Source organism: Bacillus sp. FJAT-29937 (genome assembly GCF_001509555.1).
In the GTDB taxonomy this organism is placed as follows: Bacteria; Bacillota; Bacilli; order Bacillales; family Cytobacillaceae; genus Cytobacillus.
This window is the reverse complement of record NZ_LMAS01000001.1, coordinates 32971-90641: the sequence shown is the minus strand read 5'-3', so window position 1 is coordinate 90641 and position 57671 is coordinate 32971. Positions and strand designations below refer to the sequence as shown.

The following is a 57671-nucleotide window of genomic DNA, read 5'->3' as shown; positions in this document are numbered from 1 at the left end:
AAACTTTCTTATTAGCAAAATAATCAACCCAGCTACAACCATTAGCCCTGCTACTCCACCGCCCGCTATTGCAAAGAAATGGTATAAATGATCAGTTACTCCCAAGGATAAATAGAAGTTCCTTGGGATCAACACACCCATCACATGACCAATAAAGGCAAAAAGGATTCCCCAATGAAAAAGCAATGAGCCGGCTCGCAGCCATTTTTTCTCAAATATTTCAGTTGAAGGGGCATGCCAGCTTTTGCCTCGAAAAACAAACCGATAAAATGAGGCGACAATTAAAATCGTCCCAACGATATAAGGAAAAATCCCCCACCAGAATAATCCATCCATGTCTGTCCTCCTTTGTTAGTTATGGAAGTCTTTTGAAACTTACCCGTACAGCATTGGATATGGCAGCTCATCCAGATCCGCATCCTCTCGATCTTTTTCCAGCCGGGCAATTTCTTCTTGATTGGGAGCTTCAAAAATATAGGTCATAAACAAATCGAAAACGTGATAATAAGGATTGCTGCTAGGCAGATTTGTAAAGATCCGATTAATCGCATAAGCCAGTCTTCTCTCTAGTTTGAGCGTTTCCTCTGTTTCTGGAGCAACGGCAATAAGTTCTAGCAGCATTGGGATGTAGTCGGCTAATTCTTTACCGACAGGCTCAAATCCAAGTTTCTCAATTAACTTTTGTAATTGAATGAGAGCAGTGCCACGTCTGCGGCTATCTCCCAGTTCTTGAGAAGTTAAATACAGGCCAGTTTTTTCTTTATAGTCGAATGTCTCAACATAAAGCTCTTGGAGTTCTATTAGTGATCTGTCAAAAAGGATTTTTAACCGGCTCGAAATCTCTTTCTGTAATTTTTTATCCGAGATGTTCTTTTTCACATACTCGTCGACACTTACACATTCTTCATAGAAGTCCTGTTCGGGATAATCCAGAAAACGTGAAATAAACAAAAGGGTTAACGCTCTTTCCTTCTTCATGCGTTTTCCCTTCTTTCATAAGGGTACGTCACCATTCCTTCAGGGGGTGCAATGTCCTCAATACTGCAAGAACCTTGACGGTAGTGTAAATTATTATCCATTTCCCGTCTGCCGGTTGGGATCACAAACCGTTCATTATACTTTGCTACTCCAAGCAGTCGTGCCATTTCTTCCAGTTCTTCCACGGTAGTATTGGCCTCCTGAAGCAATTTGCTTTTTTCCATTTCATCAATGCCCCCAACTGTTTTAGCCCGCATATGAACACGCATCGCAGCCATTTTCAAGAGAACTCTGCGAATGACGTTCGTATCATCAGCAGATAATAGCGAAGCCAAATATTCCATAGGTATTCTCATATCGTCTACTGCCGGAATCCATCCGTCCATGCTCAGCTCATGCTCATTTGTTATATGATTCATAATCGGACTAAGCGGCGGCACATACCACACCATTGGCAATGTCCGATATTCCGGATGAAGCGGTAGCGCAATCTTCCATTTCATCGCCATTTTATAAATAGGCGATTCTTGTGCACTCTTTATCCAGCTATCATTGATGCCTGCTTCACGGGCCTTTTCAATCACTTCAGGGTCATTGGGATCTAAGAAAACAGAAAGCTGTGATTCATATAAATCTTTCGGGTCCTCTACAGATGCTGCTGCTTTTACACGGTCAGCATCATACAAGACAACTCCAATGTAACGAATACGCCCTACACATGTTTCCGAGCATACTGTCGGCAGTCCTGCTTCTGTTCTCGGATAACAGAAATTACATTTCTCTGCCTTATGTGTGTTCCAGTTGTAGTACACCTTGTGATATGGACAGCCGTTCATACAGAAGCGCCAGCCCCGGCATGCATCTTGATCAACAAGGACAATTCCGTCCTCATCCCTTTTGTACAAAGCACCTGATGGGCATGAAGCTACGCATGATGGATTCAGGCAATGTTCACAAATTCTTGGCAAATACATCATGAACGTTTTTTCATATTCCATCTTGATATGTTCCTGAAGCTTTTGAACGTTCGGGTCCATTGGAACAATTTCACTTCCGCCCGCAAGGTCATCATCCCAGTTCGATCCCCATTCAGGTTTATCGATAAATTTTCCGGTAATCATTGATTTCGGACGAGCAACCGGTAAACTTTCCTTCTTCGGCGCTTTTTGAAGATGCTCAAAATCATATGTCCACGGTTCATAGAAATCATCGATCGTTGCCATATTTGGGTTGTAAAAAATATTCGCAAGCTTTGAGATGGGACCGCCAGCTCTTAAATGAAGCTTCCCATTCCTTAATGTCCACCCGCCTTTATAACGGTCTGTATTCTCCCATTCCTTCGGGTAGCCCGGACCTGGCCGGGTTTCCACGTTGTTATACCAGACATATTCCATACCTGGCCTATTTGTCCACACGTTTTTGCACGTGACCGAACAAGTATGGCAGCCAATACATTTATCGAGATGCATTACCATTGCTACTTGAGCCTTAATTCTCAAGCCAATCGACCTCCTTCAACGGGCGAATAACGGCCATTGTATCCCTGTTGCTGCCGGTAGGACCGTAATAATTAAAGCCATAGCTTAGCTGTGCATAGCCTCCAACCATATGTGTCGCCTTTGGATTAATTCTTGTCACACTATTATGTGTCCCGCCGCGTTTCTTATTGATCGTGTTCCCCGGAACACCCATCGTCCGATCCTGCGCGTGGTACATATAGGCAACTCCTCTTGGCAGCCGGTAAGTAAGAATCGCTCTAGCTGCAACTACCCCATTACGGTTATATACTTCAATCCAATCATTATCCTTAATTCCAGCCGAAGCGGCATCCTTTTCATTCAGCCATACAACTTGCCAGCCTCTAAATAGCTGAGACATTTGGTTCGTATCCGTGAACATCGTATGGATTCCCCACTTCTGATGGGGAGTCATATAACGAAGAGTAAGCGATTTTCCGGAGTTCTCAACCTCTTTTTCCCCTTTTAAAAACGGCCCCACATTAACAGGCGGCAAATAAAGTGGAAGTCCTTCTCCGAAATCAAGCATGACCTCGTGATCCAGGTAGAAGCTTTGTCGTCCAGTCAGTGTGTGCCAAGGAATGTTATATTCCTTATTGACAGTGAAAGGCGAATAGCGCCGATTATCATTTTCCAAACCGCTCCAAACAGGTGTAGAAATCGTTTGGCGAGGCTGTGCAGTCAGAGCATCCAGCGTGTAATCTTCCTCTTCCCGGCCTTCGGAGATATGACCAAGTTTCTTACCGGTCTTTTCCTCCATTGATTTCCAGCCTTCTACTGCCCGTTTTCCATTCGTTGCACCAGACATAAGAAGAATCGCATTAATAGCTTGTTTATCAGAATAAAGCTCCGGATGTCCTTTGCCGATGCCCTCACGATTTGAAACACCCAATCGATTTAACAGCTCCTGATACGTCTTCTCTCCATTTACCTTTACGCCTTTCGTTCCATAGCCATTGCGAATATTTTCTCCAACTGTTGACCACATGTTAAAGACATTTGGATAATCCCGTTTCAAGATTGTTAAATTACCCATCGTTTTCCCAGGGATAGCTTCAGCTTCCCCTTTTCGCCAATCTTTAACTTTGCCAAATTCCTGTGCAATTTCATTGATCGTATCATGTGCAAGCGGTGACATGATCAAATCCTCTTGAGCTGGGAGATGTTTTTCTGCTAGTTCAGAGAAAACTTTCGCAATTTCTCTAAAGGCATCCCAATCACTTTTTGTCTCCCATGGAGGGGAAATGGCCGCGTTAAAGGGATGGACAAAGGGATGTAAATCCGTGCTGCTAATATCAAACTTCTCGTACCAAGTGGCGGCAGGAAGAATAATATCTGAAAATAGCCCGGAGCTTGTCATCCGAAAATCCATCGCTACAAATAGGTCGGTTTTTCCTTCAGGCGGCTTCTCATCAATGTTGACGTTATGTGGCTGCCATGAATTTTCTGTGTCCGTCAGAACGGAATCGTCTGCTCCGATTAAGTGCTTAACGAAATATTCATGGCCTTTCCCGCTATCCCCTAATAAATTGGAGCGCCAATTAAAGAAAATACGCGGGAAATTTCGCGGATCATTCGGATTTTCAATCGCGTAATTTATTTTTCCGTCTGCTATCTGCTTGGCAACATCCTTAATAATTGCCTGGTCATCCTCTTTTAATCGCTCACGGGCCTCTTTCATGACATCAAGGGAATTTTCTGACCATTGCGGAAAGCTTGGCAGCCAGCCTAAGCGGGCAGATAAGGCATTAAAATCAGCAGGATGAACATGACTGTATTTACTGCCCCACTCTGTTTCCATTTCCTCCGCTTGATACTCATAGCGGAATTGCTCCGTTGCAAAATAGAAAAAGGACGTTCCATTCATGAATCGAGGAGATTTAACCCAATCGTTTGCAAAGGCAATTTGTGAGAATCCTTCAATTGGACGGACCTTTTCTTGTCCAACATAATGAGCCCATCCCCCGCCATTCACACCTTGAGACCCTGTTAAAAGAATGAGATTCAGGATGGAACGGTAGATTTGATCACTATGGAACCAATGGTTTGTCCCGCCACCCATGGCAATCATTGATTTTCCATTTGTTCTCGCAGCATTATCCGCAAATTCTCTAGCTACTTGAATAACATGTTCTTTTTTGACCCCTGTAATGCTTTCCTGCCATGCTGGTGTATACGGCTTATTCGGGTCATTGTAATCAGCAGGGTAATCCCCTTGAAGCCCTCGATTAATCCCGGTATGTGCCATCATTAAATCATAAACAGTTGTAACGACAAGCTCATTATCCGATTGATCCTTGATTCTTTTTACAGGAACACCGCGTGCCACGGTTCCCCCTTCTTTTTCAGCGAAATATGGGAATTCAACCATTGCCACATCATCAGAATCTTGAATAAAACTGAGCTTAGGATTGATATTTTTCCTATCCTCGCTCTGTAAATCAAGATTCCACTTATTCCCGCTATCCCAGCGAAATCCTTGGCTGCCGATAGGAATAACTATTTTGTTAGATAAGTCATCCCAGACAACCGTTTTCCATTCACCCAGTTCATGCCCACTCTCTACATCCGATGCTCTTAAGAACCGATCTGAACGATATTTTCCATTTTTTTCATTTAAAATAATTAAAAACGGGAGATCCGTATATTGTTTTGCATAATCTGTAAAGTAAGGGGTGTCTTGATCTACATAGAATTCTTTTAAAATGACATGTGTCATGGCCATGGCGAGCGCTCCATCAGTCCCTGGTTTAGCCGGAAGCCAAATGTCAGCAAACTTATCATATTCGGCATAATCTGGACTAACTCCAACAACTTTCGTGCCATTATAGCGGGATTCCACCATAAAATGTGCATCTGGTGTCCGAGTTTGCGGAATATTCGTTCCCCAAATAATGAAGTATTTAGAGTTATACCAATCTCCGCTTTCCGGGACATCTGTCTGATCGCCCCAAACTTGTGGAGATGCTGGAGGTAAATCAGCATACCAATCATAGAAACTGAGAATCGTTCCGCCAATCAAGGATAGGAATCTACTGCCCCCCGCATAGCTAATCATCGACATGGCGGGAATTGGACTAAAACCAACAATGCGGTCGGGGCCATATTTTTTGATTGTGTAGATGGTTGAAGCGGCGATTAATTCGCAAAGCTCCTTCCAGTTTCCTCGGACAAATCCGCCTTTTCCACGGGCCTTCACATATTTCGCCCGTTTTTCCGGATTGGTCACAATATTTTCCCAGGCTTGAACCGGATTATCAGCTGTTTTCAGCTCACTTTTCCATAATTCATATAAATCCCCGCGCACATATGGATACTTCACTCGAGTTGGACTGTATGTATACCAGGAAAAGCTAGCCCCGCGCGGACAGCCGCGAGGTTCATAGTCTGGAAAGTTTTCCCCTGTTGACGGGTAATCTGTTTGCTGTGTTTCATAGACAATGATCCCGTCCTTCACATGGATTTTCCAGCTGCATGAACCCGTACAATTCACACCATGAGTGGATCGGACAATCTTATCGTGCTGCCACCGTCTTCTGTATACATCTTCAGAATTTCGCGGCCGCGGACTTTCTTCTGTCCAGCCGTCATTCATTCGATTGCCCCTCTTTAAATGCTTCAATGCGTGAGCAAGCTTATTCTGCCTTTGCTCCATAGTCATCGTCCCTCCTTAGCAGGTATTTTCCGAGCGGGTTGAAATCCTCTCCTAAAATCCGTACAGCCTTCTCCCCTTCCTGTAATTCCTGCAGGAAAATCTCCCAGCGGGCAGAATTGGCCGCAGCTAAAATTAATCTTTGGAGAACGTTCATATCATTTATTTCATAGATTTTCTCTATTATTTCGCCTGGAATCATCCCGAATCGCATCTGCAGAACAGCGATTAAATCCTCTCTATCTTCTACAAGCATTGCATCTGATTCAAAAGAAAACACCTGTTTGACACTCCTTTTACAGCTTGATCATTTTGAAATAGTCAGTGATTAATTGACTTTTGCATTTCTCTGCTGCTTCCTCAAATAACCGATCTACTTTTTCATCTGGATTTTTAGCTTGTTCCTTGCTAATTGATATTTTTGTAATTTCAGATGCAGTTGCAACAGATCTAATCGTAATATCGAAGCCATCTTTGGCCGCCATAATCGTTCCCTGTACATCATAAGGATGTATATTTAACTTTTTAAAGGATTCAACCATTCTGTGATAGACATTCGGAGCAGCGAATCGTAATGATTGTTCTTTTTGCAGCTGAGGTTCCCCCATTTTCATCCTCCTTACACTTTTACCTTAATTTCCCTGCGTTAGTATTTGTTTTAGGCGAGGAGTTTATTCATTTCGTCCTCATTATGCAGTTCGTCCACAATAATGAGCCCATCAATCAATCGAATAAATTGCTCATTTGGTTCCCGATTCAAGAGGACTTTCTTCATATCCTCAACCACTCTTCTCATCAGGTCATGGTCTCGTGTTAGCTGAATCACCAATTCATTTAGTTCCGGATTTTCCTTGGCCATTTCTTTGTACAACCCATTTTCCTCGGATTCCGCATGTGCAAGTGTTCTTGATTCCCAATGCTCAATTGTAATCTCGGCCACATGCAGTGCCTTTTCCTTGTCTCCTTCCTCTAAACATCGGCGGTAAAGTTCCCTTAATTCCTTTGCTTCATTTAACGCCGCTTCGTGTATGGAAGAATGCGCATCCTGTTTCTTTAAGCTTGGTCCAGACATTGAAGTCCACTTCCTCTCTTGTTTTCGGTGTGTTTCCACATTTACCCATCAGCATGTCCATATTGATTGTGATAAAAACTTTTATTAATCAAAACTTTAGGGCTAATCTGTGAATGTTTTAGATGCTAGGCTAGTTTTGAAAAATACATTTTCCTTGTGATTGAAATCACCTACTGTCTTAATGCGGAATATTAAAATAAAAGTATGAGGTGAGAGAATGGGAAAAAACTGGTCAATTACATTGGAGCATGGGGAATATGAGGAGGATATGGAGTTACTTGTAAAGGATGCGATAAATGCAGTTGAGCAAACGAAAAAGGGCTACTATGTAAATGTTGTGACGCCTGCTGTATTTGACCATCCTGAATCCTATTTGACAGAAGCTTTAATTCTATATTTCGGCAGCAGTATTCAAATCAATTATATTGATCAATGCGGCTGCGGGGGGCATGTGCTAAGGGTATGGAAAAAAGAATCGAGCATTTAGGGGTATTATCCGAAATTCACAATGGTCAGGTAATTCTTAACTTTTATGAAAAAGACGATTTCCTTTATAAAAGGGACGGTTTTCATTTTGACTCAATCACTGTTAATGACTCGCAAGTTATTTTTCTAAAAAAAGACGATTTTCAGTATATCATTTCTTTAAAAGAGTATCCTGAATATTTTATTAATGATGCGTTTCAGCATTTCTTTACACTGCGTAATCAAACTGGCAAGTTGGATATTTATTTTCCCCATAATTAGAGGAGAGCGAACAGGAATCACTGTTTGCTCTTCTTTTTTCTCCTCAAAATAATCCTTGCTGTCGAAATCTACTGATTCTGATGAAATCCGTCTTGTTTTGATAGCTTTTGTCATGTAGCAGGAAAAAGACGTGGTCGATGCTGAATAACTCTTACATAGAAAAATGAACTCGGAATGGCCTTCCGAAACATTCATAACGACTAAAGACAGAAAGGGATGGAGAAACATGCCAAATCAATTTGTTAAAGCCTATACGATTCAAGAAGTATCAAAAATGATAAATATCCCCCCTGGAACACTGCGGCAATGGGAAAAGGATTTAGATGGACTGCTTGTGATCCCTCGCTCTAAGCAAGGGGCAAGATTTTATACGGATGAAGAGATTAAATTACTTGAAACCGTTAAACAGATGCGCACTAAAAATCTGAGTAAGGATATGATTAAGGAATTGCTTCACCAGCATATGTTTTCGGAACCAGCTTCCGAACCAGTCGAAACCTCATTAGCTCCGATTTCAGAGGAAGTCAACAGCAAGGAGGAAGTTCCAGATATATCCATGGTTTATGCGGCAATGGAATCATTTAGAAATCAGTTAATTGATGATGTTAGAACAGAAATTCGCACAAGTATTCGCAAGGAGGTTTTGGAAGAGGTAAAGAAAGAAATTTCGAAGGGATCTGTACACACCGTGAAAAGTCTATCTGACTCCATATATAAGTCGAATGAAAAAACGAAGCTTGAAATCCATGAGCTTTCTAATCATATACATAATGCTTCGGAACTGACTTCCGAATCGCTCGAAGCTCTATCGAAAAGGGTTGCGAAAGCTTCGAAGGGCACTTCCGAACAGCTGCGCTCTATCGTTCATCGAGTGACTGAATCATCTGAAGCGGCTTCAGAAGAATTTAAGACGATGATTCATTATATTTCTAGTTCTGCCGAGGTTACCCATACGGAGATAAGTGCGTTAATTGAAACGCTGAACACTGATAGAGAAATTTATATTGAAACGATTACGCGTGAACGGGAGCAATATTGGGAAGATGTCCATCAGCGGGAAATGATGTTTCAAGATTTAATCGTCAGCTTTCGAAAAGCTGCAGCTGCTGAAGAGAAGGTTGAAAAACCATGGTGGAAGTTCTGGAATTAACAAAATGAGATGAATTCATCTTTTCCAGCCCAATTTGGATGGTTTTTGGACAGGTATTCGGGGATTCCCCTTTTCCTGTCCAAATCAGCATGGTTTTTGGACAGGTTCCGATGAATTCCCCTTTTCCTGTCCAAATCAGCATGGTTTTTGGACAGGTTCCGATGGATTCCCCTTTTTCCTGTCCAAATCAGTATGGTTTTTGGACAAGTTTTCGAGGATTCCCTTTTTACCTGTCCAAATTAAGCTTTAGTTCATATTCGTCCCGTAAAAAATCTCATCCATTTCAGTTGTGAGTTTCTCAGTAATTTCGTCTACTTCCTCAGCACTCAGTGTGTCCTTCGTGTATCCAAAGAGGTAATTATTCAGATCGAAATCTCTAATGCGGCATTTTGTATGGAAAATATGCGACTGATAAATATTGACATCAATCATGTCAAATTCATTTTTGATTTCATCTGGGATGTAGTTTTGGATTGAGCTAATATTATGATCAATAAAGAGTTTTTGTCCATCTTTATCCCTTGTAAATCCGCGGACGCGATAATCAATCGTCATAATATCCGTATCAAAGGAATGAATCAAGAAATTTAGAGCCTTTAATGGAGAAATTTCTCCACAGGTCGAAACATCAATATCTGCCCGAAATGTGCTAATTCCTTCAGTTGGGTGATATTCAGGATAAGTATGTACAGTGATATGGCTTTTATCAAGCTGCATGACAACAGAACCCGGCAATGGTCCTGGTGATTCTAAAAAGGATTCGCTCGGAACCTCATCAACCGGTCCTTCAGAAACAAGAAAAGTTACACTGGCACCTTGTGGGTCAAAATCTTGCTTGGCAACGTTCAGCACATGAGCCCCAATGATATCAGTAACATTCTGAAGGATTTGGGTTAGCCTTTCGGCGCTATACTCTTCATCAATATACTCGATGTAAGCCTCACGCTCTTGCTTCGTTCTTGTATAACAAATATCATACATATTGAAACTTAACGATTTTGTTAAGTTATTAAATCCATGCAACTCAACTGGTTCGTTCGGAGTTAAGCTCAAAATCCATTCCCCCCTCATTACATATGAAATATTGTTATATTGCCCAACATCACTTCCAACCATTAATTTTATAAAACAAATCCATACCAATTTCATTTCCAAAATTAACTAAGTACATTTTATTTTATTAATTGTTTTTTAAATTTTATAATGAATGGGTAATAATTGTGATAGCATGAGAGGATTCACCTGATAAATTGAGAACAGACGGATGGTGAAACATTGAGGAAATTTTTTCGAACTTTATTATTATTATTGATCATATATTTATCATGGCCCTTCATCGAAAAACAATTGGAAAAAACTAATTTTTACCCGATATTGGATCGGTTTAAAGATGAGGTTCAAGCCGTTTCGGAAAATCCGCAGGTTACGGAAGCAATTGAGACGATTTATTCCGCCATTAATCAGTTAGCTGGGAAAGTGGATGAAAAGGTTGAGCTTCTTCCAAACAAAGATCCGAACCCAATAGATAAACCGAAACTATCCGTTCCTTCCAGCCAAACCTTTTCGATTCATAATATTGTTCTAGGGGAAAGTAAGGAGAATGTTGAAAAACTAGCGGGACCGCCGAAAAGATCTTCATATAATGAATATGGATCTAAATGGTATACTTATCATGAAAATTATTATAATTTTTTCATGGTCACATACGATACAAACGAAAACGTTGCGGGTCTTTACACAAATCAAGACTTAATTTCCTCTGGGAAAGAGATAAAACTTGGCAGCACAAAGGAAGCTGTACTTCAACAACTTGGAAAGCCTTTAAATCAAATTCGCAAGGGCTTAGTTTTTTACCAGTTTGAAAAAGAACGGGATTATGATGTATTTTCAATTGATCAGAGCTATGTAACTGTTTTTTACGATAAGCATGCCAATAATACGGTGACAGCCATTCAAATGATTGATGAAGATTTAGAGCAGGCTAAAAATCATTTTTATACAGATGGATCAGAGCAGTTGAAGGAAGGCTTCGAATATCAATTATTTGATTTAACGAACGCCGACCGTGTTAAACATGGAAAATCCGTGTTACAATGGGATGATCTAGTAAAAGAAACCGCACGGAAGCATAGCCTTGATATGGCTGATAAAAATTACTTCTCCCATACGAATTTAGAAGGGCAATCCCCTTTTGACCGGATGAGTGAGGACCAAATATCCTTTACTGTTGCTGGAGAGAATCTGGCAATGGGTCAGTTTAGCAGTATTTTTGCCCATGAAGGCCTGATGAATTCTCTTGGACACCGGGAGAATATCCTTAGACCGGAATATCAATATTTAGGTGTGGGTGTTGCGTTCAATTCAAAGTCCCAGCCGTACTATACTGAAAATTTCTTTAGAAAATAGCAAACAGCTGGAGATCATTTAGGTTTCCAGCTATTTGCTATCGAAACTCTAGCATGTAACAACTTCCTTTTTTTCCTTTTCATGAATGGTCAAGAATACTTCCTCCAGCGATTCACTGGCATGCTCACGATAAATTTCCTCCAAAGTGCCAAAGGACCGTACCCTGCCATTAAATAAAATCATGACTTTGTCGGCGATTTCAATGGCGTCTCGCATAATATGACTGCTGACAATCACGGTTTTGTGTTCATTTTTCAGCTTTTGTAAAATTCTTTTAAATTGAATAACCCAGTAAGGATCCAATCCATTCGTAGGCTCATCCAATATATAAATATCCGTATCTGCCAGCAAACATTGAGCAAGATTAAGGCGTTGGGACATCCCTTTCGAGAAGCCTCCAGCCTTTTGATTGCGCTCCTCCCATAAGCCGACGTCATGCAAAACTTGATTGATTTTTTCTTTGTCCACTTTCAGGAATTTCCCATAATAATTTAGAATTTCAATGGGCGTCAAATCAGGAGGGAAATTCATTTGGTCGGGCATATAGGCAAATGGCTTTTTCTTTTTTGAATGAAAGATAACATTTCCCGAAGAGGCATGGTCAATCCCTGTTATCATTTTGATCATCGTACTTTTTCCTGCACCGTTGCCCCCGCATAACACAACACAATCCCCTAGATTAATTTCTGCATTTACCGGATGTAAAGCCGTTTTATGCTTATATTTTTTGGAGAGATTTCTTAATTCAAGAATCATAACTAGACTCCCCTTTTCTTCAACATTTTAGTGGAGATGGCCATGGCAATCCACATTAGAAGCACAATGGAGATCATTAATGCAATGGACAGAGTACCGCTCTCATTCCATTTTTCAATCATTAGAAACTCTGGACCAAATACGTATTCTGCATTAAGCTTTGAAATGGACCATACTCGAATGGATTCTATCGGATTAAGCAAAATGAAGAAAAATAAACTTTTGAGTTTAAAAGCATACGGAATCCAATTGATAACCGTCATGATGACAAACTCGTAAATGAAAACAGTCAGGCACCAGAAGAACAATGCATATGACAGACCTTGCATCCTCGTTTTGCTAATTGCCCCAACGATCAAGGCAGCGGCAGAAAACACAATAATGAGCAGCATATTCACACTCAGGAATACTTGAAAGATCGAAGCTTGGAAGGATTTCCCGATGATAGAAAAAACAAGGCCAAATAATCCATAAGAAACACCCATAACGACAAACATGGAGATCACTAATGATAAAAACTTGCTGAGCATATACTTCCAATAGGAAACTTGATACGTATTATATAATCCCAGTCTGCCGCTCTCTTTGTCCCCAATAATGGAGTTTGCTCCTAGTATTAAACAAATAATCGGCAAAAGCCATAGGGATAAATTAATCAGAAGTGCGATAGAACGATTATACGCGGTTTGATTTATATTTGTTGTATTTTCTGGTTGCTTTGTGATCTCCTTTAAGCCGTAATACTCAGGATTCACGCCCATTGTTTCAATATTGCTATTAACCCCCTCTAAACCGTAAGTGACTTTGACGGGATCGAGTTTTACAGAGTTCAACCCATAGAAATAGAGCAGTCCAGATAGAAAAATAAAGAGAATCATAAAATTCAATAACCATTTACTTCTTAGGAGCAGACGCAGCTCATGTTTTACCATTGAATACAAAATATCCATCATTTTCCCTCCAATCTATGGATATCTCCTTCATTTAATGCCCGTGCTTAGTATCCTTTAACTCCTTTTCCAACAATTCCTTTACAGTATAAACCTCTCCGCCTTGTACCTTTTGCATATCTGATGCTTGTTTCTCTGTTTCATATGCGGCAATTCCATAATTCATAGGGCTGTGAATATTCTTACTTTGGACGAAAGTGCTATTATCGAACGAGATCCATTCCTTTGAATCGAAGTCGTGAACGAAGGCTGCTTCATACTTTGGCTGATGTTCTTGCATATAAACAACCATACAGCCAATATCATCGAATAACATTGGTTTCCCATTCTCTAAAATGATCTGTGCGGCCGAATGTAAGTCTTCAATGCCCATATGGCAAGTATCGCAATCTTCCTCATTTGCTTTTATTTCAACTGGAGCAGCTGTTTTACTAGAACATGCAGTTAAGAATAGCACGACAGAAAGTAGTATGATCGTCCATCTACACTTCATGCTTCTCCCTCCCAAACTTAAATAAAATATAGGAACTTACCGATAAAATGAGTAAAAATGAGAATACTTGAGACAAACTCATATCTCTTTTCTCTTTATAAGACAGTTCACTTTGACTTTTCTCCCAATAAATGGGTGCCGGGTTCATAAGCGGATATTCATCAATTACAAACGTATCAGATGGGATCGGGGTGTACTTTTCAATCATATTCCATAGCTCCACCGCAGGGCTTCGATGAAAAATTTGCAAATATGGCTCTTTACTTGTCATATTGTAAAAAACGTCTCCGCTTTTATAGGCAAAATCGACAATCTTATCTTTATTTAGGCTTAACGATTGATGATCATCGTAATAATTTCCATACTGGTCCTTGTTAAACATATTTTCATTCTGATTATCAGAAATAATTTGTTTTGTATTTTTATAAAAATTATTTAAATATACAAAATTTTGTTCGGAATTTTTTCTTAATTCCAATCCTGTATCGTTTTCTAGAAAAGTATTAAACTCAATCCGATTTCGTTTCGCATTTTCCATCAGGATTCCCTTATAGTTGCTCATGACGACATTGGAGGCAATTTTTGAATCGAAAGTGTCAAAGATAAACATCCCTGCCCCATCGATTTTTGTATTTAAATAAAAGATATTTTCTAGAATAAAAACTTCATAGCTTTGCATAATCATTAGCCCGTTCACACTTTCACGAACTTGATTTTGCGAGATGAGGACATTTCTGGAATCCATCGTATGAACCCCATACCGCGTCCGGATCATTTGATTCCCTTTCACTTCACAAGATTCGGAATAGGATACATAAACTCCATCCTGTGTATCATAAATAAAGTTACTATTGGCAGATGTATTCGGTGCCTTCACTAAATAAATCCCATAACCATTATGTTTGGAACTCTCGTCAAAACTTGTAATCGTATTTTGTTCAATGCGATGGCCATAGCTTTCATGAGCATAAATCCCATGAAATACATTTTTAATTAAATTATGATGAATATGAGAACGATTGCCTTTAATATAAATCCCGGCGTTCTGAGAACCGCTGCCTTCTATCTGCAGACCTTCAATTGATACGTCATCAGCTTCAATTGTAATAACATTGCTTTCATATGGACCGATGATCTTGGCTCCTTTTTCACCGATTAGCTGGACGGGATGGTTAATCGTAAATGACCCGTTATATTCACCTGCTTTGAGGTTTATCACAGACCAAGAATGATTTAATAGAGCCTCCTGAAGCTCCTTTGTATTGGATACAGTCAGCCCGGCCCCGTGTACTTTACCTGCAAAAATGAACCACGAACATACAATAAATAGGAGAACTTTTTTATACATTTGGGATACACCTCCCCAATCACTGTTCCGATTATACAGCTTGAAGGGCAGTGTTCCTACGTTTCATGTTTCAAACTTTCAGTAAATATGATAGGAATATCTGCCCTCTATTTTGAATTTTAAGGTTCACATTATTATTTTTTTCTAGTATACTTTTAGTTGTGTGATTTATATATTTATTAATGGCTCATTGTAGCCTTACCGTCGTCTTCACCTGTTTCGGTAACTTTAAGAATGGCGACGGCTCCTTTTTGAGCATGGTTGAATTGGTGTGTAACAATTGGATAGCTTCCGACTCTCGTTACAGTAAATTCAACTACAGCACCACCGCTGGCTGGCAGCATAACTGTTTGTAATCCTTTGTAATGGTTATATGGGTTACCGTCAATATAGACATCATCAAATATTGTACCAACTACATGGAATGAGCTTACTTCATTTGGTCCTACGTTGTTAATGTAGATTCTTACTCGGTCTCCTACTTTCGCTAACAGAGGCTGATCTTTTAGTGTAAACGTATCGCCATTTGTATGTCGGTCGCCTTCATGTAGAGCTTTTGTTGAGAATACGACTTGGCTTGGTACACCATTTGTGAAATCATCTAAATCGTTATATTTATACCATTCGTTTTGAATCATGACGAATTCTTTATTAATTCCTTGATCTGTTGGATAGCCATCTTTCGGTTTAACAATGATCGTACCGTGCATTCCGTTTGCGATATGTGAAAGGACCGGAGCTGTTCCACAGTGGTACATAAATACACCTGGCTTATTAGCTGGATAGCTGAAAGTACCTGATTCATTAGGCTTTACGTTAGAAAAATCTTTAGATGGTGCTGCATGAACAGCATGGAAATCCATACTATGCGGAATGGCTGGATCCATATTCTTTAATGTAAAGTTAATTGTATCTCCTTCATTTACTACTACAACTGGCCCAGGGGCTTCACCGTTAAATGTCCAAGCTTTGTACATATACCCTTTGTCAATTTCAATGTCTGTGATCTGTGAAGTCATTTCTACGTTTACTTCTGTAGGACCCACTCTTTCAATTTTTAAAGGTACCGGTTCTTGATTCAATCCTTTATGCGGGGCAATAACTTCATTATTACTTTTCTCGGCTGCTAATACCTTTTGTTCTGGCTGTGGTTTTTCTTGTAAAGATTGTTGGTTACATGCGGTTAATAAGCTTAGTCCAATTGCGGATGTTAGAAGATATTTCATACCTTTATTCATGTTAATTCCTCCTTATATTCCTTTTCCTTTACATCTTAATCATACCGATTCCATACTTGCGAATAGGTGATATTCCTCACAAAAGATCATGAGTCTGTGAAAAGTTTGTGAAGTATGTTCACAACAATTTGCATACCTTACATACAGTCTCTTCTTCTATTCATAAAAACCTTGAAAACGCTTTAATTCCATATGTCCTCTAATTCCATGGAAATGTAGGTTTTAATTGTGCTATACTTTAACAGCGATAAATATTGGCCGTTTTTTTAATCTTTTAATCTAAAAGTGTAGGATTTTTGCTTTCATCATCGTCTATTATAATGAAGGCGGAAAAAGCTATTAGGGACCCTACTTACAAAAAAGGAGAATTTCAGGAAAAATGATAGTAGATTTTATGATGATTTTAAAAGCAATCATTCTTGGATTAGTTGAAGGTTTAACAGAATTTGCCCCAGTCTCATCTACCGGGCATATGATCATCGTGGATGATATGTGGCTTCATACGAAGGATTTTTTAGCGGACTCTACAGCAAATACATTTAAGGTAGTCATACAGTTAGGATCCATACTTGCTGTTGTCATCATCTTTAAAGATAGATTTATTGACATGCTAGGTCTAAGAAGACGGAAAAAGGGTTCAGCGGTTCCAGAAAGACGTTTGAAGCTGACACAAGTTATTGTCGGACTGATTCCGGCCGGTATTCTCGGAGTTGTATTTAAGGATTATATCGATGAAAACTTATTTTCAACTAAAACAGTATTAATAGGCTTAGTTATTGGAGCTGTCTTTATGATCCTAGCAGATATTTTTGGAGGGAAACAGCCAAAAGTGGACACGGTGGATCAAATTACTTATAAACAAGCGTTTTCCATTGGATTAATTCAATGCTTTTCACTTTGGCCTGGATTTTCACGCTCGGGTTCAACGATTTCTGGCGGTGTATTGCTCGGATTAAGCCACCGTGCAGCGGCTGATTTCACATTTATCATGGCTGTACCGATTATGGCCGGTGCAAGTTTTATCTTCCTATTGAAAAACTGGCAATATTTCACGATCGATGCCTTGCCATTTTTCATCGCCGGATTTATTAGCGCCTTTGTTTTCGCCCTTGTATCGATTCGTTTCTTTTTAAAACTGATAAATAAAATAAAACTCGTGCCATTCGCCATTTACCGAATTGTTTTGGCATTAGTCATTTATATCGTATATTTCTAAAAGCGGACTAGCCTTAGTCCGTTTTTTGTGTGAGCATTTCATTTACCTGTTTTCATAAACATTGATAAAATACCTTTCATAGGCAAAACCTTTAAGTGAATATCGTATGAAAGTAGATGAATATTATGGCAGTACAGTCTGAAAATAAATCACTTAACGAAATTCGTTATTCTGTTTTAGATTTATCCCCAATCGTAGTTGGCGGTACAGCATCAGAGGCTCTTCGGAATACATTAGATCTTGCACAGCATGCCGAAAAATGGGGCTATCACCGATACTGGCTTGCAGAGCATCATAATATGCAAGGAATAGCCAGTTCTGCAACTTCGGTTGTCATCGGGCATGTTGCGGCAGGTACATCGTCCATTCGGGTTGGTTCCGGCGGTGTTATGCTGCCTAATCACTCTCCACTCGTGATTGCAGAACAGTTCGGGACTTTGGAATCCCTTTTTCCAGGGAGAATTGATTTAGGGCTCGGCCGTGCACCGGGAACTGATCAATTAACCGCCAGAGCCTTAAGAAGAAGCAGCCGTACGGATGGATCAGAATTTCCCGAACAGCTAGAGGAGCTTCGCACATATTTCGATCCGTCCAGAACTACAGCATCTATGCCTGTTCGTGCAGTGCCGGGTGAGGGATTAGATATTCCCATTTGGCTGCTGGGTTCAAGCGGTTTCAGTGCTCAACTTGCGGGGCAGCTTGGACTTCCCTTTTCTTTTGCCAGTCATTTTTCACCCGAGAATACGTTGCCTGCTCTTGATTTATATTACCGCAGCTTCCGCCCTTCTAATGTTCTTGAAGAACCTTATGCAATGGTTGGATTGAATATCATTACGGCAGATACCGATGAAAAAGCGAAGCGGCTTGCAACATCCCTTAAGCTGCAATTCCTTAATCTTATTCGCAATACACCTGGCCAGCTCCAGCCTCCAGTCGACAATATGGATGATCATTGGAGCGAATATGAGAAAGCACTGCTGCAAAAACAGCTTGGTTCCTCCATTATTGGAAGTCCGGACAAAGTGAAAGCTCAGCTGCAAAGCTTCATTCAAGACACAAAGGTTAACGAAATCATGGTCACCGCCCAAATCTATAAACACGAAGAAAGGCTGCGATCCTTTGAAATTGTCTCAGAGATTATGAATGGAGTGGAGTAGCAGTTAAATATCCGTCATCTTTTGATGACGGATATTTTGATAGTACTTTATCAAACATTTTTATTTCTCTTCGACAAGTTCATCGACGAGCTTTTCTGCTGCACGCCGATATAGATTGCTCATATGGGCTAGTGAGGCAATCATAAGCGATTTCTCTAATTCCTCGGAGTCATTCTCTTTCATTCCCCTTATCTCTTCATTAACATCCTTTCCTTTTTGCTCTATTTCTTCTTTAAATGCATGGATGTTTTTTTCAGTTAAGTGAAGAAAGCTTTCATAGAAATCATCTACATTCATGCTTTGCTTCATAATTTTTTCATTGATGCCAGACAATGTTTCTTTTATGTCATTAATCGAGAGAGCCCCTTTTAATTGATAAATAAAACTGATTAAAATGAGATGCTCTTTTGAATACTTTTTATTTTTGATTGGAAATAGCAGCTTTCCTTTCGCATAATTATTAATCATTGTTTTTGTCAGGATCTTTTCATCCTCATTGCGCTTCGTGCTGCTAAATTTATTTTCAAACAGCTGAATCACTTGATCCATATAAAGATCAATGTCAGGAATTTCATTTAAATAAATTTGGCTAGTTAAATTCAGTGATTCTATCATTTTTTGCAAATTTTCCATCTATATAAACCTCAATATTCTTATTTTATAAATAAATAATACTGTATAAAAAAGACAAAGTAAACAATTGACTATGTGTTGAAATGGATGTATTATGATAAGTAGTTATAGAAACTACATAGGGTCATATTAGGAGGATTACTGATGACATCTTATATTCGAGAGCCCATTAACGGTCTTACACACTTAGCAGGAGCGATTCTTTCTTTCATTGGACTGTTGGCAATGGTCATTAAAGCTTCAATCACAACCGCATCTCCGATTGCCATCACTTCTGTTATTATTTTTGGCATTAGCATGATTCTGCTATACTCCGCATCAGCCACCTATCATATGGTAGTTGCTAAGGATAAGGTCATTGTCTTTCTTAGAAGACTCGACCATTCAATGATTTTTGTTTTAATTGCGGGATCCTATACGCCCTTTTGTCTGATTAGCTTAAAGGGAGCAACAGGCTGGATTATCTTTTCAATTGTTGCAACAATCGCATTGTTAGGCGTCCTTTTTAAAATGATCTGGTTTAATTGTCCAAGATGGTTATCAACGGTACTTTATGTAGCAGTAGGCTGGATCATTGTTTTTGCCTTCTCGCCTTTATCTGAGTCTTTAAGCTCGGCTGGTACTCTTCTCCTATTAGCCGGGGGAATCCTTTACACAATTGGTGGCGTCATTTACGCGCTTAAGCCTAAATTTCTAGAATTTGATCATTTCGGTTTCCATGAAATTTTTCATATTTTCATTATGCTCGGCAGCATGGCTCATTTTCTCTGTGTTTATTTATATGTAATATAAGAAAGAACCCGCAAATAAAGCGGGTTCTTTCTTATTATTAATAGCCCATATTCATAAACATCGAAAAGAAAAATGCAAATAATAATATGACTCCAATTACAAGTAGAATAAATAAGGCAACAATAATCCATCCTAACACTTTTCTACCCGTCACTATTAAGTAAATCCCTAAACCCAATAGACCGAAAACAAATCCAAGAATTCCCCAAAGGACCGGGCTTTTCCCATGCTTTGGTGCATCTATAACCATAAATACTGTAATGGCGATACTTAATATTAAACCAATGCCATACTCCATTTCTTCAAGTGCCTCCTTCCCCTGCTCAAAAAACAACAGATATTAAATTTCTATACAATATTAACAAAAATATGCAATGGTTTTAAGCCTAAAAGATTGTCTTAATGGGATTAATATTCCAACTGGCCCCTTTCTCCCATATGCCCGAACCTAAATAGTACATAATTTCCAGCCTAATTGGAAAATTTATATAGAGGGAGGGATGAATGATGATTGGCGGACTTATCAAAAAGATGCTTGTAAGTAAAAAGAAGAACACAACATTTCATGAGAAGTCTAATACGAAAGAAATTGAATTAAAAAATCAGCCCATTCTCCCAAACTTAGAAAAAATGATTGAAATTTTCAATCATATTTATTCTATTCCCATAAATACAGATGTGATTATTCGTAGGATAACGATCGGCGGATTGGACAGGAAAGCAGCTACTATTGCCATCAATTCAATCGCAGATTTCAAGATGATTGAAGAGCATTTACTCTCACCACTCTTAAAAAATGAGAATCCAACTAAAGAAATTGAAGATTTAATAGAATTTCAATCGTTATCTAAGGCCATGATTATTCAAGAAGCTATTAACATAATTAATAATGGCGGTGCCGTCCTTTTCATCGAGGGCTTTACCTTTGCATATGGTATAGCTGCAGATGCAATGGCCAGCAGACAAATCGATAAACCAGAAAATGAATTAACATTGAAAGGTCCAAAGGAGAGCTTTGCGGAAAAGCTGGATATAAATGTTTCATTAATTAGAAAAAGAATTAAAAATGAAAACCTTATGTTTGAAAATTTATCTGTATCAAAAAGAGCACGAAATACAGCCACTCTTGTCTATATAAAGGATTTAACAAATGAAGAATTACTTCATAATGTCAGGAAAAAGTTAGAAAAGATTGATGTTGATTCCGTACAAAATATAGCATTGCTAGAACAGTATATTGAAGATCGAAAAACTTCCTTATTTCCAACCATTTTGTATACAGAGCGACCTGATCGTGCTACTGCCTATTTGGACAATGGTTATATTGTTTTAATCATGGATAGTTCCCCTGCTGCACTCATTGTCCCAGCTACATTTTGGTCCTTCTATCATACAGCTGAAGATCATTATATGCGTTTCATACCCGCAAATTTCACAAGGATCCTACGGATGTTGGCGATTTTCATCACACTTTTCATGTCTTCCATTTATGTGGCAATGACATCCTATCATTCGGAAATGATTCCACCGGATTTGTTATTAGCAATTGCCGCCACAAGAGAAAAAGTGCCATTACCCGCATTTCTCGAAGTATTTCTAATGGAAATAGCCTTTGATCTTATTCGTGAGGCAGGCTTAAGGGTCCCCGCCCCAATTGGTCCAACAATCGGAATTGTAGGAGCATTAATATTAGGACAGGCCGCCGTTCAAGCAAATATCGTTAGTCCAATTGTCGTCATTGTAGTTGCATTAGCAGGACTTTGTTCATTTATACTTGGGGACGTAAACATGGATTATACGATTCGTTTAAGCCGTTATATTTTCATTTTAACTGCAGCCGCATTCGGCATTTACGGCATGACTGCCGGTTTTATTCTCGGAATATTTTATATGGTTTCAATAAAGTCCTTTGGTGTTCCGTATTTATCACCTTTGACACCAAGATATTTCTCATCGAACGACACTATTTTCAGAAGATTGCTGAAGGATGAAGTATTTCGACCAGGATATTTGAAGCCAAAAGACATGAAAAAAAACTAGGAGAATGTTAAGTGGATCAATCAAAGGGACAAATTGGAATCAGGGAATTATTCGCTATCATTATTCTCACTGTAGGCACAAAGCTAAGCGATGATACTCCTACCATCTTTTTTAAACATTTAAATACTGCTGCATGGATGGCGCCATTAATTATTGGGGCTGTTTCCTTTTTGCCTCTACTCCTACTCCACAAGACGTTAGACTTATACGGAGATAAGAATTTGGCAGAAATTATTCTCGATATTTTTGGTAAATATATCGGTTTCTTCATTCTTTTGTTTTTATTTGCGATATCATTCAGTGCGCTTTCAGTTGATTCAGCCATTTATGGAAATCTTGTTAGTTCAATGTATTTTACCAAGACACCTTATATAGTCATTCATGGACTGTCAATGGCATTATGTGTCTACGGGGCAAAAAAAGGGATAAGTAATATTGGATCAGTCGCATGGGCCTTTCTTTTATATATTAAATTAACCCTTTTGATTGTTATCTTACTGCTTTTTGTTAAAGGTGAAACAAACTTTCTGTTTCCACTTTTCGGACCTGGCAAATGGGAGATTATTAAAAAAAGTGTGACACATACATCAGTATTTGCTGATTTATTTTATATGGCATTGCTCTTTCCTTTCCTTAAAGATAAAGAAAATTATAAAAAGGGCATTTGGATCGGTCTTCTGTTCGTGATGATTGAAATGTCAGCTTCCATTATTGGTTATATTATGCTTTTTGATTATGTAGGTGCGAAAACAATGAATTATCCATTTCATGAAGCCATTCGATATTTTCAAATAGGGTTTTTAATTAATGTTGAAATTTTCTTTTTTCCCTTTTGGCTTGTTGCTGCCTTTATGCGTTTTACCATTTATTTATATATAAATGCCCTATTATTTAGCCATATTTTTAAAATAAAAGATATCAATTATTTCATACCGATCATGACAGCATTGGCAATAGTTCTAGGGTTAATTCCCGATAGTCCCTCTTTTTCACTTATCCATCTGCGTGAACATATAATCTACCTTACTACCCCGGTATTTCTCATTTTCCCGATAGTGATTTGGTTATTTGGAAAGATAAAAGGAGTAAAAAACAATGAAAGCGTCTCTAATTAAACTTTTCTTTCCAATGTTGATTATTATGTTATTAAGTGGGTGTTGGGATTTTAAGGAAATTGATAAACAAGATTACGTTGTTGCTCTTGGATTTGATAAGGCTGAGGTTGAAGGGATTAAAGTCAATTTTTTGATTACAAATCCAGAAGTAGGTTCGGTTCAAATGGGTGGCCAAACTTCAGAGCCTCCGACCGAAATTATTTCTGTTGAGACGAAGGAGCTTATTACACCTGAAAGCTTAGCAACCACCATTATCGCAAGAGAAATTTCTTTTGACATGATCAGAATAATTATGGTCTCAGAGGAGTTGGCGAAAGACAATGATTTTGTAAGGTGGATGTTTAATTTAACAAAACTTAAGGATATTCGCAGGGATAGTTACTTTATTGTTACAAGGGAAGAAACTCTTAAATTTATGGAAATAAACAAGCCTAATCTTGAGACTCGAGTACATAAATATTTTGAAAATATTATTCATAGGGGAAATGAAACCGGCCTCATTCCCTTTTCCGAGTTGCATTCGTACTTGAGAGTAACAGAGGCTGATGCCGACCTCTTTTTGGGAATCTATGCAACTACCGAACATGGTGAGGATGGAACGAAAGAAATGAATAATGAAGATAATATATTTGCGGGTCAATTCAATCCTAGTGGAACGACGAACAAAACGGAGTTTTTAGGTTCAGCAGTATTTAAGGAAGGAAGAATGATCGGAAAATTGACAGGGGAAGAAACTCGAATGACTTACCTTTTAAATAACATTAAGCATGCCAATGATATGCTTGCTTCTTTCCCAGACCCATTCAATAAAAATTACAATATGGGCTTAAGGATCTCGCGACAGGCGGAAGCTGATATTCAAATGAATTTGGTAAAGGGAAATTCCACCATCCGTATAACCGTTCCGCTTGTAGTAGATGTATTATCAGACCAAAGTATGGTAAATTACGCTAAGCAAAAGGATAAACGTGAGGAATTAAAAAGGCAAATTGAAGAACGGCTTGAAAAGAGATTGAATGATTTTGTAAAAAAAACACAGGAGGAATTCAAGGGTGAGCCTTTTGGATGGTCATTATATGCGAGAAAGCAATTTTCCACCCTACCCGATTATCAAAAATTTGATTGGATGAAATCATATCCAACGATGGATGCAAAAGTTACCGTTAAAGTTAAAATTAATGATTATGGAAGACAAAGTAAATTGCCTAATATTAAAAAGGTGAGGGATTAAATTGAATATCAATATATTCGTTTGGATTACCTTAGTTCTTGTCATCCTTTATTCGTTAGGTTTTTGTATTTCACTTTGGAAAGAAAGGAATAAACTTGGAGCATTTGGCGTCTTCTTGTTAATAGGCGGAACCATTATTGGATCTATATTTGGCTTAATTATTTAGGGCTTTACTCACTGAGCAAAGCCCTTTTAGTAGATTTAACAGAGAACTAATAACCTAATTAGTCCCGTGGATTACTCCTAAGTCCTTTAAATACTGTCGATAAGCAATACTCATCCTATCGCTTACTAGCGAAAGCTCAACTTGTAAATCAAGCGGTAGTTCTTCAGGCTTTTGGTTCTCAACTACTGGTTTATCCTGAGCAAAAATTTCATTCTGGAACTTAATGATTTCTTCATCTGATAACCCTGTTTCGTAGTCGAATGAAAGAATTCCATAAGCTACAGATTTATCTTCTGTTTCTGGGCGGACTGTTAATAAAATCGTCATATGTGTCCCGTTTTCACGATCCTTCTTAGTGAAAAGGACGGTTAAAGGACGAATAATTTCATATGTGTAATAGACATATTTCGGATTTCCAGAACCATCTGGATCAGGCTGATAAATGGCGATTTCGTCTGAGAATATTCGATTCCCTTCTTTATTTACGGAATAATCGATAATTTCTCGATGAGATTCGTCTCCAAGGAATCCTTGATGGACGACTGCCAAATGGCCAACATCCAAGAAGTTTTCAACGATACGAGGGGGCTTGGCATTTACTGACTGCGGGCCCCAAATGACGTTATGGTAATCCGTTGTTTCCATTTCTTTATAATTAAAGAATTCCGGATTGTTATTAGCTAGGTTCACCCAAATAAAGCCATATTTTTCTGTGCAGCCATAAGCCGTTGCCTTTGCCTTCTTAGGAATCGCTCTGCCTTCCGGAAGCTGAGGAATCTTTACACAATCGCCATTATGATGAAACTCCCAAGCATGGTAAGGACAGACAAGACAATCATTCTTAACTTCCCCTAATGATAAGGCAGCTCCTCTATGAATGCATAAATCTTTAAATGCATGAACTCCTTCACTATTTCTAAAAATAACGAGACGCTCTCCCATCACGATTACTTGAATCGGCTTTTCCTTCACATCAACAGAGCGGCAGGCTACAATCCAATCTTCTAGCAACGTTTGATCTTGTATCATTTTAGACCCCTTTAAATATGTATTTTCTATTTTAATTGTAATAATATAGTTTTCATTAGTCAATTGCAAACACGAACAAAAATATTTTTTTTAAAAAAAATGTTCGTTTTTGATATACAAACGGATTGTTTTTTAATATAATCCAGTTGAAAAGGTGAAAAACGCAGAATATCAAGGAGGAATACCGTTTTGGAAAAGAAACCAAATAATGGGATTATCATTGGAGTAGATGATAAAATTAGTTATGGCAAGGCACTCCTTCTTGGAGCACAGCACGTATTAGCTATGGATTTGTATATTGCACCAATCATCATTGCTGGTCTTTTATCATTAGGTACTGAAAATACGTCTTTCTTTATTCAAATGTGCTTTCTGGCAACAGGGCTTGCTACTTTAATTCAGACAGGTGCCGGAATTAAGCTCCCGGTCGTACAGGGTCCTTCCTATGTACCAATTGGAGCGATTGCAGCTATTGGGGGAAAGCTTGGATTAGGAGCGATTGCGGGAAGTCTTATTCCTGGGGCACTTATCATTGCATTACTAGGATATCCATTGAAATGGTTTGCAAAGGTAGTGAAAAGAGTCATTCCTCCTCTTGTCGGGGGAACCGTTATTATCATTGTTGGGATTGCCTTAATGCCGGTCGGAATGAATAATATCTATATTGCTCCTGGCAATGTAGGCGACAACATTATCGTTGCTGCTGTTTCTGCGGGTGTCCTAATCATTTGTATGCTTCTTGGCCGGAAAATGAATGGAGTCGGTACTTTTTTCCGCTTGATTTCTGTATTGATTGCCATTGTTGCAGGAACTATTACAGCAAGCTTTTTCGGAGCCGTTGATTTCTCTCCTGTTAAGGAAGCCGCTTGGTTCTCATTGCCATCATTTCTTCCTTTTGGGAAACCAATTTTTAATATAAGTGCGATTATTACAATGGTTTTAGTTTATTTTATTATTTTGATCGAAACGACTGGTACGTGGTTTGTTGTTTCTACCGTGACAGGAAAAGAACTTGATGAGAAGCGTTTAAACCGGGCTTCCGTTGGTGAAGGTCTTGGATGTTTTGTTGGTGCCCTATTTGGAAGCACACCTATGACGGGTTATTCATCTAATGCGGGACTTCTTGCAATTACTGGAGTTGCCAGCCGATTAGCGATTATGGCCAGCGGACTTATCCTCGTCTGCTTAGGGCTTGTACCAAAGCTTTCTACTGCTATCACTTGTATCCCTGAGCCTGTCATTAACGGGATCTTTGGTATCGTTTGTGTAGCGATTGTGACGAATGGCATGAAGGTTATCCAGCCAATCATCATTGATGACCGTAATATGATGGTTATTGGGATCCCGATTCTTTTAACGATCGCAGTAACTGTTTTGCCAAAAGATGTGTTATACAGTGCACCTGAATGGGCAACATATATTTTATCTTCTGGAATTACAGTTGGCGCCCTTGCTACGGTCATAATAAACTTAGTCATTCCGACTGGCAGAGAAAGTTCTACATCCGAACCTGTAATTGAATGATCGATTATTTTAGCAAATAAATAAATTTGAAGGAACTAATTTTGCGATTAGTTCCTTTTTTATTTCCTTTGACAGGATAAAGAATTAGGTATACATTCGTATTATAGTATATTCAAATAATCAGATATACTAATATATGAATATAATAAAAATAAAGAAGGGATAATATGGAGCGAGAAAAATGGTTTTTCACTGGCAGATATAAAGGGTATTCTCTACAAGGCTTCCAAAAGGATCTTTTGTCTGGATTAGTTGTAGGCGTGATTGCCATCCCTCTTGGCATGGCATTTGCTATTGCATCAGGAGTCAAGCCTGAGTATGGAATTTATACAACGATTATTGCGGGAATCTTAATTGCCTTATTAGGGGGATCAAAATACCAAATTGGCGGTCCAACCGGGGCATTTATCCCGATATTATTTGGCGTTGTTATTACCTACGGCTACGAAAACCTTCTTATTGCAGGATTTATGGCGGGAATTATCCTTTGTTTAATGGGTGTATTTCGTTTAGGGGCATTAATAAAATTCATTCCAAGACCTGTTACAATCGGATTTACATCGGGAATTGCTGTCATTATTTTTACAGGGCAAATCGCCAATTTCCTCGGATTAGATGGCGTTAAGCAGCATGAATTCTTTCACGAAAATATTGTTGAAGTTTTTCGTCATCTGCAAACGATTAATATTTTTAGTGTGTTGACTGCTGGCATTTGCTTAATAACTATTATTCTCACACCTAAGCTATTTCCGAAAGTTCCCGGTCCTTTAATTGGATTGCTTTTATCAACGATTGTTGCTGCTATCTTTTATCCCGGAGAAGTTGCCACGATCGGATCTACGTATGGTGACATTCCAAGCTCATTACCGCGTTTTTCCATTCCGGACATTACTTTGGACAAAATCGTTCAGCTTATTAGACCTGCTTTTGTCATTGCCATTCTTGGTGCTATTGAATCGTTGCTTTCAGCCGTTGTAGCGGATGGGATGACGAACAGCAAACATCACAGTAATCGTGAGCTTGTTGGTCAGGGTGTCGCCAATATGATTACCCCGTTATTCGGAGGGATTCCAGCAACCGGTGCAATTGCCCGCACAGCTACAAATATAAAAAACGGTGCCGTATCTCCTGTCTCTGGGATCATCCATGGGTTCATGGTATTATTAATACTAGTCCTCTTTGCTCCTTATGCTTCAAGCATTCCATTAGCGAGTATGGCGCCGATATTAATGGTAGTTGCCTGGAATATGAGTGAAAGACATGTATTCTATCATGTATTAAAAACAAAAACGGAAGATTCCCTTGTCCTTTCTGTCACGTTTCTATTAACCGTATTTATAAATTTGACGGCAGCAGTTGAGGTTGGGTTGTTATTAGCCGTCATTTTATTTACAAAACGAATGAGTGACATCATGGTCACTGCGAAAGCATTGCCAGATCATCAGAACAAACACGAAAAAGTACAAACCCATATGGTTTCAGATAATCGTGATTGTCCACAAATAAGTATTTACAATATAGAAGGTCCCTTATTCTTTGGCGCGGCACAAACTTTTTCACATACGATAATGAGCACAATCAATTATAAACCAAAGGTATTGCTGCTGAGAATGTCAAAGGTTCCATTTATGGATACTACTGGAGAGGCTTCTTTAGCTAACATCATTAACGACTTTTCCAAGCATGGCACTGTCTTAATCTCCGGAATAAGGCCACAGCCGATGAAAATGATGAAAAAAACTGGATTATACGATTCAATTAGAGAAGATCATTTCTTCGAACATACTGGAGAAGCGATTAATTATGCATTACAAGAATTAAATAGAGAGAAATGCCTTGGCTGCAAACACTTTGCCTTTAAGGAATGCAAGGAGCTATCCTCCATGACACAACATTCTGGTAAAAGGGCATTTACTTCATAAAAATGCACTAGATAAAGAGAGGTTATTCAAATGAACCTTGAAATGCAAAAATTCAAAGCGGATTTCTTTAAAGCTTTAGCCCATCCACTTAGAATACGAATTCTTGAGCTGCTCTCAGATGGAGATAAAAGTGTAAATGAAATTCAATCACTCGTTGGAAGTGAAGGCTCTGCTGTTTCCCAGCAGCTAACAGTGTTACGATCAAAAAATATTGTAACTGGTACGAAGGATGGTAACCGGGTGATTTATTCATTAAGAGATCCAATGATTATTGAATTGCTTCAAGTGGCAAGACAGATTTTTAATAATCATCTTGTGGATACTATTTCAATGCTGGATAAATTATCGGAGATGGAAAGCAATGAGGAAACAGACTGACACAGCTTTTAATGGCTGTGTTTTTTTCATGTGATAAAGTAAAATCCCAATCATTTTTACATACTGTGAACTTGCAATTAAAGAATAGATCCCCTCCAATGGATAACACTAAAGCAGACCATTAAAATAGAAATTTCATCCAATCTTATGTACAATGGACATTATACTTAGTGTCCCTAAATATACTAAATAATCATTTTAAGTGTTACACAGGGGGAAATGATCATGAGCCACCATGTAGTAGATGATACCCTTCGGAAAAGAACGGGTTCCGATAAGATTTGGACGCGGGATTTTATCTTAATTGTCTTGTCCAACTTTTTTATCTTCCTTGGATTTCAGATGACGCTTCCAACGATCCCACTTTTTGTCGAGGAATTAGGAGGAAATGATCAGCTTATCGGCATAGTAGTAGGAATTTTTACTTTCTCTGCCCTGCTTCTCCGTCCCTTTGCCGGGCATGCATTAGAATCAAGAGGCAGGCGTTTTGTTTACTTATTTGGACTGGGAATATTTATAATCTCCGTAGGATCATTTGGTTTTGTCCCAAGTTTATTCTTCCTTTTCATTATTAGAATTGTTCAAGGAGTTGGCTGGGGCTTTTCCACAACCGCTTCAGGAACGATTGCGACTGATCTTATCCCGCCAAGAAGGCGCGGAGAAGGAATGGGATATTATGGACTTTCGGGGAATATTGCTTTAGCACTTGGGCCCACTCTTGGTCTCGCTTTAACAGGGACTATTTCTTTTAAAATGTTGTTTATCATTTGTTCACTTCTTGGACTAATAGCATTCATTCTATCTATGAAAATTCGCTATAAACAAGTTGATCCCGCAGCTGTCCAGCAGCCTCATAAAAAGTGGGACTTCTATGAAAAAAGCGCGATTCCACCTTCTTTGCTGTTATTCTTTTTAACGGTCACTTTTGGAGGAATCGCCACTTTCCTGCCCCTTTATTCTGCGCAAAAAGGGATTGAAGGAATTCAATGGTATTTTCTGCTTTATGCCTTTGCCTTATTGATATCAAGGACATTTGCGGGAAAAATTTATGATCAGAAGGGACATCAGGCTGTTTTTATTCCAGGAGCTGTTCTTGTATTGATCTCGATGGTATTCCTATCATGGCTGCCAAATAGCATGGTCCTCTACATAGCTGCTATTCTTTATGGCTTAGGCTTTGGCACCGTTCAGCCTGCCCTGCAAGCTTGGTCAATAAAGACAGCTCCAATTCATCGGCGAGGAATGGCCAACGCAACCTTTTACTCATTTTTTGATTTAGGGATAGGAATTGGAGCGATTGCTTTCGGCCAAATTGGCCACTGGTTTGGATATGGTACGATTTATTTAGTGGCAGCAGTATCCGTACTTTTTTCTATTATTCTTTACTTGTATATTGTAGCAAGAAGCCGTACACGGGCAGTTAGCGGATAGAAGAAAATATAAAACTAGGTCCCCTAAGCTTTGCGGACACAGGTTCCTTTATTTGAGGAAAAATGGGCTAATTTCATATATTTATGGACACAGGTTCCTCTATTTTGTTGTTATGCATAGATTTCCTGTGTTTTTTCGTTAATAGCGTATTCTGTGTCCGCTTAGCCCTTTAATTATTGTCATTTTATACAAATAACGGATTTAATGTCCGCTAAAAAAATTTCATTCTTTAAATATTGTATCTTTTTAGGTACAGAGTCATATTAATAGTAGGAATTATCTAACTCCCCTTTAAAATGGTCAAGAATTCTTAAACCTCTAACATTTTTTTATCCCTTCAAATTCCTTATGCAGATAATTCTGATTGGCTAAAAGATGGATTCGATACTTAAAAATTTTTCCACTAGATTGTGTCTTTTTAATATTTTTATTAGCTTAAAATCAGGAAATTTGGAGGGATAATTATGCAGGCGGTCGTTTATAAGCAATATGGCACGCCCGATGTTCTTGAACTAAAAGAGATTGAAAAACCTGTACCTAATGACGATGAAGTATTGGTAAAAGTTCATGCTGCATCCTTGAATTATGGGAACCTAGTTCTTTTAAAAGGTGAACCGTTCTTATCAAGGCTTGCGTTCGGGCTTTTGAAACCAAAATACCCCATACCCAGTGGTGATATAGCTGGCCGGGTTGAAGCCGTTGGTGTCAATGTGAAGGAGTTTAAGCCTGGTGGTGAGGTATTTGGGGACCTATCCCGCAGTGGCTGGGGTGGATTTGCCGAATATGTATCTGTACCAGAAAAGGCTCTAGCATTAAAACCTGCCAATATCTCTTTTGAAGAAGCTGCTGCGGTACCAATGGCAGGTGTTACAGCCTTACAGGGGCTTAGGGATAAAGGCAAGATTCAATCGGGACAAAAGGTATTAATTAATGGTGCCTCTGGTGGTGTCGGAACATTCGCCGTACAAATTGCTAAATCCTTTGGGGCCGAAGTAACGGGTGTTTGCAGTACGAGAAATATAGATATATTGCAATCATTAGGGGCAGATCATATGATTGACTATACAAAGGATGATTTTACAAAAAAATCTCAGCAATATGATCTGATTATCGCATGCAATGGCTATCACCCGATTACATCCTACAAACGGGCACTCACAAAAAATGGAACTTATGTGATGATTGGTGGTTCTGGACACCAAATGTTTCAGGCTATGACTTTAGGGACTTGGTTCTCAATGACCGGGAGCAAGAAAATGGGTAGCTTTTTGCAAAGAGCAAATCAAAATGATCTAATTTATATGAAAGAACTTCTTGAAGCCGGCAAAGTGAAACCAGTTATTGATAGATGCTATAAATTGAGTGAAATAACGGAAGCTTTTAGGTACTTTGAAGAAGGTCACTCTCAAGGAAAAGTGGTTATCACGATGTGAAAAATTTTTGATTTTTCGCCCATTGCCTTGCTAAACGAAAAAAAGTGCGACAAATTAACAGCTGTCGCACTTTTTTATTGCTAAGATTCTCTTCTAAAATGAACCTCATAAATTACAACTGCAAGGGCCTGTTTCTTACACAACCGGTAAAGCAAACTCTCTAAAACGCTCTACCGCCTTGTCGGTATCAGCTGCAAAGCCTTGTTCCTTTAGCGTTTCTCCAATTAGGACGATTGCTTTTTCAAGCATTTGATCGGTCGTATTTCCCATATGGCCGATTCGAAATGCTTTACCAGCCAAATGGGCAAGAGCTCCCGCTACGATTAACCCCTTTTCTGCTAAAGCAGCCCGGAAAGAAGCATCATCCATGCCTTCTGGATAAAGAATACAGCTTAATGTATCAGCCGCCACCTCTTCTTCTGCTAAAGCTTTCATTCCATATACAGCAAGGGCAGAGCGAACCGCTTTCCCAAACGCTTTATGACGTTTAAAGCGATTTTCCATCCCTTCAGCCAGTACGAGCTTCATCCCTTCGTCATATGCATAAATAAGATTAACTGGTGGGGTAGCAAAATATTTAGAAGGGTCATTCATAATTGGAATCCAATTGTTAATATCACAATAATAAGCAGGCACTCGTTTAATTTGTTCACGAGCGGCCAATGCCGTTTTATTAAAGGCAACAATTGCGACCCCCGGCGGAACGCCAATTGCCTTTTGCGAACCTGTTAAAATAACATCAATCTTCGCATCTTCATTCCCATAAGACTTACTCATATCCTCTTCCATTGCTGCTGTAGCGCAAACGCCGTCAAGAATGACAAGTGCTCCGTGCTTTTTAATGATTGGTACAAGCACATCCAAATTGGCTGCCACACCTGTCGAAGTATCGGCATGTGTAATCGTAACTGCCTTGAAATTTCCTGCCTTCAGTTTTTCTTCTACATCATTAGGATTAACCTGTTTTCCCCACTCCGCTTGAATGACCTCTACCTCAATCCCAAAGGCTTCCCCTATTTTGATGAAGCGGTCACCAAAAAATCCTTGGCTTATTACAAGAATTTTTTCGCCAGCTTCCACGGTGTTGACTATAGCCATTTCCATTGCAATTGTACCTGATCCTGCGATCACGAGTACCTCTCCATCAGTTTTAAACATTTCCCTAGTTTTTTCAATTGCACTCCGATAAATAGCCGTAAATCTTGGATCTGTATGGCTTCTCGTTTCCTCAGCAAGTGCATCATAAATAGAATCGACAACTGGTGTTGGTCCTGGAATTAACAGCATTTCTTTGTTTCGCATGATCATCCTCCTAATAAATTCTATATTTATCCTGCATACAATTACTACTTCTATACTTTTACTAAAAACCCTCTAATTTTTAAATAATTCTGAATTAATGAGTTTTATTTTATAAATAAGAAAAAATATTGACTTATAATTGATATTAATATTATGATAGTTTTATACTTAACTACACAAAAGCATAAAAGCACAAAAGCGTTGAACTATTTAAGTAGCTCATACATTCTTGAAAGACTAGAGACTTGATGGTGGTGAAAATCAGGCAAGGTGTATAGTGAAATACAGTTAGGGAGCTGTTTATCCGGTTTCGGCCGTTATCTAATAAGAGAGCAGAGTAATCTGCTAACTAGGGTGGTACCGCGGAGCTTCCGTCCCTTTTTGGGATGGGGCTTTTTTTGTTTTTTGCTCATTTCAAGGGAAGTAGTCGTTCAAAAAGTCCATGCAGCGATGCTGGATGGCAGGAAAGGAGAAAGATAACATGAAAAAGGAACTTAGCATTGGGATGTCGGTCATTCCAATACTTGCATTAATCATTTCTGCAGCTTTATCGATATTTATATGGAAAGCAGGCATGCATATCCCATTAATGATTGGAGTGATCTTAGCAGCAATTGTTGCGAAGGTTAGCGGCTGGGGCTGGGATGAAATCCAAAATATGATGGTTCAAGGAGTCGCTAGAGCTTTACCAGCTGTATTTATTCTGCTCATTATTGGCATGATAGTTGGCTCATGGATCGCAAACGGAGTCATCCCAACCATTATCTACTATGGTCTATCCATCATTAAACCAGAATTATTCGTCCCTATTGTTGCACTTGTCACCGGTATTGTGTCCGTAACATTAGGAAGCTCCTTCACATCTATAGCAACAATCGGACTTGCTTTCATGGTGATTGGGGAAGGGCTTGGATTTTCCCCGGGCCTTGTTGCTGGAGCAGTCATTTCAGGCGCTTATTTTGGAGACAAATTATCACCCGTTTCTGACACTACAAATATTGCACCCGCCATGGCTGAAACGGATTTATTTAGCCATATTAAACATATGCTTTGGGATACACTCCCTGCCTTTTTTCTATCCATACTATTGTATTGGATTGTTAGTAATTCCGGAGCGGCAAGTGTTGTTGCGGATGCAAGTGTCATTGAAACGGTAAAGGTTGGTCTTAATGATGTATTTACCATTCATCCGCTACTATTGCTGATGCCCGTACTGACAATCATCCTAATGATATTACGTACACCAGCCATCCCTGCATTAATGGGTGTTAGTCTATTAGGCGGTGTGCTTGCTATCTTCGTGCAAGGGGCAACCGTTTCTTCCATTATCCAAGTCATGACAAAAGGCTATTCCGCTGAATCTGGAGTTGCAGCGTTAGATTCCTTGTTAAATAACGGCGGCATGATGTCGATGCTTGGTACGATTGCTTTATTAATCATCGCGACGGCGCTTGGAGGGATATTAGAAGATACAGGAGCCTTTGAAGTATTAACACGAAAAATGATGGCGAAAGTCAAATCTGCTGGAACGTTAATTAGTTCAACGATTCTTGCTACTTTTGTTGTAGCCTTTGCAAGCGGTGCACAATTTTTGGCGATTATTTTACCGGCCAGAACCTTTGTAAGTAAATATAAAAATATGGAAATTGATACGAAAAACCTTTCAAGATGTGTAGAAGCGGCTGGAACGGTTGGAATTAACCTCGTACCATGGGGAGTCCCTGCTGTATTTGCCATGAGCATCCTTGGCGTTTCACCTGGCGAATTTATTCCGTACGCTTTCTTTGTTTTCCTAGTCCCGCTTATCAATATCCTATTCGGCTTCACTGGCTGGACAATTTCGAAGAAGAATTATCATGAAGAAGAAACAAAGCTTCTATAAGATTGGGGAGAAATTTTACAATGAGCGAAGTGATTTTACATGTGTTAGGAACAGCACAAGATGCTGGACTGCCACATCCAAATTGTTTTTGTAAAAATTGTACAGAGGCGATTAACAATCCTAAGCTTCGGCGCCTTGCTGCCTCACTGGCCATCGTTCTACCGAATGTGCGAAAATGGCATTTGATTGATGCGACGCCTGATTTAAAAGAACAGATGGTAAAGCTGCAATTACAATACGGCTTGCAGGGCCAGCTTATGGATAGCATCTTTTTAACCCATGCCCATTTAGGTCATTATCCTGGGTTGCTCTTTTTGGGGCGTGAAGCAATTGGTGCCACGGGAACTCCAGTGTTTGCAGGTGAAAAAATGAGTCAGCTGCTGCATGAACAGGCGCCATGGAGTCAATTAACTAAGCTTAAGAACATCGTAACCCATGAAATTCGGAATGGAAAATCCCTACCGATATCCGAGCACGTTTCAATTATTCCAATGGATGTTCCACATCGAAATGAATTTTCTGAGACATTTGGATTTGTGATAAAGGGGCCAAATAAAAAAGTCCTCTACATTCCAGATATCGACCGCTGGGATGAGTGGAACGAGGACATATATATGGTATGTCAAGAGGTTGACATCTGCCTGCTTGATGGGACCTTCCATTCATCGAAAGACCTTGAAAAAATCGGCCGGGATTTTCGGGAAATCCCCCACCCACTTATGACAGAAACAATGGATAGGCTTCAAGATTTGGTTGGAGAAAAGGAAATCTATTTTACTCATCTAAATCATTCGAACCCTGTTATTGACTCTGATCGTCAAATTAGACGGCAATTGGAGGATCGTGGCTTTCATATAGCGGAGGATGGGATGGAATTTAGATTGTGAGGTTTGTTGCAATCGGTGTATTTTTTAAGTAACAAAAATAATAGCCAGCCCGTTAGTATTTGTTGTACACGGGGCTGGCTTTATTTTATTCTTTGATTTTTTTATATTCCTTTTCAATATCCTGAAAAGTTTGTTTGATCTCTTCACCCCAATGATCATTTACTTTCTTGAAAATGATTTCCCCATTTTGATCCAAAATTCCGTAGCCGCGATAAGCAACATCCCCATTCTTCATTCCAAAACGGTCAATCAATTCCAATTTCGGGTCAGAAATAAACGGCAAACTTGTACCAAAATAGTCCTTTAGATGGCTGTATAATTCCTTTTGCTGTTCAGGTGTATCATGGCTGATAATAAACATTTCCATATCCATGTCATTAAACTTGTCAAGATTTCCATGCAACTCAACTAGTTGCTGCTGACAAAGTCCTCAGGTGTATGTTGTAATAAAAAAGAACAATGCTGGCTTCTCTAACGGAAATGTAACTTCATTGTTATCCTGATCTGCTAACGTAATCGGTTCTTCTAAACCCTTCTGACCACAAGCAGCAAGAAATAGTACTGCTGCTAGTGTCAGCATAACCATTCGTAATTTCATGTTGTCTCCTTTCTTGGTGCTGAAGCCTAATCCTTTTAAAAAAGGCATTCTAGCATTTCTACTATCATTTTATAACTATACTATAGACATATTATTATAATTTACCTCGTTAATCCACTTTTTAAGCACATATAAGGGATGAATTTATCTAAGTATGTCCTTTAACTGAGGTTTATAGGACACATTAGTGATTAAAATATCTAAGGCAAAAACCTAGCTAATGAAAACCCAGTATTCGAAAATAAAAATGACTCCTTCGTCTTTTATTATGGAAGGAGCCAAAAATTTATTGGTGCCACTTATTTTTTGTTTACATAATAAATTTATGGTAAATCAAGAACAAAAATTTACACCCCTCGTTTATTACCCCAAATATACGTATGAAGTTGCGGAAGGACCTTTACATTATTTAAATCACGGTCTTCGACAACCTTGTCAATCAACCAAGAATATTTTTCTAGTAATTGATGTACAAGTGTATCTTGATCGACTGTGGCAATATCATCATTCCCCACTTGTAAAAAGAACGGTACCTCAGGGTATCGCTTGTGAAGTTTTTTTGCATAATTAAAATCTTCATCATTGAAGATTACTACTTTTAAGCTAATCTGGCGAGTATGAAGTTTGCCAATAATCTCATCCAACATGTCAAAATTAGTAACCATTTTCGAGCTTGGCGGTTTAGGAGATATCGTTAATTCATCGATATTGTAAAACCATTCTTGCCATTTGCTCCCTTGTGTTTCAAGGCCGACTTTAATCGAATTTTCCTTTAACAGATCGACCAATTCACTTAAATTTTTCAATAGAGCAGGATTGCCTCCTGAAATGGTAACGAATGAAAATCGTTCTTCTCCCATTCGTTTGAGTTCTGCCCAAATTTCCTCTGCGTCCATTTGTGTGATTAAATCCTTGCCTGAACCATCCCAAGTAAAAGAGGAGTCACACCAAGCACAGGAATAATCACAGCCTGCAGTTCTTACAAACATCGTTTTCTGGCCTATTACCATCCCTTCTCCTTGTATCGTTGGCCCAAAGATCTCCATCACTGGAATTTTACTCAATGATCATCCACTCCCTTCTTGCCTCTGCATAACTTGTAGGAGTTTCATATAATCGAACAAATTCAACTCTTGCAGCGTCGTTGTATTTTCGGATATCTAGACTCTCTTGCATTTTTTCATAGATCCATACAACCATATTCTCAGCGGTCGTATTCATTGGAGGTAGCGTTTCGTTCAAATATCGATGATCTAAATAAATTTCAATGTCATTTTTCCAAATTTCTTTAATATCACCGAAATCGATTAATAATCCGCGGTGATCCACAAGCCCGCTAATACCAAAGATTACTTTATATGTGTGACCATGAAGGTTTTTACACTTTCCTTCATAGTCATGCAAGTGGTGTGCGGAATCAAAAGTAAATTCTTTACTTACTAGTACACGCTTGTTATGGTATTTCAATTGATCTCTCTTAATATCAAAATCTATCTTTTGAAGTTTATCTACTATGCGGAATCCATACATGGTCTATAACTCCCCTTTTTCCAGTAAGTATTCTTCTAAACCATTTTTTCTGAGCACACAAGCTGGGCATTCTCCACAGCCATCTGCAATCATTCCGTTATAGCATGTTAAAGTTTTTTCACGGACAAAATCGAATGCGCCAAGCTCATCAGCAAGCTTCCACGTTTCAGCTTTATTTAACCACATTAAAGGAGTATGGATAACAAAGCTTTGATCCATTGATAGGTTTAAAGAGACGTTTAAGGATTTAATAAAGACGTCCCGGCAGTCAGGATAGCCGCTAAAGTCTGTCTCACACACACCAGTTATGATATGCTTAGCCCCAACTTGACTTGCTAATACGCCAGCAAAAGAAATGAATAGCAGGTTTCTCCCTGGTACAAAGGTAGATGGCAACTCCCCATTCTCTCCATCCTTCACCTCGATATCTTCCCTTGTTAGAGCATTAGGAGCTAATTGATTTAATAGACTCATGTCCAGAATATAATGCTTAATCCCAAGCTCTTTTGTAATGTTTTTGGCACATACAATTTCTGAAACATGTCTTTGATTATAGTCAAATGTAACGGCAACCACTTCATTAAAATTTTCTAATGCCCAGAATAAACAAGTCGTACTATCCTGGCCTCCGCTGAAAACAACAACGGCTTTATCATTTTTCATTTTGAAAATCTCCTTTGTAAAAAAGAAAAAACAGCACCACTAAGAAAGCAGCACTGTTTTCCTTAGTTTTTTTGAGAGGGTAGCTAGAACCTCTACCGCATACGCGGAATTTATATATAATTCTTTAGTTATTATATCATATAAAAACGTTAACTTTTTAATGCACTAAGAAACAAATTATTTAAAAGGTTATTCATGTTCCCCTTTACTATTTGCAAAAGAACTAAAAATGAAAAAGATTTCTTGTAAAATATTTCTTAAATTTCGTGACTGCCCCTTATCATCATGCTCATTGACGAATGAACAATTCCTCAATGACAAAATCAAAAATTGACAGTAAATTATGTTCATGATATATTTATCTCGAATTAGAGATGTATGAATTAAATGAGATTTACTTAATATTTATTATTTAATGTTAGTGGGGATAAAGCAAAAAAGAAATACTATGAAAATGAACGATAGAAAAATGGAGGATATATCATGAACGAATTAAAAGGAATACATCATGTAACAGCCATTACAAGCAGTGCGGAAAAGAATTATGATTTCTTCACTTACGTCTTAGGGATGCGCTTAGTAAAGAAAACAGTTAATCAGGATGATATTAGAACGTATCATCTGTTTTTCGCAGATGATAAAGGGAATGCAGGAACAGATATTACATTCTTTGACTTCCCTGGCATTCCTAAAGGAATACATGGAACGAACGAAATCTCAAAAACATCCTTTCGCGTTCCGAGCGATACTGCTTTAGGCTACTGGGTCAAGCGTTTTGATCGTCTTGAGGTGAAGCATACTGGAATTAAAGAACAATTCGGGAAAAAGACGCTTTCCTTCATCGACTTTGATGACCAGCAATATCAATTGATTTCTGATGAACATAATGAAGGAGTGGCATCGGGAACGCCTTGGCAAAAAGGACCCATTCCTTTAGAATATGCCATTACCGGATTAGGTCCTGTTTTTGTCCGAATCGCAAATTTTGATTATTTTAAAGAAATACTGGAAAAGGTTCTGATATTTAACAAAATCGGTCAGGAAGGTGCGTTTCATTTATTTGAAGTGGGTGAAGGCGGAAATGGAGCCCAGGTAATTGTGGAAGATAATCCAAATCTTCCACAAGCGCAACAAGGCTTTGGAACCGTTCACCATGCGGCATTTCGAGTCGAGGACAGTTCCGTTTTAGAAGAATGGGATAAACGACTTCGTAGCTTCCGAATCCCAACATCAGGTTTCATTGACCGCTTCTTTTTCGGATCTTTATACTCAAGAGTGGCACCCCAAATATTATTTGAGTTCGCCACAGATGGACCAGGATTTATGGGAGATGAACCGTATGAAACACTTGGCGAAAAATTATCTTTACCTCCGTTCTTAGAAGGAAAACGGGAACAAATTGAAAAAATGGTCAGACCAATTGATACAATTAGAAGTACGCTGGAAATAGAAAAGGAATATTAAGTTTTAGACCTTTGAAAAATGGCCTGATCTCTTCATTCTTGGAGAATCAGGCCATTCTTTTTCTAATTCCTCTTTCTTTAATGCCTTTACGTGCCTTCACACTGATGCATACCTCTTTTTATACTTAGAAATCATCTTCCTTAATAAGCATTTTTAATGCTTATATTTTTCCATATCAGAAGCAACCTATTGATACAGGAGGTGCAAAGATGACAGAACCAAGCCAGCCAGGAAGCAAAAAGATGCCGGACTTTGATAAGCTAGATGATCGAATAATAGCCGAACAACGAACATCCGGACCTACCTTAGTCATAAAAACAAACCTAGATCCAAAAGACTCAACAGTCGATAATCCCTATTATGGAGATGATAAAACAACAGATATAAAGGAGTTTAGAGATTTCTTTGAGGATGATTGAGAAGCAATAATAACGAAGAAGGAGCCGGTATTTAGTATATCGGCTCCTTCTTGAACATTAAAATTCCTTCTTAGAAAATGGCAAAAAGAATTTAATCCCTCTCTTGTTAAAGGGCAGCAACTTCATGTCGGCAATTAAATGACCTACATAGCCCATTAGACAGGTAATAAATACACCTTCGTGCTCAAGTGATGTTTCTAAATGAAAGGATATGTAAGCAAAAAAGAGTACACCTAATAATGAATGCGTATAGCTTCTATGAGGAACAAATGAAGCTGCAATAATATAGAGTCCTAATAACCATAACCAATTTTCTTGAAGTGATATACCTCCAAATAGGATACCAATGCCGGTAATTGTCAGCATTCGTCTTTGTGTGATAAACGAGGATATTATGATAATAAGCATTCCTATCCCAATACCTATCCATTTGATTATTTCTGAACCAGTAAAATAACTATACAAAATAAGCAGTACAGCAATGAATTGCGCTGCTGTTCTTATGATCTTATGTGAAATGGTAATTTTATTACTTAGCTTACCGTCAATATCAATATCAGGCATTAAACCAGAAATTGCCCCTATTCCTATTAATAAAACGGTTCCGGTTGGATTTGTTTGCAGCAAATTAGCAGTTAAAAAGCCGGTTGCTGCACCGATGACTGTATGTGAAGTACCGTTCAACTTTTTTTTCCACCTTTTTCTTAAAAATGTAAGGATTTCTAAAACAAACTTTAAGAACGTATGTTCCTGATTTGATTATACTTTTAATTTTTGCAAACGGCAAGGGAAATCTTTATTTTTTTACTCTATAACCACACCCTTCAAAGTAAAAGAGGAGATTCAAGTTGTCAGTTTGACCAACGAGAATCTCCCACTATTTAAAACACTATCCCATAATATTATATCCAGCATCTACATAAACAATTTCACCCGTAACCCCTCTTGAAAGATGGCTCATTAAGGCAAGTGTCATATCCCCAACTTCTTCTTGCGAAACATTTCTTTTCAGAGGTGCTGTCTCTTCAATTTTATGAAGGATTTGGTTGAAGGACGGAACTCCTTTTGCAGCAAGCGTACGAATGGCGCCAGCCGAAATGGCATTGACACGGATATTGTCTTGTCCTAATTCAGAAGCTAAATACTTCACTGATGCTTCAAGAGACGCTTTGGCAATCGCCATCACATTATACCCAGAAACGACACGCTCTGCACCAAGATAAGACATCGCAATTATGGTGCCCCCTTCAGTCATGAAAGGCTTGGCCGCTTTCGCAACAGCAATTAATGAGTACGCACTTGTGTCTTGGGCAAAAGCATAACCACTTCTAGTCGTATCGATAAAATCTCCCTTTAAATCTTCAGCATGCGCAAAAGCAACGGAATGGAGCACTCCATGAACGGTACCTGCTTCCTCTCCAATTTTATTAAAGGCTTCTGCTATGCTTTCATCACTGTTCACATCGCATTGTACGATTAATTTCGCTTCTAAGTTATGATCACTTAGAAGTTTTGTCAGTTTTCCAAGCGAGCGTTCTTTCCGATATGTAAAAATGACATTCGCCCCTGCTTGATAAAGAGATCTTGCTACTCCCCAAGCAATGCTTCGTTCATTTGCCACTCCCATAACTACTATATTCTTGTCTTTTAATTTAAGTAAATCTTCCATATTAGCCTCCAAAGCAAAAAATAAAGTAATGTAAAAAATAATTTAAGCAAATCTTAGTATCTGCTCTTAAATATTCATTATAACATAATAATTTCTATTTCAATGTTATTTAATGTGAGTATAAAAATGTTGCTATGAAAGTGAATTGATCCCAGTATTGAAAGTTGACTGAGCAGCTGCATGCACATCTTTCCGACAAAATATTGTTTGCCGCCCCTCTTGTTCATTTTCTTCGAAATATAGGATGCCCCAATCTCTAAACTCTTTTATTAACTCGTTCGGCTTTAATTTATATCGGTCAGAGACTTGCCTTTTTTCACTTTGCGGTGATTGGAAGTATGTTTCCATGAAGAAATACCCATCCTTTTTAATAAGGTTCTTTACAATCGGAAACAACTTGCGATCCAGATAATATGTAATGATAATTAGATTAAAAGGCTCCTTCACCCAATTCTGATCAAGCGATTCTGTAAGGTCTCCAATATGTGTTTCGATATCAAGATGATCTTTTGCAGCTTGTTCATTAACAAATTGAATGGCTACGTCTGAAATGTCAATCGCCTGAACTTGATAGTTCATTCGCGCAAGGAACGAACTGTTTCCCCCAAGACCACACGCAAGATCGAGAGCAGTGCCTCCAAGAAGATAGTCAGACATCTTCTCTAATCTTGGATTAAAGGCAGATGTCCTTAACTGTTTAATGCGCTCCTGATGTTTCATGTTCCATTTGTTTCGTATGTTCATTTGAAATTTCCTTTCGTTGGTCTTAGGTAATTTGTCTGGCTTCTTGGTCGTGTTGTTCCACCCCAACAATGCTATAATTCTCATCACTTTTTTTTCGATAATATAAAAATACGGCCAAAAACATGATTGTCGCCGCTGCTAATACGATAAAATTATTTAATATCGGATTAATTTCCCCTTTGACTGTAAGGATAAGCCCACCACCATATTCTCCAGAGAGCCCATAGATGATTCCATAAGCCACATTTAGTCCAAAGTGAATTCCTGTATTAGCCCACACGGATCCAGTTTTAAGAAAAGAGTAGGTAAATGAACAGCCTAAAATAATTGAAAAAACAAAATTGGTCGTGGTCAAGTCTCCATTCCAAAAATCATCCACTGCATAAATACAAATGCTTATTCCAGCTAATGCATATGCTGGTATTTTCCCTTTTAATAAATTTAAAACATATCCTCTTGTGATCAAATCGTTTATTATTGACCCCAAAAAGAACCCTACTAATACTTGAACGATGATACTTATAGCTTCTATTCCAGTTTTGATACCTATTATTTCAAATTTTCCAAGCTCCCAATATGCAATATACATAAGTGCCCAAAATCCAAATCCAATAAAAAAACTAACAATAAAATGTCTCATCCAATGGCGTGTTTTCACTAAACCAATCCCTTTTAAACCTGGAAATCCATTTATTTTTGCAACAAATGAGGCAATCGGGAAAAAGAGTAAGAGACAAATAAATTGAATGACGCTATTAGAAATAAAATGGGTTGTTCCATTAAAATAAATGTTCAAAAATAAAAAACCACTTATACCTATAATGAACCTTTTCATAAATTCCCCTTACAATGGGACGTAGGGACACGAGATGACTGTTTAATTCCCATTTCTCTAAATTATTTAATTATTTATTTTTAAGTGTCTCAGTTTAAATAGCAAGGACAGGTATCAAGTAATATAGTGATATTAAACATCATTAGTTTACATAATAATATTATGAGATAGAAAATACAGTTAATAATAATAGCCTGACCCCTGCCGCGTTATTTCATTAACGTACATGAGTCAGGCGCTATATATTACTGAACTTTTTTTGGCTCTGGGTAGTCAAAGCCTTTTGTATCCACTTTCACCGTTTTCATTTTCTGATCTTCTAATGGCTTGTCCATATCCCCTCGTTCAGCAGTCACAATTGCATCAACTGTTTCCATTCCTTCAATTACTTTGCCGAAAGCTGCATATTCACCATCGAGATGTGGGGCTTCCTTAACCATAATAAAAAATTGCGATCCAGCTGAATTTGGGTCGGGAGTCCGTGCCATTGAAATGACCCCACGCTCATGTGAGATGTTATTTTCAAATCCGTTTGACGAAAATTCACCTTCAATCGAGTAACCGGGACCACCAGAGCCATTCCCCTCAGGATCTCCCCCTTGAATCATAAAATCAGGGATAACCCGATGGAAAATAAGGCCATCATAAAAACCGTCTTCAATTAATGAAATAAAATTGGCAACCGTATTTGGTGCTGCAGCCGGGTCCAATTCAACCACAATCTCTTTTCCATCTTCCATTGTTATGGTTACAATCGGTTTTCCTTTAACAGACAACGGGTAATCTGTTTTTTCAGCAGATTCCTTCGCTGTATTTTCATTTGTCTTCTCATTTTCCGTCTGTGTTCCACAGCCAGTCAAAACGAAAGCTGAAACCATTATCGCAAAAATAAAATAAAATGCTTTATTTCGTGAAAACATATCCCTTTATATACCTCCTGCTGAAGAATTTGGCAAAACCATTACTGATTTATTATAGCACTAAATGAATTTCTAAAAAGACCAATCTTGCAAAAACAACGATACTCCATATTAAGATCATTGTATCTTGTTTGTAACCTTAATTAATCTTTCCTTAACTACTTTCCAACCTAACCAATATACAATAAAGGTACATCATTTAGGAAAGAAGGAAAAAACATGAAAAAGAAACTTGTTTCCATCACAGGGGCTGTTGCATTAACGGCCATGCTAGCAAGCGCTACTTATGCATTTGAAACTCCAAAAGAAACAACAAAAATTGAATTTGCCAGCAACAATCAGAAACTGCCAATAGTAGAAAGTCAAAAACAAGAAATAGAAATGCTTAAGCTTCAAATTTCTTTATTAGAAAATGCCGTTGCACCCGTGTCTTCTTCAGACGCTGTAAACCAATGGGGAAAAGCACTTACCAACCGCAATGGTGCACACCAATACGCACTTTTCACTCCAGAACTTAAGGAGAATACGAAAACTTATTTTGATATCAATGGTTGGGTAACTGGTACATCAAGTCCTTGGATTAGCAGCTATAAAATCAAAAATGAAAAGAAAGTAAATAGCCATACTAACACCTATGTAGTTGAATTACAGCTAGCAACATCTACGGGACCTTTTGGGACCGAGACAGCAAACTTAACTGTGAGTAAGGCTGATGCTAACTGGTTCATTGATAAAGTAGATGTGAAGAAGGCAGCAGATATTTGGGAGCGAACACCTTATATTCCTCAGAAGCTATTTACTTATCGAGCAACAGAATATGCATTTTCAATTCCTGTAGAATGGGATACAAAATACCGCTCTGCTGAGAAGAATGGTCAGTTAGTTTTCAGCTATGTGCCGAAAAATAAAGCAATCTCTGAAAGAACGCTGTTTTCCATTGAGAAAATAAAGGAGCAAATATGGGAAGATGGCTATGAGGACAGCTTATATCAAAAGCTTGGTGTCAAAAATGGTTTTGTATATGCGATTTTGCCTGTAAGTGAAAATCAGTATGCAGATCGCCCAGACAGTATTGAATATAAGGAATTTGAGAAAATGAGCCTTGATTTTCAATTGCTGAAAAAAACCTTTATGTTTATCGAAAATTAAAGGGCTAAGATTCGACTGTTACTAGCTTGTACATGTTAAGAAGTACACTCCTTATAGCTTCCTACCTTATCACATTGGCAAAAATAATCACGGGCATCCAAAAGGTGCCCGTGTTGTACCTTATACCCTAATTATTGACCCTGTGCCCCATTAGATGTTACCCGGCGAACATGATTGTCTTCAAATCCATTTTTCCGCCGAGCTTCTACTTTGTCCTCAAGTAATTGCTTTTGATCGACTTGACTTGAGGGTGTTTGCTTGTTTTTTGCCGCCTAAAAACCTCCCTAAAAAATTCAATTAACACACCCTCTTATTTTGCATGAATTTATAAAAATTACCCTCATTTGATTGATTTTACAAATTACATATGACACTATTTTCGCAATGCATCAAGTTCCACAATATGTTCTGTACGGAAGATTTGATGATTCAGGTATTGTACAGTATATATTCTGTTCGGTTGTATAGTCGAATGGATTTGAAAGAGCTTTGAGCAATCGTTCCATTACACTGTAGTCCCCATTGTTAACTGCAGCTTCAAGCGCCTCTTCCACCCGATGATTCCGCGGGATAACAGCGGGATTACTGTTACGCATCAACTGTAGTGAGGCTTCCTTCGATGTTTGCTGCCTCGTCAATCTCGCCTCCCAGAGCTCACGCCACAGATTATAATCAGGCGTGCCAAAAAGCGGAGTATCCTCCATTTTATCTATTGTTAAAGCACGGAATGTATTCGTATAATCTGCCTTTACCTTATGCATGATGCTCAAAAGGTTTTCTATTAATAATGTATCTCCTGGTTCCTCATTGGTTAACCCAAGTTTTGCCCTCATGCCAGCAAGCCAATAGGATTGATAGATTTCACTATATTTCGAAATCTCATCTTGCGCCAGCTGAAGAGCCTTTTCCTCATCCTTATCCAGCAATGGCAAAATAGCCTCCGCAAAACGTGCAAGGTTCCAACCTCCAATAATTGGCTGATTGCGGTAAGCATAGCGCCCTTGTCTATCAATAGAACTAAACACTGTATCTGGATCATACTCATCCATAAATGCACAGGGACCATAATCGATCGTTTCACCACTAATAGTCATATTATCAGTGTTCATCACCCCATGAATAAAACCAACTAACTGCCATTTAGCAATCAATGCGGCCTGACGTTTGATCAATTGCTGAAGAAGTGCAAGATATCGATTTTCATCCTGTTCAATCTCTGGGTAATGACGATTGATCGTATAGTCGGCAAGGATTCTTAATTCTTCTACAGGTCTCCAGTTTCCAGCGAATTGAAAGGTTCCAACGCGCAAGTGACTGGCAGCGATACGGGTAAGAATCGCACCAGGAAGATCCGTTTCGCGAACCACTTTTTCCCCCGTTGTCACAACAGCTAGACTTCGGGTTGTTGGAATCCTTAGTGCATGCATAGCTTCACTGATAATGTATTCACGAAGCATCGGCCCAAGTGTCGCTCGTCCATCACCACCGCGGGAGTATGGGGTTCTCCCTGATCCCTTAAGCTGTACATCAAATCGCTCACCTTTTGGGGTTATTTGTTCGCCAATCAGAATGGCACGTCCATCTCCCAACATCGTAAAATGTCCAAATTGATGACCTGCATAGGCTTGTGCAAGGGAATACGCATTTTCAGGAACGTGGTTTCCAGCAAACACGGCAACACCTTCTTCACTTTTCAGTGTCGCAGCATTTAACCCTAGGACTTTAGCCAATGCTTCATTAAAAATGACCATTTTCGGTGAGCGAACAGGTGTTGGTTTAAGGCTGGTAAAAAGTGGCAGCGGCAATTTAGCATAACTATTGTTAAAATTCCAACCAGCTGCAGCTCCTTTAGTTATCATATAGTCACCATCCCTCCTTTACTAATCATTTCGATAAAAAAAGAACATCATAAACTAATAATCCTGCCTATTTAATGTCTGCCTCTCTAAGTTTATTATACCTTTCATGCAGGAACATTGAGTGGTTTAAAGGATTGCTTTTATTATATTCAATAAGTTTCTACATCCATTTTGTTACTTCGGTAATACTTTTTCTTTTCCCTGTCAATTCTTTCATATTTGGATAGCCGATGTAAATAAAACCAAGCATCAAAGCATGATCTTCAAGCCCAAAAAATTGGTTTATTTCAGGGGAATAACAAACCTTACCTGTTCTCCAGATCGCTCCTAAACCAAGGGCATGTGCAGCAAGAAGCATATTTTGAATCGCAGCATGGACCGCAGCATGTTCTTCGTTTACTAATACCTTTTCATTTATAGTTGGTTCCACTGAAACTGCAATAATAACTGGAGCCCTTAAAGCTTTTTGTGCAGTCTTTTCCAATTTCTCTTTGCCTTCATCACTTTGTGGCTCATCTAGACTTTTCTCTGCAAATGATGCCATTGCCCTTCCAAGATTTTTTCTCGCATCGCCAGTTAAAACAAAAAACCGCCATGGCTCGGTACGATAATGGGACGGCGCCCATATACCTGCTTCCAATATCTTTTCAATTAACTCCTTAGGCACAGGATCTGGTTTAACAACGCCAATGCTTCTTCTTGTTGAAATGGCAGTAAAGATGTCCATATTTATGTACCCCCTTCAAAATTTGCTATTACACTTCATTAATATGCGGTACATAGTGTCAAGTTCACTGTTCAATTTTGTTGTAGTAATGAAGCTTGCAGTAAGGACCGTCGTAGTAGTATAAAATCTCGATTCAGAAGCTTCCATATAAAAATAGACCTCATTCAAAATGAGATCTACTATTTATTATTATTATCCTATCCGATGGATAGCTGTTCTCAAATCCGCTCATTCCTCTCCGCTTCCCACTTGCCAACCTCTTCCCTTACTATTGGGGCCACTTCTTTTCCGAGCAGCTCAATGGCTCTCATTACCTCATCATGAGGCATCGTGCCAAGCGGGACGTGAAGCATGAAACGAGTAATGCCTACATTTTTCCTTAAGTGTATGATTTTTTCAGCAACAGTTTGCGGGTCGCCAACATACAAGGCGCCTTCTAATCTGCAGGCAGCATCGAAAGTGGATTTGGTATAAGGAGCCCAGCCGCGCTCTCTTCCTAATTTATTCATCACTTGCTGAGTGGAAGGGAAAAATTTATCCACTGCGTCTTCTGTAGTTTCCGCAATAAAACCATGTGAGTGCGAAGCAACAGACAGCTTGGACAAATCATGGCCCGCATGAGTTGCCGCTTTTTTATAAAGCTGTACTAGCGGCTCAAATTGAAGTGGACTTCCGCCAATAATCGCGAGTACAAGGGGCAGACCAAGCAGGCCAGCACGAACAACCGATTCCGAATTTCCTCCGCTTCCAATCCATACTGGCAATGGGTCCTGAACTGGGCGTGGGTACACACCTCGATCATGAATAGCCGGCCGATGACCGCCCTTCCATGTCACTTTTTCAGATGCTGTAATTTTCAGCAATAACTCTAATTTTTCTTCAAATAACTCATCATAATCCTTCAAATCATAACCAAACAACGGAAATGATTCAATAAATGAACCCCTGCCAGCCATAATTTCCGCACGGCCATTTGAAATGGCATCAACCGTTGCAAAATCCTGAAACACACGCACTGGATCGGCGGAAGAAAGCACTGTAACAGCACTCGTGAGACGAATTTTCTCCGTCCGAGAAGCGGCAGCTGCTAGTATAATAGCTGGTGAAGAAGCCGCAAAATCCTCACGATGATGTTCACCCACTCCAAACACATCCAAACCTACCTCATCCGCCAATACAATTTCCTCAACCACTTCCCGGATGCGCTGTGCATGACTGATGACCTCACCTGTTTTAACATCTGGCGTTGTCTCAACAAACGTGCTAATTCCAATTTCCATATAAAATTTCTCCTTTTTCGGGACTAATAAACATGTCAGTAATTAATAATACTAATCGATCCTAATTGCTATCTGCTTCTTTCACCATATATTGTATCAATTACATGATTTTAAAAGCAAAGAAATAGGACCCTAGGTTAACACTATCACCAAAAGGTAAAGGACCGAACATGATGGGTTCATGTCCGGTCCTTTGGATAAACTCTAAATTATTTAAAAACTCTTACTCACCCTTAGCGAGCCTTAACCTGTCCCCCGCTTATACAGGGTATACTCCATGTTTGCGCTCTGTGAACACAAGATATTTAGACATATAAACATCTAGTCTGGCTGCAAGTTCATCGCGCAGACGGTTTGGCTCGACGATATCGTCAATAATCAATTCAGAAGCGAGTCTGTAAATATCGATATCTTCACGGTATTCTTCACGCTTTTCCGCAATAAAGGCTGCTCGTTCCTCTTCTGGCAGCTCAGCGATTTTATTCGCATAAACGGCATTGACGGCCGCCTCAGGACCCATAACGGCAATGGAAGCTGTCGGAAGCGCAATACAGCAGTCCGGTTCAAAGGCAGGTCCGGCCATTGCGTACAACCCAGCCCCATATGCCTTACGGACAATAACAGTCATCTTCGGAACAGTCGCCTCGCTCATCGCGGAAATCATTTTCGCACCATGGCGAATGATTCCTGCTTTCTCCACATTTGTGCCAATCATAAAACCTGGCACATCAGCAAGGAAAAGAAGCGGAATGTGATAGGCATCGCAAAGATTGATAAATTTCGCCGCCTTATCAGCACTGTCATGGAACAGGACTCCGCCTTTCACACGCGGCTGGTTGGCGATGATCCCAATTGGCTGGCCATTAATTCTACCAAGACAGGTGATTAGTTCAGCCGCGAACAGCTTTTTAATTTCACACATGGACCCCTCATCGATTAAGCGATCAATCAGCTGGTACATATCAAATGGCGCATTTTGGTTTTCAGGAATCAGTTCCTCAATTGTTTTTTCGAATGCCGCTGGTGGTTTTGCTTCTGCTTTTACAGGCTTTTCGGAAAAATTATTTGGAAAATAAGTTAAATATTTGCGGGCATAAGCAATAGCTTCTTCTTCCGTTTTTGCAAGCACATCGCCGCAGCCAGAAATAGAGCAATGCATTTTGGCCCCGCCCATTTGCTCAAGCGTTACTTTTTCCCCGATTACCATTTCAGCCATGCGTGGGGATCCAAGGTACATGGAAGCATTGCCTTCAACCATGACGACAATGTCGCAAAATGCCGGAATGTAAGCACCGCCAGCTGCAGAAGGTCCAAACAATAGGCAAATTTGTGGCACTTTTCCTGATAGCTTAACTTGATTGTAGAAAATTCGCCCCGCCCCTCTGCGACCTGGAAACATTTCCAGCTGATCAGTAATACGGGCACCAGCTGAATCCACTAAATATAGCAGCGGGCAGCGAAGCTTTTCAGCCGTCTCCTGAATGCGGATAATTTTTTCTACCGTCCTTTTCCCCCAAGAACCGGCCTTAACGGTCGAGTCATTCGCCATAACACAAACCGTGCGCCCATGAATTTTGCCAATTCCAGTGACAACCCCGTCTGCCGGAAGATCACCCGCAAGGATATTCGCAAACATTCCATCCTCAGACTGCAAACCGTTATCAAACAGCATATTCAGGCGCTCGCGGACAAAGAGTTTCCCCTTCTCCTGATTTTTTTCATGATATTTTTCATGGCCACCCTGCAGGACAGAATCTTTTTTAATTTGATATTCAGATTTTGCTTCGGTTTCGTTCATTTTGCCCCCTCCTTAATTTCTACCTTATGAAACTGGCATCATTAGATCCATTGTAGAATCAATGCATTACCTGAACTTCGTGTTCTACTTACTTAAGTTATGATAGTCGTTCATTAAACGCTTTATAGTTTGTGTTTTCATCAGTACCTTTGCAAAACGAGTGTTATGAACACTTCATAGTGAGCGTTTTCACCAAATTCCTTAAAAAACGAGTGGTATGAACTCTTCATAGTGCGTGTTTCCAACTGGTTCCTTGAAAAACGAGCGTTATGGAGACTTCATAGTGCGTGTTTTCACCTAGTACCTTGAAAAACGAGCGTTATGAACACTTCATAGTGCGTGCTTTCACCTAGTACCTTGAAAAACGAGCGTTATGGAGACTTCATAGTGCGTGTTTTCACCTTGTCCCTTGAAAAACGATCGTTATGAACTTCCCATAGTGAGCGTTTCCACCTGGACCCTAGCAAAACGACCATAATGAATCCTTCATTGTGCGCGTTTTACCTGTACTCAAGTAAAACGCTCGTCATTCACAAGAAGCACTCCTACTCTCCTGCGTGAAATATATCCATCTGCCGACTTTTTAATCGCTTACCAAGTGTTCCTTCAATTAGCATGGCCGATTTTAAAAGTTGATCAAGCTTAATCCCTGTTTCAATCCCCATTTCATGAAGCATATACAATAAGTCCTCTGTAGCGACATTCCCTGACGCCCCTTTTGCATAAGGGCAGCCGCCCAATCCGCCAAGTGCACTGTCAAAAGTGGTTATGCCCATTTCAAGGGATTTTACTATGTTGGCAAGTGCCGTGCCCCTTGTATCATGGAAATGCATCGCAAGCTTTCTAGCATCAAAATGCGGCAAAAGCTCTTCCAATAGGGCTTCAACTTGATTAGGTACACCAACCCCAATCGTTTCTCCGAGGGAAACCTCATCAATACCCATTGAAAAAAGTCGGCCCGCCACTTCCCTAACCTTCGATGGTGCAACTGCTCCATCATACGGGCAGGCAATCACCGTAGACACATAGCCTCGGACAGATTTTCCTGCTTGCTTTGCTTCCTTGACTACTTCCTCAAGAATTGGGTATGTTTCCTCTATCGACTTATTGATATTGCTTCGGTTATGGCCCTCACTTGCGGACATGAAGACGCTCACTTCATCGACACCTGCTTCTAGTGCACGTTCAAGCCCTTTAAGATTAGGAACAAGGGCGGCATAAGTGACGCCCTGTATTCTTTTTATCGTCTTAAGTACATCGTAGGCATCGGCCAGCTGCGGAATCCACTTCGGGTGGACAAAAGAGCTAACCTCGATATAGGATAGACCCGTTTCTGAAAGCGAATCAATCCATGAGACTTTACCTTCCGTTGAAACCAGCATTTTTTCATTCTGCAGCCCATCCCTCGGTCCAACTTCCTTAATCGTAACTTTTTCTGGCAGTTTCAATATTCCGCCCCCTGTTCAAGCTTTTTGACCCTTTTACGAACGTTCTTCAAGTCCACTCTGAAGCTTAGAAGCTTGTACTCTACTCGGTCTCTACAAGTAAATCAGAGTCGTTCACAAATTCCCCTTCGTGGGCATGGACCTTTGTCACGATTCCATCTTCCTCAGCCGCAATCGGAATTTCCATTTTCATGGACTCAAGGATGACCACGTCCTGGCCCGCCTTTACCTCGTCTCCTTCTTTAACCAATACCTTCCAAACGTTACCTGCCATGCTTGCTTCAATTTTCGCCATCTGTCATTTCTCCTCACTTAGTTGATGTAATAAATGGTAAATAATGATCGTTCACAAATTGGGTCGTTGTGTATCCTGATAAAAATTGCTCATGGGCTACAGTGTTAATCAGCATTGGGATATTAGTCTTAATTCCCTCAATTTTATAATTTTCGAGAGCCGCCTTCATTCGGGCTGCAGCCTCATCCCTTGTTTCACCCCATGCAATTAATTTAGCGATCATCGGATCATAGAATGGTGTCACCTGAGAACCTGCTTCAATCGCACATTCGTTCCGGATTCCTTCCCCATCCGGCAGCTGGAATTCAGTTATTTTTCCAGGTGATGGGAAAAAGGTTTTTGGGTCTTCCGCATAGATCCTGACTTCAATCGCATGCCCCTTCCTTACTACCTCTTCACGGGTAAAAGAAAGCGGTTGACCCGCGGCCACTTTCAGCTGTTCCTCTACAAGATCAAGTCCGGTGATTTCCTCTGTAACCGGATGCTCAACCTGCAATCTAGTATTCATTTCAAGGAAATAATAGTTTTGCTCTTTATCTACTAAAAACTCAATCGTACCTGCATTCGAATAGCCAATATGCTTAGCAGCTGTCACAGCGGCGTCCAGCATCTTCATGCGTGTGTCTTCGCTAATAAAAGGTGATGGCGCTTCTTCGACTACCTTCTGATTTCGGCGCTGGATAGAGCATTCCCTCTCCCAAAGCGGTACAATATTTCCAAACGAATCAGCCAGAATTTGAACTTCAATATGATGAGGTTCAGCAATATATTTTTCCAGGAACATCGCCCCGTTGCCGAAAAAGGACTCCGCACGCTTTTTATTGCCTGCAAAAGCTTTGACAAGCTCTTCCTCTGAATGGACGAGCTGCATACCGATCCCACCGCCGCCCGCAGATGCCTTCAGCATAAGCGGATAACCGATCTTTTCGGCAGCCAATTTGGCTTCTTCTTCGTCCGCTAAAGGAGTGTTTATCCCTTCAATAATCGGTACTCCCGCTTCCTTCATCATCTTGCGTGCTTCGATTTTGCTGCCCATTGAAGCAATAATTTCTGGTGATGGACCAATGAATACAAGGCCTTCATTTTTACATCTTGCTGCAAATACGGCATTTTCCGACAAAAGGCCGTAGCCTGGATGAACGGCCTCTGCCCCGCTTTCTTTAGCAATTCGAATAATTTCATCCATATTTAAATAACTTTGGTTTACAGGAGGCTTTCCAACACAATAGGCTTCATCCGCGTTTCGAACGAAAAGGGAATCGGCATCAGCCTCTGAATAAATGGCAACTGTTTTAATCCCAAGCTTTTGGCATGTACGAATGACCCTTAAAGCGATTTCGCCGCGATTTGCGATCAATATTTTTGAAAACAAGAACATCACTCCTTCCGGTTGCTAGGTAGATCAAACCGTGATTAGGGGCACTTGCCCCTGCACTTAGTTAAATTGTTAATAGACTAATAGACTGCTCTCGAAGCTTGAACTTCTGGATTTTCCCTGAGGCGGTCATAGGGTAGGAATCTGTAAAATTTATATATTTAGGAATCTTGTGGCGTGCCACTTTACTTTTAAAATACTCCTTAATTTCTTCAGCCGTAGCCATTTCCCCATCCTTCAAAATCAGCCAAGCCATTACTTCCTCGCCATATTTCTCATCAGGAATCCCGATTACTTGAGCGTCAAGCACTTTTGGATGGGTATAAAGATACTCTTCAATTTCCCGCGGATAGATGTTTTCTCCCCCGCGAATAATCATATCCTTCAGGCGGCCCGTAACCCGGCAATAGCCATTTTCATCCATAACAGCCAAATCGCCAGTATGCAGCCAGCCATCATTATCAATGGCTTCCCTTGTTGCATCATCATTCTTGTAATAACCCTTCATTACATGGTAACCCCTCGTGCAAAGCTCGCCTTGTTGATTAGCTGGCAGTTCGTTGCTCGTTCCAGGTTCCACAATCTTTACTTCCACATTCGGAAGAGCTCTGCCAATCGTTTCTACCTTTAGCTCGATCGGATCATCTGTCCGGGTCTGAGTAATAACTGGAGATGCTTCGGTTTGGCCGTAGCAAATCGTAATTTCCGCCATATTCATTTTATTCATAACCGCTTTCATCACTTCCACTGGGCAGTTGGAACCAGCCATCACACCTGTACGAAGTGTGGAAAGGTCATATTTTTCAAAATTAGGATGGTTTAACTCAGCAATAAACATGGTTGGTACCCCGTGAAGGGCAGTACATTTTTCCTGTTCAACTGTTCTCAGCACCGTTTCAGGGTCGAATTCCTGAACAGGGACCATCGTTGCCCCAACACTGATACAGGCTAGCGTTCCGATGACACACCCAAAGCAGTGGAAAAATGGAACAGGAATACAAAGCCGGTCCTGCTTCGTTAACTCCATGCACTTCGCAATGTTATAAGCATTATTCGTCAAATTGCTATGTGTCAGCATGACTCCTTTTGGAAAACCGGTCGTGCCGGATGTGTATTGCATATTGATAACATCATCTGGCTCCAAAGTAGCCATTCTTTCCTCTAATTCTTCATCAGTAACCTGACTACCCATTTCAATAATATCGGACCAGTTGTAGGCCCCATCGTACTTCTTTTCACCAAGGATAACCACGTTTTTCAATAGTGGCAGCCTCTTCGATTCAAGTTTCCCTGGTTCTGATGTTTTCAGCTCTGGACACAGCTCATAAATCGTATCGATATAGGAATTTCCTCTATAATCTTCAATTAGGAAGATGGTGGTGCTGTCTGATTGTTTTAATAGGTATTCAAGTTCCGAGGAACGATAGTTTGTGTTGACTGTGACTAAAACCGCACCCATTTTTCCTGTGCCAAATTGCAGACTTACCCATTCCGGGACATTTGTCGCCCAAACAGCAACGTTTTCTCCCTTTTGAATACCAAGTGCCATTAAGCCCTTTGCTACCTGCTCACATAGATCATTAAATTCACGGTATGAGTAACGGAGGCCCCGATCAGGATAAACAAGGGCATCATGGTCTGGCATTTCCTCTGCTCTATCTGCTAAAAGCTGTCCTACACTTTTCCGGATTAATTCGGTCATCTTTGTTCCTCCTGCCTTTTAACAACCTAAATGGCGCGCAATGACCAAACGCTGGATTTCGGATGTTCCTTCCCCGATTTCCATTAATTTGATGTCGCGCAAATGGCGTTCAACATCATATTCTTTCATATAGCCGTAGCCGCCATGAATTTGGATTGCCTGGTTGCAGACGCGGAAACCAGCCTCTGATGCAAATAGCTTTGCATAGGCGGATTCCTTACCAAATGGTTTACCTTGATCCTTTAGCCATGCCGATTTATAAACCATATTGCGCGCCAATTCAATTTCCATAGCCATATCCGCCAATTTGAACTGGATGGCCTGGAAGTTAGAAATGGATTTTCCGAACTGCTGTCTCTCCTTTGAATATTGAAGAGCCTTCTCATAGGCAGCCTGCGCGATGCCGACAGATAGGGCTGCAATCGAAATTCTGCCTCCATCTAGCGTATATAAAAATTGGCTGAAGCCTTTTTTCTCATCGCCAAGCAAGTTTTCCCTCGGTACTCTTACATTTTCAAGGACAATTTCACACGTATTGGAACCGCGGACACCCATCTTGTCATAATTACAGGAAATCCTTACGCCCGGTGCATCAGTTGGCACGATTATCGCAGAGACAATATTGCGTCCATTGTCTTTTTTGCCAGTGACAGCGGTTACAATTACTTGCCCAGAATAGCCAGCATTCGTAATCCAGCATTTTTCACCATTAATAACCCATTCGTCACCATCAAGCACGGCTCTTGTTCTAGTA

General features: G+C 39.5%; 56 protein-coding genes, 1 pseudogene, 1 riboswitch and 1 other annotated feature (1 of these 59 running past the window's edge). Of the genes and pseudogenes, 21 read left to right on the top strand and 36 right to left on the bottom strand.

All coding sequences use genetic code 11. The features are described 5' to 3' along the window. The 7 genes in view from narI to AR328_RS00415 are tightly spaced (at most 50 nt apart) and all read right to left on the bottom strand, a layout consistent with a single transcriptional unit that may run on beyond the window. On the bottom strand, window positions 1-336 hold the beginning of the coding sequence (gene narI / locus AR328_RS00445) for a respiratory nitrate reductase subunit gamma (RefSeq protein ID WP_066287753.1). 360 nt of this gene lie to the left of the window's left edge; the window shows 336 of its 696 coding nt (coding positions 1-336); the start codon lies at window positions 334-336; its stop codon lies off the left edge, out of view. Window positions 337-375: 39 nt separating this feature from the next. Continuing rightward, the gene (narJ, locus tag AR328_RS00440; protein ID WP_066287751.1) at window positions 376-978 is read right to left on the bottom strand and encodes a nitrate reductase molybdenum cofactor assembly chaperone; all 603 of its coding nucleotides are present in this window, start codon (window positions 976-978) and stop codon (window positions 376-378) included. Next, on the bottom strand, window positions 975-2477 hold the full coding sequence (gene narH, locus AR328_RS00435) for a nitrate reductase subunit beta (RefSeq protein ID WP_066287746.1): 1503 nt from the start codon (window positions 2475-2477) through the stop codon (window positions 975-977). Before narH ends, narJ begins: the two co-directional genes overlap by 4 nt. Then, window positions 2467-6150, bottom strand: a complete 3684-nt coding sequence (locus AR328_RS00430) for a nitrate reductase subunit alpha (RefSeq protein ID WP_066287743.1) — start codon at window positions 6148-6150, stop codon at window positions 2467-2469. The genes narH and AR328_RS00430 overlap by 11 nt, the downstream gene beginning before the upstream one ends. After that, window positions 6131-6427, bottom strand: coding sequence for a hypothetical protein (locus AR328_RS00425; RefSeq protein ID WP_066287740.1), 297 nt, complete (start codon window positions 6425-6427; stop codon window positions 6131-6133). Before AR328_RS00425 ends, AR328_RS00430 begins: the two co-directional genes overlap by 20 nt. Before the next feature lie 16 nt (window positions 6428-6443). Next, complete coding sequence (locus tag AR328_RS00420) at window positions 6444-6755, bottom strand: hypothetical protein (RefSeq protein WP_066287737.1); 312 nt, start codon at window positions 6753-6755, stop codon at window positions 6444-6446. A gap of 50 nt (window positions 6756-6805) precedes the next feature. Further along, entirely contained in the window at window positions 6806-7219 is a 414-nt protein-coding gene (locus tag AR328_RS00415) for a hemerythrin domain-containing protein (RefSeq protein ID WP_066287733.1), read from the bottom strand. Window positions 7220-7436: 217 nt separating this feature from the next. Between AR328_RS00415 and AR328_RS00410 the strand changes: the two genes are divergently transcribed. From AR328_RS00410 to AR328_RS00400, 3 genes are all read left to right on the top strand, one after another. Then, window positions 7437-7706, top strand: a complete 270-nt coding sequence (locus tag AR328_RS00410; RefSeq protein ID WP_066287730.1) for a CGCGG family putative rSAM-modified RiPP protein — start codon at window positions 7437-7439, stop codon at window positions 7704-7706. Then, window positions 7682-7966, top strand: a complete 285-nt coding sequence (locus AR328_RS00405; RefSeq protein ID WP_066287724.1) for a hypothetical protein — start codon at window positions 7682-7684, stop codon at window positions 7964-7966. Before AR328_RS00410 ends, AR328_RS00405 begins: the two co-directional genes overlap by 25 nt. Window positions 7967-8192: 226 nt before the next feature. Continuing rightward, window positions 8193-9116 carry a MerR family transcriptional regulator gene (locus AR328_RS00400; RefSeq protein ID WP_066287722.1) on the top strand — a complete coding sequence of 308 codons (924 nt, stop codon included), beginning with the start codon at window positions 8193-8195 and terminating at the stop codon, window positions 9114-9116. Between the two features lie 246 nt (window positions 9117-9362). Here the strand turns inward: AR328_RS00400 and speD are convergent, their stop codons facing one another. Further along, complete coding sequence (gene speD, locus AR328_RS00395; RefSeq protein ID WP_442854423.1) at window positions 9363-10187, bottom strand: adenosylmethionine decarboxylase; 825 nt, start codon at window positions 10185-10187, stop codon at window positions 9363-9365. Window positions 10188-10391: 204 nt separating this feature from the next. Between speD and AR328_RS00390 the strand changes: the two genes are divergently transcribed. Further along, the gene (locus AR328_RS00390) at window positions 10392-11522 is read left to right on the top strand and encodes a CAP domain-containing protein (RefSeq protein ID WP_066287715.1); all 1131 of its coding nucleotides are present in this window, start codon (window positions 10392-10394) and stop codon (window positions 11520-11522) included. A 48-nt stretch (window positions 11523-11570) separates the two neighbouring features. Here the strand turns inward: AR328_RS00390 and AR328_RS00385 are convergent, their stop codons facing one another. From AR328_RS00385 to AR328_RS00365, 5 genes are all read right to left on the bottom strand, one after another. After that, window positions 11571-12278, bottom strand: a complete 708-nt coding sequence (locus AR328_RS00385) for an ABC transporter ATP-binding protein (protein WP_066287711.1) — start codon at window positions 12276-12278, stop codon at window positions 11571-11573. Between the two features lie 2 nt (window positions 12279-12280). Then, the gene (locus AR328_RS00380) at window positions 12281-13228 is read right to left on the bottom strand and encodes an ABC transporter permease (RefSeq protein WP_231734725.1); all 948 of its coding nucleotides are present in this window, start codon (window positions 13226-13228) and stop codon (window positions 12281-12283) included. A gap of 34 nt (window positions 13229-13262) precedes the next feature. Beyond that, window positions 13263-13721 carry a nitrous oxide reductase accessory protein NosL gene (locus tag AR328_RS00375; RefSeq protein ID WP_066287706.1) on the bottom strand — a complete coding sequence of 153 codons (459 nt, stop codon included), beginning with the start codon at window positions 13719-13721 and terminating at the stop codon, window positions 13263-13265. Then, entirely contained in the window at window positions 13711-15069 is a 1359-nt protein-coding gene (locus AR328_RS00370; protein ID WP_082677086.1) for a right-handed parallel beta-helix repeat-containing protein, read from the bottom strand. The genes AR328_RS00375 and AR328_RS00370 overlap by 11 nt, the downstream gene beginning before the upstream one ends. Before the next feature lie 179 nt (window positions 15070-15248). Next, window positions 15249-16307, bottom strand: coding sequence for a multicopper oxidase domain-containing protein (locus tag AR328_RS00365; protein WP_066287700.1), 1059 nt, complete (start codon window positions 16305-16307; stop codon window positions 15249-15251). Between the two features lie 379 nt (window positions 16308-16686). Between AR328_RS00365 and AR328_RS00360 the strand changes: the two genes are divergently transcribed. Together AR328_RS00360 and AR328_RS00355 are read left to right on the top strand one after the other, a co-directional pair. Beyond that, window positions 16687-17523 carry an undecaprenyl-diphosphate phosphatase gene (locus AR328_RS00360; RefSeq protein WP_066287698.1) on the top strand — a complete coding sequence of 279 codons (837 nt, stop codon included), beginning with the start codon at window positions 16687-16689 and terminating at the stop codon, window positions 17521-17523. A gap of 125 nt (window positions 17524-17648) precedes the next feature. Next, a complete protein-coding gene (locus tag AR328_RS00355; RefSeq protein ID WP_066287694.1) occupies window positions 17649-18680 on the top strand; it encodes an LLM class flavin-dependent oxidoreductase in 1032 nt (343 codons plus the stop codon). A 60-nt stretch (window positions 18681-18740) separates the two neighbouring features. On the opposite strand, the gene AR328_RS00350 is transcribed toward AR328_RS00355, so the two are convergent. Beyond that, window positions 18741-19313 carry a DUF1836 domain-containing protein gene (locus AR328_RS00350; protein ID WP_066287690.1) on the bottom strand — a complete coding sequence of 191 codons (573 nt, stop codon included), beginning with the start codon at window positions 19311-19313 and terminating at the stop codon, window positions 18741-18743. Between the two features lie 144 nt (window positions 19314-19457). Between AR328_RS00350 and trhA the strand changes: the two genes are divergently transcribed. Then, window positions 19458-20105: a PAQR family membrane homeostasis protein TrhA gene (gene trhA, locus AR328_RS00345; protein WP_066287688.1), complete on the top strand. Its 648-nt coding sequence runs from the start codon at window positions 19458-19460 to the stop codon at window positions 20103-20105. 37 nt (window positions 20106-20142) lie between these two features. Here trhA and AR328_RS00340 read toward each other — a convergent pair whose 3' ends face one another. Next, the gene (locus AR328_RS00340) at window positions 20143-20403 is read right to left on the bottom strand and encodes a hypothetical protein (RefSeq protein ID WP_066287684.1); all 261 of its coding nucleotides are present in this window, start codon (window positions 20401-20403) and stop codon (window positions 20143-20145) included. 206 nt (window positions 20404-20609) lie between these two features. Here AR328_RS00340 and AR328_RS00335 point away from each other — a divergent pair, with 206 nt between their 5' ends. Genes AR328_RS00335 through AR328_RS22415 form a run of 4 tightly spaced genes read left to right on the top strand, consistent with a single transcriptional unit; the run spans window position 20610 to window position 24657 of the window. Beyond that, on the top strand, window positions 20610-22145 hold the full coding sequence (locus AR328_RS00335) for a spore germination protein (protein ID WP_231734724.1): 1536 nt from the start codon (window positions 20610-20612) through the stop codon (window positions 22143-22145). Between the two features lie 11 nt (window positions 22146-22156). Then, the gene (locus AR328_RS00330; RefSeq protein ID WP_066287679.1) at window positions 22157-23260 is read left to right on the top strand and encodes a GerAB/ArcD/ProY family transporter; all 1104 of its coding nucleotides are present in this window, start codon (window positions 22157-22159) and stop codon (window positions 23258-23260) included. After that, window positions 23241-24491 (top strand): Ger(x)C family spore germination protein, encoded by a 1251-nt coding sequence (locus tag AR328_RS00325; protein ID WP_066287676.1) that lies wholly within the window; start codon window positions 23241-23243, stop codon window positions 24489-24491. The genes AR328_RS00330 and AR328_RS00325 overlap by 20 nt, the downstream gene beginning before the upstream one ends. 1 nt (window position 24492) lies before the next feature. After that, window positions 24493-24657, top strand: a complete 165-nt coding sequence (locus AR328_RS22415) for a hypothetical protein (RefSeq protein WP_156422623.1) — start codon at window positions 24493-24495, stop codon at window positions 24655-24657. A gap of 54 nt (window positions 24658-24711) precedes the next feature. Here AR328_RS22415 and AR328_RS00320 read toward each other — a convergent pair whose 3' ends face one another. Beyond that, a complete protein-coding gene (locus AR328_RS00320) occupies window positions 24712-25686 on the bottom strand; it encodes an aromatic ring-hydroxylating oxygenase subunit alpha (RefSeq protein WP_066287673.1) in 975 nt (324 codons plus the stop codon). Window positions 25687-25875: 189 nt separating this feature from the next. On the opposite strand from AR328_RS00320, the gene AR328_RS00315 reads away from it, so the two are divergent. From AR328_RS00315 to AR328_RS00295, 5 genes are all read left to right on the top strand, one after another. Beyond that, window positions 25876-27210 (top strand): uracil-xanthine permease family protein, encoded by a 1335-nt coding sequence (locus AR328_RS00315; protein WP_082677085.1) that lies wholly within the window; start codon window positions 25876-25878, stop codon window positions 27208-27210. A gap of 167 nt (window positions 27211-27377) precedes the next feature. Beyond that, window positions 27378-29132 carry a SulP family inorganic anion transporter gene (locus AR328_RS00310; RefSeq protein WP_066287666.1) on the top strand — a complete coding sequence of 585 codons (1755 nt, stop codon included), beginning with the start codon at window positions 27378-27380 and terminating at the stop codon, window positions 29130-29132. 30 nt (window positions 29133-29162) lie between these two features. After that, window positions 29163-29510 carry an ArsR/SmtB family transcription factor gene (locus AR328_RS00305; RefSeq protein ID WP_066287663.1) on the top strand — a complete coding sequence of 116 codons (348 nt, stop codon included), beginning with the start codon at window positions 29163-29165 and terminating at the stop codon, window positions 29508-29510. A gap of 225 nt (window positions 29511-29735) precedes the next feature. Beyond that, window positions 29736-30941 carry an MFS transporter gene (locus AR328_RS00300; RefSeq protein WP_066287659.1) on the top strand — a complete coding sequence of 402 codons (1206 nt, stop codon included), beginning with the start codon at window positions 29736-29738 and terminating at the stop codon, window positions 30939-30941. 464 nt (window positions 30942-31405) lie between these two features. Then, window positions 31406-32374, top strand: coding sequence for an NAD(P)-dependent alcohol dehydrogenase (locus AR328_RS00295; RefSeq protein WP_066287656.1), 969 nt, complete (start codon window positions 31406-31408; stop codon window positions 32372-32374). Window positions 32375-32509: 135 nt separating this feature from the next. Here AR328_RS00295 and AR328_RS00290 read toward each other — a convergent pair whose 3' ends face one another. Beyond that, on the bottom strand, window positions 32510-33676 hold the full coding sequence (locus AR328_RS00290; protein WP_066287653.1) for a pyridoxal-phosphate-dependent aminotransferase family protein: 1167 nt from the start codon (window positions 33674-33676) through the stop codon (window positions 32510-32512). Window positions 33677-33868: 192 nt separating this feature from the next. After that, window positions 33869-34058: a binding site (T-box leader), on the top strand. 99 nt (window positions 34059-34157) lie between these two features. Here AR328_RS00290 and nhaC point away from each other — a divergent pair. Both nhaC and AR328_RS00280 read left to right on the top strand, forming a co-directional pair. Continuing rightward, a complete protein-coding gene (gene nhaC, locus AR328_RS00285; RefSeq protein WP_066287650.1) occupies window positions 34158-35558 on the top strand; it encodes a Na+/H+ antiporter NhaC in 1401 nt (466 codons plus the stop codon). A 20-nt stretch (window positions 35559-35578) separates the two neighbouring features. After that, the gene (locus tag AR328_RS00280; protein ID WP_066287647.1) at window positions 35579-36445 is read left to right on the top strand and encodes an MBL fold metallo-hydrolase; all 867 of its coding nucleotides are present in this window, start codon (window positions 35579-35581) and stop codon (window positions 36443-36445) included. Between the two features lie 85 nt (window positions 36446-36530). On the opposite strand, the pseudogene AR328_RS00275 reads toward AR328_RS00280, so the two are convergent. The 5 genes and pseudogenes from AR328_RS00275 to queC form a co-directional block, all read right to left on the bottom strand. Further along, window positions 36531-36857 (bottom strand): annotated as a pseudogene (locus tag AR328_RS00275) (redoxin domain-containing protein); the annotation flags it as partial. An 18-nt stretch (window positions 36858-36875) separates the two neighbouring features. After that, complete coding sequence (locus AR328_RS22735) at window positions 36876-37043, bottom strand: lipoprotein (protein WP_197414392.1); 168 nt, start codon at window positions 37041-37043, stop codon at window positions 36876-36878. A gap of 347 nt (window positions 37044-37390) precedes the next feature. After that, entirely contained in the window at window positions 37391-38107 is a 717-nt protein-coding gene (queE, locus tag AR328_RS00270; RefSeq protein WP_066287643.1) for a 7-carboxy-7-deazaguanine synthase QueE, read from the bottom strand. Beyond that, the gene (queD, locus tag AR328_RS00265; protein ID WP_066287641.1) at window positions 38100-38573 is read right to left on the bottom strand and encodes a 6-carboxytetrahydropterin synthase QueD; all 474 of its coding nucleotides are present in this window, start codon (window positions 38571-38573) and stop codon (window positions 38100-38102) included. Before queD ends, queE begins: the two co-directional genes overlap by 8 nt. Before the next feature lie 3 nt (window positions 38574-38576). Beyond that, window positions 38577-39236 (bottom strand): 7-cyano-7-deazaguanine synthase QueC, encoded by a 660-nt coding sequence (gene queC / locus AR328_RS00260; protein ID WP_066287636.1) that lies wholly within the window; start codon window positions 39234-39236, stop codon window positions 38577-38579. 56 nt (window positions 39237-39292) lie between these two features. Beyond that, window positions 39293-39335, bottom strand: a riboswitch (PreQ1 riboswitch). Between the two features lie 384 nt (window positions 39336-39719). On the opposite strand from queC, the gene AR328_RS00255 reads away from it, so the two are divergent. Both AR328_RS00255 and AR328_RS00250 read left to right on the top strand, forming a co-directional pair. Next, a complete protein-coding gene (locus tag AR328_RS00255; RefSeq protein ID WP_066287630.1) occupies window positions 39720-40700 on the top strand; it encodes a ring-cleaving dioxygenase in 981 nt (326 codons plus the stop codon). A 209-nt stretch (window positions 40701-40909) separates the two neighbouring features. After that, complete coding sequence (locus tag AR328_RS00250; protein WP_066287628.1) at window positions 40910-41119, top strand: hypothetical protein; 210 nt, start codon at window positions 40910-40912, stop codon at window positions 41117-41119. Window positions 41120-41176: 57 nt separating this feature from the next. Here AR328_RS00250 and AR328_RS00245 read toward each other — a convergent pair whose 3' ends face one another. From AR328_RS00245 to AR328_RS00225, 5 genes are all read right to left on the bottom strand, one after another. Continuing rightward, window positions 41177-41803 (bottom strand): metal-dependent hydrolase, encoded by a 627-nt coding sequence (locus tag AR328_RS00245; protein WP_066287622.1) that lies wholly within the window; start codon window positions 41801-41803, stop codon window positions 41177-41179. Window positions 41804-42008: 205 nt separating this feature from the next. Beyond that, window positions 42009-42788, bottom strand: a complete 780-nt coding sequence (gene fabI / locus AR328_RS00240; protein ID WP_066287618.1) for an enoyl-ACP reductase FabI — start codon at window positions 42786-42788, stop codon at window positions 42009-42011. Window positions 42789-42920: 132 nt separating this feature from the next. Beyond that, window positions 42921-43532, bottom strand: coding sequence for a class I SAM-dependent methyltransferase (locus tag AR328_RS00235; protein WP_066287617.1), 612 nt, complete (start codon window positions 43530-43532; stop codon window positions 42921-42923). A 22-nt stretch (window positions 43533-43554) separates the two neighbouring features. Next, a complete protein-coding gene (locus AR328_RS00230) occupies window positions 43555-44367 on the bottom strand; it encodes a CPBP family intramembrane glutamic endopeptidase (RefSeq protein ID WP_066287612.1) in 813 nt (270 codons plus the stop codon). 245 nt (window positions 44368-44612) lie between these two features. Further along, window positions 44613-45287, bottom strand: coding sequence for a peptidylprolyl isomerase (locus AR328_RS00225; protein WP_066287608.1), 675 nt, complete (start codon window positions 45285-45287; stop codon window positions 44613-44615). A gap of 219 nt (window positions 45288-45506) precedes the next feature. On the opposite strand from AR328_RS00225, the gene AR328_RS00220 reads away from it, so the two are divergent. Next, the gene (locus tag AR328_RS00220; protein ID WP_066287599.1) at window positions 45507-46436 is read left to right on the top strand and encodes a hypothetical protein; all 930 of its coding nucleotides are present in this window, start codon (window positions 45507-45509) and stop codon (window positions 46434-46436) included. 389 nt (window positions 46437-46825) lie between these two features. Here the strand turns inward: AR328_RS00220 and AR328_RS00215 are convergent, their stop codons facing one another. The 9 genes from AR328_RS00215 to AR328_RS00175 all read right to left on the bottom strand — a co-directional run. After that, window positions 46826-48295: a protein adenylyltransferase SelO gene (locus AR328_RS00215; protein WP_066287597.1), complete on the bottom strand. Its 1470-nt coding sequence runs from the start codon at window positions 48293-48295 to the stop codon at window positions 46826-46828. A gap of 160 nt (window positions 48296-48455) precedes the next feature. Further along, the gene (locus AR328_RS00210) at window positions 48456-49022 is read right to left on the bottom strand and encodes a nitroreductase family protein (RefSeq protein ID WP_066287594.1); all 567 of its coding nucleotides are present in this window, start codon (window positions 49020-49022) and stop codon (window positions 48456-48458) included. A gap of 218 nt (window positions 49023-49240) precedes the next feature. Next, entirely contained in the window at window positions 49241-50302 is a 1062-nt protein-coding gene (locus AR328_RS00205) for an LLM class flavin-dependent oxidoreductase (RefSeq protein WP_066287591.1), read from the bottom strand. Between the two features lie 259 nt (window positions 50303-50561). Further along, window positions 50562-52100: an acyl-CoA carboxylase subunit beta gene (locus AR328_RS00200; protein ID WP_066287585.1), complete on the bottom strand. Its 1539-nt coding sequence runs from the start codon at window positions 52098-52100 to the stop codon at window positions 50562-50564. Between the two features lie 545 nt (window positions 52101-52645). Next, window positions 52646-53548, bottom strand: a complete 903-nt coding sequence (locus AR328_RS00195; RefSeq protein ID WP_156422622.1) for a hydroxymethylglutaryl-CoA lyase — start codon at window positions 53546-53548, stop codon at window positions 52646-52648. 79 nt (window positions 53549-53627) lie between these two features. Then, window positions 53628-53840 (bottom strand): acetyl-CoA carboxylase biotin carboxyl carrier protein subunit, encoded by a 213-nt coding sequence (locus AR328_RS00190; RefSeq protein ID WP_066287579.1) that lies wholly within the window; start codon window positions 53838-53840, stop codon window positions 53628-53630. Between the two features lie 13 nt (window positions 53841-53853). Then, a complete protein-coding gene (locus AR328_RS00185; protein WP_066287575.1) occupies window positions 53854-55212 on the bottom strand; it encodes an acetyl-CoA carboxylase biotin carboxylase subunit in 1359 nt (452 codons plus the stop codon). A gap of 67 nt (window positions 55213-55279) precedes the next feature. Further along, the gene (locus AR328_RS00180; protein ID WP_066287572.1) at window positions 55280-56917 is read right to left on the bottom strand and encodes an AMP-binding protein; all 1638 of its coding nucleotides are present in this window, start codon (window positions 56915-56917) and stop codon (window positions 55280-55282) included. Between the two features lie 18 nt (window positions 56918-56935). After that, window positions 56936-57671 (bottom strand): acyl-CoA dehydrogenase family protein (locus AR328_RS00175; protein ID WP_197414391.1); only part of this gene is annotated, 736 nt, incomplete at its 5' end.

What these genes read in the sequence shown, in the direction of transcription:
- narJ (WP_066287751.1), bottom strand. Translation starts at nt 978, where the DNA reads ATGAAGAAGGAAAGAGCGTTAACCCTTTTGTTTATTTCACGTTTTCTG.
- AR328_RS00430 (WP_066287743.1), bottom strand. Translation starts at nt 6,150, where the DNA reads ATGGAGCAAAGGCAGAATAAGCTTGCTCACGCATTGAAGCATTTAAAG.
- AR328_RS00420 (WP_066287737.1), bottom strand. Translation starts at nt 6,755, where the DNA reads ATGGGGGAACCTCAGCTGCAAAAAGAACAATCATTACGATTCGCTGCT.
- AR328_RS00415 (WP_066287733.1), bottom strand. Translation starts at nt 7,219, where the DNA reads ATGTCTGGACCAAGCTTAAAGAAACAGGATGCGCATTCTTCCATACAC.
- AR328_RS00410 (WP_066287730.1), top strand. Translation starts at nt 7,437, where the DNA reads ATGGGAAAAAACTGGTCAATTACATTGGAGCATGGGGAATATGAGGAG.
- AR328_RS00405 (WP_066287724.1), top strand. Translation starts at nt 7,682, where the DNA reads ATGGAAAAAAGAATCGAGCATTTAGGGGTATTATCCGAAATTCACAAT.
- AR328_RS00400 (WP_066287722.1), top strand. Translation starts at nt 8,193, where the DNA reads ATGCCAAATCAATTTGTTAAAGCCTATACGATTCAAGAAGTATCAAAA.
- speD (WP_442854423.1), bottom strand. Translation starts at nt 10,187, where the DNA reads ATGAGGGGGGAATGGATTTTGAGCTTAACTCCGAACGAACCAGTTGAG.
- AR328_RS00385 (WP_066287711.1), bottom strand. Translation starts at nt 12,278, where the DNA reads ATGATTCTTGAATTAAGAAATCTCTCCAAAAAATATAAGCATAAAACG.
- AR328_RS00380 (WP_231734725.1), bottom strand. Translation starts at nt 13,228, where the DNA reads ATGGATATTTTGTATTCAATGGTAAAACATGAGCTGCGTCTGCTCCTA.
- AR328_RS00375 (WP_066287706.1), bottom strand. Translation starts at nt 13,721, where the DNA reads ATGAAGTGTAGATGGACGATCATACTACTTTCTGTCGTGCTATTCTTA.
- AR328_RS00370 (WP_082677086.1), bottom strand. Translation starts at nt 15,069, where the DNA reads ATGTATAAAAAAGTTCTCCTATTTATTGTATGTTCGTGGTTCATTTTT.
- AR328_RS00365 (WP_066287700.1), bottom strand. Translation starts at nt 16,307, where the DNA reads ATGAATAAAGGTATGAAATATCTTCTAACATCCGCAATTGGACTAAGC.
- AR328_RS00360 (WP_066287698.1), top strand. Translation starts at nt 16,687, where the DNA reads ATGATAGTAGATTTTATGATGATTTTAAAAGCAATCATTCTTGGATTA.
- AR328_RS00355 (WP_066287694.1), top strand. Translation starts at nt 17,649, where the DNA reads ATGGCAGTACAGTCTGAAAATAAATCACTTAACGAAATTCGTTATTCT.
- AR328_RS00350 (WP_066287690.1), bottom strand. Translation starts at nt 19,313, where the DNA reads ATGGAAAATTTGCAAAAAATGATAGAATCACTGAATTTAACTAGCCAA.
- trhA (WP_066287688.1), top strand. Translation starts at nt 19,458, where the DNA reads ATGACATCTTATATTCGAGAGCCCATTAACGGTCTTACACACTTAGCA.
- AR328_RS00340 (WP_066287684.1), bottom strand. Translation starts at nt 20,403, where the DNA reads ATGGAGTATGGCATTGGTTTAATATTAAGTATCGCCATTACAGTATTT.
- AR328_RS00335 (WP_231734724.1), top strand. Translation starts at nt 20,610, where the DNA reads ATGATGATTGGCGGACTTATCAAAAAGATGCTTGTAAGTAAAAAGAAG.
- AR328_RS00325 (WP_066287676.1), top strand. Translation starts at nt 23,241, where the DNA reads ATGAAAGCGTCTCTAATTAAACTTTTCTTTCCAATGTTGATTATTATG.
- AR328_RS00320 (WP_066287673.1), bottom strand. Translation starts at nt 25,686, where the DNA reads ATGATACAAGATCAAACGTTGCTAGAAGATTGGATTGTAGCCTGCCGC.
- AR328_RS00310 (WP_066287666.1), top strand. Translation starts at nt 27,378, where the DNA reads ATGGAGCGAGAAAAATGGTTTTTCACTGGCAGATATAAAGGGTATTCT.
- AR328_RS00305 (WP_066287663.1), top strand. Translation starts at nt 29,163, where the DNA reads ATGAACCTTGAAATGCAAAAATTCAAAGCGGATTTCTTTAAAGCTTTA.
- AR328_RS00300 (WP_066287659.1), top strand. Translation starts at nt 29,736, where the DNA reads ATGAGCCACCATGTAGTAGATGATACCCTTCGGAAAAGAACGGGTTCC.
- AR328_RS00295 (WP_066287656.1), top strand. Translation starts at nt 31,406, where the DNA reads ATGCAGGCGGTCGTTTATAAGCAATATGGCACGCCCGATGTTCTTGAA.
- AR328_RS00290 (WP_066287653.1), bottom strand. Translation starts at nt 33,676, where the DNA reads ATGCGAAACAAAGAAATGCTGTTAATTCCAGGACCAACACCAGTTGTC.
- nhaC (WP_066287650.1), top strand. Translation starts at nt 34,158, where the DNA reads ATGAAAAAGGAACTTAGCATTGGGATGTCGGTCATTCCAATACTTGCA.
- AR328_RS00280 (WP_066287647.1), top strand. Translation starts at nt 35,579, where the DNA reads ATGAGCGAAGTGATTTTACATGTGTTAGGAACAGCACAAGATGCTGGA.
- AR328_RS22735 (WP_197414392.1), bottom strand. Translation starts at nt 37,043, where the DNA reads ATGAAATTACGAATGGTTATGCTGACACTAGCAGCAGTACTATTTCTT.
- queD (WP_066287641.1), bottom strand. Translation starts at nt 38,573, where the DNA reads ATGTATGGATTCCGCATAGTAGATAAACTTCAAAAGATAGATTTTGAT.
- queC (WP_066287636.1), bottom strand. Translation starts at nt 39,236, where the DNA reads ATGAAAAATGATAAAGCCGTTGTTGTTTTCAGCGGAGGCCAGGATAGT.
- AR328_RS00255 (WP_066287630.1), top strand. Translation starts at nt 39,720, where the DNA reads ATGAACGAATTAAAAGGAATACATCATGTAACAGCCATTACAAGCAGT.
- AR328_RS00250 (WP_066287628.1), top strand. Translation starts at nt 40,910, where the DNA reads ATGACAGAACCAAGCCAGCCAGGAAGCAAAAAGATGCCGGACTTTGAT.
- fabI (WP_066287618.1), bottom strand. Translation starts at nt 42,788, where the DNA reads ATGGAAGATTTACTTAAATTAAAAGACAAGAATATAGTAGTTATGGGA.
- AR328_RS00235 (WP_066287617.1), bottom strand. Translation starts at nt 43,532, where the DNA reads ATGAACATACGAAACAAATGGAACATGAAACATCAGGAGCGCATTAAA.
- AR328_RS00230 (WP_066287612.1), bottom strand. Translation starts at nt 44,367, where the DNA reads ATGAAAAGGTTCATTATAGGTATAAGTGGTTTTTTATTTTTGAACATT.
- AR328_RS00225 (WP_066287608.1), bottom strand. Translation starts at nt 45,287, where the DNA reads ATGTTTTCACGAAATAAAGCATTTTATTTTATTTTTGCGATAATGGTT.
- AR328_RS00220 (WP_066287599.1), top strand. Translation starts at nt 45,507, where the DNA reads ATGAAAAAGAAACTTGTTTCCATCACAGGGGCTGTTGCATTAACGGCC.
- AR328_RS00215 (WP_066287597.1), bottom strand. Translation starts at nt 48,295, where the DNA reads ATGATAACTAAAGGAGCTGCAGCTGGTTGGAATTTTAACAATAGTTAT.
- AR328_RS00210 (WP_066287594.1), bottom strand. Translation starts at nt 49,022, where the DNA reads ATGGACATCTTTACTGCCATTTCAACAAGAAGAAGCATTGGCGTTGTT.
- AR328_RS00205 (WP_066287591.1), bottom strand. Translation starts at nt 50,302, where the DNA reads ATGGAAATTGGAATTAGCACGTTTGTTGAGACAACGCCAGATGTTAAA.
- AR328_RS00200 (WP_066287585.1), bottom strand. Translation starts at nt 52,100, where the DNA reads ATGAACGAAACCGAAGCAAAATCTGAATATCAAATTAAAAAAGATTCT.
- AR328_RS00190 (WP_066287579.1), bottom strand. Translation starts at nt 53,840, where the DNA reads ATGGCGAAAATTGAAGCAAGCATGGCAGGTAACGTTTGGAAGGTATTG.
- AR328_RS00180 (WP_066287572.1), bottom strand. Translation starts at nt 56,917, where the DNA reads ATGACCGAATTAATCCGGAAAAGTGTAGGACAGCTTTTAGCAGATAGA.